The organism is Streptomyces sp. NPDC059371, assembly GCF_042751995.1.
In the GTDB taxonomy this organism is placed as follows: Bacteria; Actinomycetota; Actinomycetes; order Streptomycetales; family Streptomycetaceae; genus Streptomyces.
This window is the reverse complement of the sequence record NZ_JBHYXD010000056.1, coordinates 1-49,928: the sequence shown is the minus strand read 5'-3', so window position 1 is coordinate 49,928 and position 49,928 is coordinate 1. Positions and strand designations below refer to the sequence as shown.

General features: G+C 72.4%; 41 protein-coding genes and 2 pseudogenes. 23 read left to right on the top strand and 20 right to left on the bottom strand.

The window, feature by feature from the left end; all coding sequences use genetic code 11:
* Window positions 1-245 precede the first annotated feature (245 nt).
* Window positions 246-2,414 (bottom strand): SpoIIE family protein phosphatase, encoded by a 2,169-nt coding sequence (locus tag ACFXGX_RS27155; RefSeq protein WP_384795848.1) that lies wholly within the window; start codon window positions 2,412-2,414, stop codon window positions 246-248.
* 299 nt (window positions 2,415-2,713) lie between these two features.
* Between ACFXGX_RS27155 and ACFXGX_RS27150 the strand changes: the two genes are divergently transcribed.
* On the top strand, window positions 2,714-5,143 hold the full coding sequence (locus ACFXGX_RS27150; RefSeq protein WP_384795846.1) for a SpoIIE family protein phosphatase: 2,430 nt from the start codon (window positions 2,714-2,716) through the stop codon (window positions 5,141-5,143).
* Between the two features lie 12 nt (window positions 5,144-5,155).
* On the top strand, window positions 5,156-5,662 hold the full coding sequence (locus ACFXGX_RS27145; protein ID WP_384795844.1) for a metallophosphoesterase family protein: 507 nt from the start codon (window positions 5,156-5,158) through the stop codon (window positions 5,660-5,662).
* Window positions 5,663-5,715: 53 nt separating this feature from the next.
* Here the strand turns inward: ACFXGX_RS27145 and ACFXGX_RS27140 are convergent, their stop codons facing one another.
* A complete protein-coding gene (locus ACFXGX_RS27140; protein WP_384795842.1) occupies window positions 5,716-7,089 on the bottom strand; it encodes an XdhC family protein in 1,374 nt (457 codons plus the stop codon).
* 216 nt (window positions 7,090-7,305) lie between these two features.
* Between ACFXGX_RS27140 and ACFXGX_RS27135 the strand changes: the two genes are divergently transcribed.
* On the top strand, window positions 7,306-9,291 hold the full coding sequence (locus tag ACFXGX_RS27135; RefSeq protein WP_384795841.1) for a GTP-binding protein: 1,986 nt from the start codon (window positions 7,306-7,308) through the stop codon (window positions 9,289-9,291).
* 111 nt (window positions 9,292-9,402) lie between these two features.
* Window positions 9,403-11,271, top strand: a complete 1,869-nt coding sequence (locus tag ACFXGX_RS27130) for a cellulase family glycosylhydrolase (protein ID WP_384795839.1) — start codon at window positions 9,403-9,405, stop codon at window positions 11,269-11,271.
* A 7-nt stretch (window positions 11,272-11,278) separates the two neighbouring features.
* Here ACFXGX_RS27130 and ACFXGX_RS27125 read toward each other — a convergent pair whose 3' ends face one another.
* Window positions 11,279-12,538: a YncE family protein gene (locus ACFXGX_RS27125; RefSeq protein WP_384795837.1), complete on the bottom strand. Its 1,260-nt coding sequence runs from the start codon at window positions 12,536-12,538 to the stop codon at window positions 11,279-11,281.
* Window positions 12,539-12,766: 228 nt separating this feature from the next.
* Here ACFXGX_RS27125 and ACFXGX_RS27120 point away from each other — a divergent pair, with 228 nt between their 5' ends.
* Window positions 12,767-13,438, top strand: coding sequence for a TetR/AcrR family transcriptional regulator (locus ACFXGX_RS27120; RefSeq protein WP_384795835.1), 672 nt, complete (start codon window positions 12,767-12,769; stop codon window positions 13,436-13,438).
* A 40-nt stretch (window positions 13,439-13,478) separates the two neighbouring features.
* Here the strand turns inward: ACFXGX_RS27120 and ACFXGX_RS27115 are convergent, their stop codons facing one another.
* Entirely contained in the window at window positions 13,479-14,723 is a 1,245-nt protein-coding gene (locus ACFXGX_RS27115; protein WP_384795859.1) for a glycosyltransferase, read from the bottom strand.
* Window positions 14,724-14,917: 194 nt separating this feature from the next.
* On the opposite strand from ACFXGX_RS27115, the gene ACFXGX_RS27110 reads away from it, so the two are divergent.
* A complete protein-coding gene (locus ACFXGX_RS27110) occupies window positions 14,918-15,910 on the top strand; it encodes a polyprenyl synthetase family protein (protein WP_384795833.1) in 993 nt (330 codons plus the stop codon).
* 275 nt (window positions 15,911-16,185) lie between these two features.
* Here ACFXGX_RS27110 and ACFXGX_RS27105 read toward each other — a convergent pair whose 3' ends face one another.
* Complete coding sequence (locus ACFXGX_RS27105) at window positions 16,186-16,551, bottom strand: nuclear transport factor 2 family protein (protein ID WP_384795831.1); 366 nt, start codon at window positions 16,549-16,551, stop codon at window positions 16,186-16,188.
* Between the two features lie 170 nt (window positions 16,552-16,721).
* Here ACFXGX_RS27105 and ACFXGX_RS27100 point away from each other — a divergent pair, with 170 nt between their 5' ends.
* Window positions 16,722-17,015 (top strand): hypothetical protein, encoded by a 294-nt coding sequence (locus tag ACFXGX_RS27100; RefSeq protein ID WP_384795829.1) that lies wholly within the window; start codon window positions 16,722-16,724, stop codon window positions 17,013-17,015.
* A gap of 136 nt (window positions 17,016-17,151) precedes the next feature.
* Here the strand turns inward: ACFXGX_RS27100 and ACFXGX_RS27095 are convergent, their stop codons facing one another.
* From ACFXGX_RS27095 to ACFXGX_RS27085, 3 genes are all read right to left on the bottom strand, one after another.
* Window positions 17,152-18,054 carry a helix-turn-helix transcriptional regulator gene (locus ACFXGX_RS27095; protein ID WP_384795827.1) on the bottom strand — a complete coding sequence of 301 codons (903 nt, stop codon included), beginning with the start codon at window positions 18,052-18,054 and terminating at the stop codon, window positions 17,152-17,154.
* A 234-nt stretch (window positions 18,055-18,288) separates the two neighbouring features.
* Entirely contained in the window at window positions 18,289-20,043 is a 1,755-nt protein-coding gene (locus tag ACFXGX_RS27090; RefSeq protein ID WP_384795825.1) for an ABC transporter ATP-binding protein, read from the bottom strand.
* 90 nt (window positions 20,044-20,133) lie between these two features.
* Window positions 20,134-20,706, bottom strand: a complete 573-nt coding sequence (locus tag ACFXGX_RS27085; RefSeq protein WP_384795823.1) for a rhodanese-like domain-containing protein — start codon at window positions 20,704-20,706, stop codon at window positions 20,134-20,136.
* An 82-nt stretch (window positions 20,707-20,788) separates the two neighbouring features.
* On the opposite strand from ACFXGX_RS27085, the gene ACFXGX_RS27080 reads away from it, so the two are divergent.
* A complete protein-coding gene (locus tag ACFXGX_RS27080; RefSeq protein ID WP_369486316.1) occupies window positions 20,789-21,076 on the top strand; it encodes a metal-sensitive transcriptional regulator in 288 nt (95 codons plus the stop codon).
* Between the two features lie 3 nt (window positions 21,077-21,079).
* Here ACFXGX_RS27080 and ACFXGX_RS27075 read toward each other — a convergent pair whose 3' ends face one another.
* Entirely contained in the window at window positions 21,080-21,826 is a 747-nt protein-coding gene (locus tag ACFXGX_RS27075; RefSeq protein WP_384795821.1) for a sulfite exporter TauE/SafE family protein, read from the bottom strand.
* A gap of 380 nt (window positions 21,827-22,206) precedes the next feature.
* Window positions 22,207-23,550 (bottom strand): annotated as a pseudogene (locus tag ACFXGX_RS27070) (rhodanese-like domain-containing protein); the annotation flags it as partial.
* A gap of 286 nt (window positions 23,551-23,836) precedes the next feature.
* Here ACFXGX_RS27070 and ACFXGX_RS27065 point away from each other — a divergent pair.
* The 5 genes from ACFXGX_RS27065 (at window position 23,837) to ACFXGX_RS27045 (ending at window position 27,927) form a co-directional block, all read left to right on the top strand.
* Window positions 23,837-24,922: an S-(hydroxymethyl)mycothiol dehydrogenase gene (locus ACFXGX_RS27065; protein WP_384795819.1), complete on the top strand. Its 1,086-nt coding sequence runs from the start codon at window positions 23,837-23,839 to the stop codon at window positions 24,920-24,922.
* Complete coding sequence (locus ACFXGX_RS27060; protein WP_384795817.1) at window positions 24,922-25,551, top strand: MBL fold metallo-hydrolase; 630 nt, start codon at window positions 24,922-24,924, stop codon at window positions 25,549-25,551. The genes ACFXGX_RS27065 and ACFXGX_RS27060 overlap by 1 nt, the downstream gene beginning before the upstream one ends.
* Before the next feature lie 166 nt (window positions 25,552-25,717).
* Window positions 25,718-26,644: an SDR family oxidoreductase gene (locus ACFXGX_RS27055; RefSeq protein ID WP_384795815.1), complete on the top strand. Its 927-nt coding sequence runs from the start codon at window positions 25,718-25,720 to the stop codon at window positions 26,642-26,644.
* 59 nt (window positions 26,645-26,703) lie between these two features.
* A complete protein-coding gene (locus ACFXGX_RS27050; RefSeq protein WP_384795813.1) occupies window positions 26,704-27,516 on the top strand; it encodes an SDR family NAD(P)-dependent oxidoreductase in 813 nt (270 codons plus the stop codon).
* A 57-nt stretch (window positions 27,517-27,573) separates the two neighbouring features.
* Entirely contained in the window at window positions 27,574-27,927 is a 354-nt protein-coding gene (locus ACFXGX_RS27045; protein ID WP_384795811.1) for a VOC family protein, read from the top strand.
* 123 nt (window positions 27,928-28,050) lie between these two features.
* Here the strand turns inward: ACFXGX_RS27045 and ACFXGX_RS27040 are convergent, their stop codons facing one another.
* Window positions 28,051-29,451, bottom strand: a complete 1,401-nt coding sequence (locus ACFXGX_RS27040) for a pyridoxal phosphate-dependent decarboxylase family protein (RefSeq protein ID WP_384795809.1) — start codon at window positions 29,449-29,451, stop codon at window positions 28,051-28,053.
* Window positions 29,452-29,702: 251 nt separating this feature from the next.
* Here ACFXGX_RS27040 and ACFXGX_RS27035 point away from each other — a divergent pair, with 251 nt between their 5' ends.
* Window positions 29,703-30,398, top strand: coding sequence for a L,D-transpeptidase family protein (locus ACFXGX_RS27035; protein WP_384795807.1), 696 nt, complete (start codon window positions 29,703-29,705; stop codon window positions 30,396-30,398).
* 71 nt (window positions 30,399-30,469) lie between these two features.
* Window positions 30,470-30,661, top strand: coding sequence for a hypothetical protein (locus ACFXGX_RS27030; protein WP_365488181.1), 192 nt, complete (start codon window positions 30,470-30,472; stop codon window positions 30,659-30,661).
* A 108-nt stretch (window positions 30,662-30,769) separates the two neighbouring features.
* Here the strand turns inward: ACFXGX_RS27030 and ACFXGX_RS27025 are convergent, their stop codons facing one another.
* Together ACFXGX_RS27025 and ACFXGX_RS27020 are read right to left on the bottom strand one after the other, a co-directional pair.
* Window positions 30,770-32,158, bottom strand: a complete 1,389-nt coding sequence (locus ACFXGX_RS27025) for a S1 family peptidase (RefSeq protein WP_384795805.1) — start codon at window positions 32,156-32,158, stop codon at window positions 30,770-30,772.
* Between the two features lie 434 nt (window positions 32,159-32,592).
* Window positions 32,593-33,945: an NAD(P)/FAD-dependent oxidoreductase gene (locus ACFXGX_RS27020; RefSeq protein ID WP_384795803.1), complete on the bottom strand. Its 1,353-nt coding sequence runs from the start codon at window positions 33,943-33,945 to the stop codon at window positions 32,593-32,595.
* Between the two features lie 261 nt (window positions 33,946-34,206).
* On the opposite strand from ACFXGX_RS27020, the gene ACFXGX_RS27015 reads away from it, so the two are divergent.
* The 4 genes from ACFXGX_RS27015 to ACFXGX_RS27000 all read left to right on the top strand — a co-directional run bounded on the left by ACFXGX_RS27015 (window position 34,207) and on the right by ACFXGX_RS27000 (window position 37,624).
* A complete protein-coding gene (locus ACFXGX_RS27015; RefSeq protein ID WP_384795801.1) occupies window positions 34,207-34,842 on the top strand; it encodes an HAD family acid phosphatase in 636 nt (211 codons plus the stop codon).
* A 55-nt stretch (window positions 34,843-34,897) separates the two neighbouring features.
* A complete protein-coding gene (locus tag ACFXGX_RS27010; RefSeq protein WP_384795799.1) occupies window positions 34,898-35,284 on the top strand; it encodes a PPOX class F420-dependent oxidoreductase in 387 nt (128 codons plus the stop codon).
* 378 nt (window positions 35,285-35,662) lie between these two features.
* The gene (locus ACFXGX_RS27005) at window positions 35,663-36,640 is read left to right on the top strand and encodes a polysaccharide lyase family 1 protein (RefSeq protein WP_384795797.1); all 978 of its coding nucleotides are present in this window, start codon (window positions 35,663-35,665) and stop codon (window positions 36,638-36,640) included.
* A 177-nt stretch (window positions 36,641-36,817) separates the two neighbouring features.
* Entirely contained in the window at window positions 36,818-37,624 is an 807-nt protein-coding gene (locus ACFXGX_RS27000) for a pectate lyase (RefSeq protein ID WP_384795795.1), read from the top strand.
* A 147-nt stretch (window positions 37,625-37,771) separates the two neighbouring features.
* Here ACFXGX_RS27000 and ACFXGX_RS26995 read toward each other — a convergent pair whose 3' ends face one another.
* From ACFXGX_RS26995 to ACFXGX_RS26980, 4 genes are all read right to left on the bottom strand, one after another.
* Complete coding sequence (locus tag ACFXGX_RS26995; protein ID WP_384795793.1) at window positions 37,772-38,215, bottom strand: Zn-ribbon domain-containing OB-fold protein; 444 nt, start codon at window positions 38,213-38,215, stop codon at window positions 37,772-37,774.
* Window positions 38,216-38,354: 139 nt separating this feature from the next.
* Window positions 38,355-39,050 (bottom strand): TetR family transcriptional regulator, encoded by a 696-nt coding sequence (locus ACFXGX_RS26990; protein WP_384795857.1) that lies wholly within the window; start codon window positions 39,048-39,050, stop codon window positions 38,355-38,357.
* 419 nt (window positions 39,051-39,469) lie between these two features.
* Window positions 39,470-39,829: a luciferase family protein gene (locus ACFXGX_RS26985; protein WP_384795791.1), complete on the bottom strand. Its 360-nt coding sequence runs from the start codon at window positions 39,827-39,829 to the stop codon at window positions 39,470-39,472.
* A gap of 145 nt (window positions 39,830-39,974) precedes the next feature.
* Window positions 39,975-40,655 carry a DUF6445 family protein gene (locus ACFXGX_RS26980; RefSeq protein ID WP_384795789.1) on the bottom strand — a complete coding sequence of 227 codons (681 nt, stop codon included), beginning with the start codon at window positions 40,653-40,655 and terminating at the stop codon, window positions 39,975-39,977.
* 218 nt (window positions 40,656-40,873) lie between these two features.
* On the opposite strand from ACFXGX_RS26980, the gene ACFXGX_RS26975 reads away from it, so the two are divergent.
* Window positions 40,874-41,632, top strand: a complete 759-nt coding sequence (locus ACFXGX_RS26975; protein WP_384795788.1) for a peptidoglycan-binding protein — start codon at window positions 40,874-40,876, stop codon at window positions 41,630-41,632.
* Between the two features lie 229 nt (window positions 41,633-41,861).
* Window positions 41,862-43,693 (top strand): annotated as a pseudogene (locus ACFXGX_RS26970) (hypothetical protein).
* Here the strand turns inward: ACFXGX_RS26970 and ACFXGX_RS26965 are convergent.
* On the bottom strand, window positions 43,687-44,364 hold the full coding sequence (locus ACFXGX_RS26965) for a nucleoside/nucleotide kinase family protein (protein ID WP_384795786.1): 678 nt from the start codon (window positions 44,362-44,364) through the stop codon (window positions 43,687-43,689). The pseudogene ACFXGX_RS26970 and the gene ACFXGX_RS26965 sit on opposite strands and share 7 nt — an antisense overlap.
* Before the next feature lie 129 nt (window positions 44,365-44,493).
* On the opposite strand from ACFXGX_RS26965, the gene ACFXGX_RS26960 reads away from it, so the two are divergent.
* The gene (locus tag ACFXGX_RS26960; RefSeq protein ID WP_384795784.1) at window positions 44,494-45,231 is read left to right on the top strand and encodes a beta-phosphoglucomutase family hydrolase; all 738 of its coding nucleotides are present in this window, start codon (window positions 44,494-44,496) and stop codon (window positions 45,229-45,231) included.
* On the top strand, window positions 45,228-47,573 hold the full coding sequence (locus ACFXGX_RS26955; protein WP_384795782.1) for a glycoside hydrolase family 65 protein: 2,346 nt from the start codon (window positions 45,228-45,230) through the stop codon (window positions 47,571-47,573). The genes ACFXGX_RS26960 and ACFXGX_RS26955 overlap by 4 nt, the downstream gene beginning before the upstream one ends.
* A gap of 24 nt (window positions 47,574-47,597) precedes the next feature.
* On the opposite strand, the gene ACFXGX_RS26950 is transcribed toward ACFXGX_RS26955, so the two are convergent.
* Both ACFXGX_RS26950 and ACFXGX_RS26945 read right to left on the bottom strand, forming a co-directional pair.
* Window positions 47,598-48,854 (bottom strand): serine hydrolase domain-containing protein, encoded by a 1,257-nt coding sequence (locus tag ACFXGX_RS26950; protein ID WP_384795780.1) that lies wholly within the window; start codon window positions 48,852-48,854, stop codon window positions 47,598-47,600.
* 212 nt (window positions 48,855-49,066) lie between these two features.
* On the bottom strand, window positions 49,067-49,928 hold an 862-nt coding region (locus tag ACFXGX_RS26945; protein WP_384795778.1), incomplete at its 5' end, for a CAP domain-containing protein.

Here is a 49,928-nt window from a genome sequence, read left to right as displayed (position 1 = left end):
CTGTGCCGGGGGGGGGGCGGCCCCGGGCCACACCCCCCCCCACCAAACGACCCACAGCAACCACCAGTCGGCGGGGGCGGCGCCCCAGCTGGGGGCCCCCGCCACGGGTGACGGGCCGGACCTCGTGTCCGCCCCGTGAAGCCGGTGAATCCGGCGATCAAGAACCACTGACCGGCCAACGGAACAGGGAATTCCGGTCGACAGTGGACAGGTCCGGCCCTCCGGCGGGAGGGCCGGACCGCTCCTCATCCGGCGTCGGTCCCGCCGCGCGGCCGTACCCGCAGCAGGAGCAGGGCGATATCGTCGGGCCGCCCCTGCGTGGCCTCCCCGCCCTGCTGGAGCAGTGTGTCGGCCAGCTCGTCCAGGGGCTGGTGCCCGTTCTCGGCGAGCCGTCGCGCGAGGTCGGCGAGCGCGTCCTCGATGTCGACACCGGGGGACTCGATCAGACCGTCGGTGTAGAGGGCGAGCACCGACCCGGGGACCAGCGGCACCTCGGTCGTCGGATAGACGGCGTGGGGGTCGATCCCCAGCAGCGGCCCGCCCGCCAGGTCGAGCACCTTCACCTTGCCGTCCGGCCGGAGCAGCAGCGGCGGCGGATGCCCCGCCCGGGCCATCACCGCGACCCCGCGCGCCGGGTCGAGGCGCAGATACAGACAACTGGCGAACAGCTCGGTGCCCAGATCGATGAGCAGCCTGTTGGTGCTGCCCATCACCTCCTCCGGCGCCTGGCCGACCGCCGTGTACGCGCGGACGGCGGTACGGATCTGCCCCATCAGCCCGGCCGCCGTCACGTTGTGCCCCTGCACGTCCCCGATCACCGCCGCCGCCCGGCCGTTCGAGGTCACCATGTCGTAGAAGTCCCCGCCGATGTCCATGCCCTGGGTCGCCGGCAGATAGCGCGCCGCCGCCTCCACCGAGGCCAACGGCGGAAGCGACGCCGGCAGCAGTGCGGCCTGCAGCCCCTGTGCGAGCTGGAGCTTGGCGTCGTAGAGCAGGGCGCGCTCCAGCGCCTGGGCGATCAGCCCGCTCAGACTGGTCAGCACCGCGCGCTCGTCGGCCGCGAAGTGGTGGGACTGCGCGTACCCGAGGACACAGGTGCCCACCGGCCGCCCGGAGGCCACCAGCGGCAGATACGCCCACGCGCCCATGCCGTCGGGTGTGGCGTTCCGCGACGGATACAGGCGCTCCAACTGCTCGCGCGAGTCGAAGAACGCGGGCACACCGGTGTTCAGCGCCTGAGTGCCCGGGGTCTGCTCGCTCAGCGGCAGTCCGTTGAAGCGCTCCACGATGTGCGCGTCCGGATAGCCCCGGTGCCCGAGGACGTGCAGGCGCCCGGCCCGGCTGGCGAGGACGACGAGGGACTGGCTGCCGACGGCGGGCGAGATCTCGTCCGCCACGAGCTGCACCACGTCCTGCACGCCCGCCGCCTCCGTCAGCGCGCTCGCCAGGCTCAGCACATGGGAGATCGTCACCAGACGGGGGCTGCCGTCGCGTTGCTGCGGTCCCGCCCGTGTCATCTCCGACACCGGGCGGGCCCGCGAGATCCGCACGCTGAGCCCGCTCGTACTCGGATACAGCCGGAACGACAGCCAGTCGCCCGGCGGACGCAGCGCGACGAAGGAGGTCACGTGCTGGCTGATCAGCGCCGCCCGGTAGCGGTCCTCGTAGACCGGGTCGTTCAGCCAGGGCACGGCCGCCCACAACTGGGTGCCCAGGAGACCGCTGACCGGCACTCCGAGCAGCTCGGCCGTCGCCGCGTTCGCGAAGCCGACCCGCCCGTGCAGATCCAGCGAGCACAGCCCGTACGGCAGCCGCCCCACCATCCGCGCCGCCTCCACCGAGCCGAGCGTGCCGCCCGGCGCCGTGGGGGAGGGCGTGAGCAGGTCCGGCTCCGGGTGCAGCGGGCGGTTCTCCGCGGCGGCCCGCTCCAGCCGCAGCGCCAGCCGGTCGCAGGCCGCCGTGAGGCGATCGCGCTCCCGGTCGGAGAGATCGGACGGATGCGAGCCCGGCCAGGTCACGTAGACGGCCCCGTACACCGTGCCCGGTGTCGCCACCGGAAGCGCGACGAGGGCGAAGGGATACGGGAGCACCACCGCGATCCGGGGATACCTGCGGGCCATCTCGTGCTCGCCCCCCACCCAGACCAGCCGCCGCTCCCGTACCGCCTCGGCGACCGGGATCGGCGCGTTGAGCCCCACACGCTCCCACGGCGCGGCGAAGGCCCGTGGCAGTCCCGCGGAGACCGTCATCTCCAGCACCGGCTCCTGGGCGGCCAGCAGATAGACGGCTCCCGAGTGGGCGTCCACGTCGTCCAGCATCGCGGCCAGCGCCAGCGACAGCAGCGGACGTCCCACGGGGGCCGGCCGGCCGGCCGGCGCCTGCGCGGTCTCCTGTCCGTCGGACACGGCGACCACCTCCTCGCGGGGCCGTCCACGACCTCCGCCTTCCAGGGGACAAGGCTCCTCCCTGTCGGCCGATCGCGCACGGCGAGCCGACCCGTCCGCCCCGGCGGCCGCCCGGCCCGGCGACCCGTCCCGGCCGGGCGGGACACGAACCGCCACTTTCGTCATGAGAGCGCTGTGTGAAACACATGAACCCCGGCGGATTCGATTTCGTTCGATCGGCCGTCCCGCACGGCCTTCACCGCAGGCCCGACGCGTTCGGAACGGTCACAGGGGCTGCGCCCGAGCCCGGGAAGCGCTGTAATGACGGCGTGGTCAGTGAGGGTGCTGCGGAACGCGGAACGAGAACGTCGCGTGCCGAACTTGCCCTGAAGACGCTCACCGCGGATCTCGACCCGCGCGAACGGCTGCACCGCCTGCTGGAACAGGCACTCGTCTTCACCGGTGCGGCCGTGGCCGCCGTGTACTCACCGAGTGTGAGCGGCGGTGAACTGCATCTGGCCGAGTCCGCGGGGGTGCCCAGGACGCTGTACGGGCTCCGCGACAGCTACCCCCTGTCCGGCGGCTCCCCGGCCGCGGAGGCCCTGCGCTCGGGCCAGCCGTGCTGGCTCGGGCCGGAGGAGCTCGCCCGCTGCGCCGACGCCCGGCGGGTGGCCTCCCAGGACTTCTCGCTGGCCGTTCTGCCCCTGCGGGACAACGGCTGCATGGTCGCCGTCAGCGACGGCCCCGCCGGCTTCGGAGACGAGGACCGGGCCTGCCTCGGGCTGATCGCCGAAGCCGTCGTCGTCCCGCCCGCGCCGCCGGACGCGGCGGCGGACCTGCCCGCCAGCTCGTTCAGCCTCGCCATGGACACCGGACACGTCGAGGTCGACCACGACGTGCTCGAACTGTTCGGACTGTCCCCCACCGCCTTCGACGGCAAGGTCGAGACCCTGCTGTCGATGGCCGTGCCGGAGGACCTCCCGGCACTGATGTCCGCGGTCGAACCGGACCACACGTCGATCGGCGACCGCGAGCTGGAGTTCCGTATCCTCCAGCCGTCCGGCGGCCACAAGTGGCTCCGGCTGCGCGCCCGGCTGCTGCCCTCCGCCGAGGGCCGCCCCGCACGGCTCGTGGGCACCGTCTCCGACGCCTCCAAGCTGCGCTCCGGCCTGAACGACGTGGGCCGCGTCCAGCGCCTCGCCGCCGCCCTCGCCACCGCCGGCACCGTCCGCGACGTCGGCCAGGCCGTCGTCGCCGCCCTGCGCAAGCCCCTCCAGGCCGACCGGATCGCCGTCGCCGAGCTGGAGGGCGACCGACTCGTCGTCACGCTCCTGGACCCCCCTCAGCCGGAATTCTGGCCGGAGCTGTGGCGCAGTGAATGGCGCTCGGAGTGGCCCGACGCCCCGGTCCGGGCCATGCCCACGCTCGCCGCGGCCCTCAGCGAGGGGCGGCCCGCCATCTGGCCCGCCGGCGCGGACCTGGAGCCCGCGCTCGCCGAGGTCGGACCCGGCGGACTCGCCGTCCTGCCGCTGCCCGCGGGCGGCCGCATGGCCGGCGCCTGCCTGATCGGCTGGGACGCCCCGCACGAGTTCGGACCCGAGGAGCGAGCGCTGCTCACCGCCTCCGCGGGCCTCGCCGGGCAGGCCCTGGTGCGCGCCCACGCCTTCGACGCCGAGCACGAACTGATCTCCATGCTCCAGCGGACCCTGCTCCCACGGCGGCTGCCCCGGCTGCCCGGCGCGGTCGCCGTCGCCCGCTATCTGCCCACCACATCGGGCCTGGACGTCGGCGGCGACTGGTACGACGTCATCCCGCTGCCCGACAACCACGTCGCCCTCGTCATCGGTGACGTGCAGGGGCACAACGCCTCGGCCGCGACCGTCATGGGCCAGATGCGCACCGCCCTGCGCGCCTACGCCGTCGAGGGCCACCCGCCCGACGTGGTGGTCTCGCACGCCAACCGGCTCCTGCTCGATCTGGAGACCGACCTCTTCGCCACCTGCTGCTATGTCGACATCGACATGGAGGAGGGGTCCGCCTGGTATGTGCGCGCCGGACACATCCCGCCGGTACTGCGTCACCCGAACGGCCGCACCGAGGTCCCCGAGTCGGAGACCGGGCCGCCCCTCGGTGTCATCCGGCAGGCCGACTACCCCATGAGCCCGCTCAGGCTCCAGCCCGGCACCATCGTCGCGCTGACCACCGACGGTCTGGTCGAGTCCGTCGAGGTCGACATCGAGGACGGTCTGAAACGGCTCGCCGAGGGCCTGGCCGGCTCCGACCCCGCCCACCTCGGTCTCGTCGCCGACGAACTGCTCACGGGCGCCAACCGCAGCGACGACGTGGCCCTCCTGCTGATGCGGTACGACGGCATGGAGGTCCTGCCGCTCCGCGAGAGCTGGACCGTCTGGCGGGTCCCCGAGGCGGTCCGGCACGCCCGCCGCTACACCCGGCGCGCCCTGCGGAGCTGGGGCGTCGGCGCGTACACGGACGCCGCCCTGCTGATCGTCTCGGAGCTCGTCACCAACGCCCTGGTGCACACCGACGGCCAGGTCAGGCTCGACCTCACCCTCGTCAACCACCGCCTGCGCATCGCGGTCGCCGACAACTCGCCCCGCACGCCGATCAAGCCCACCAGCATCGGCTGGGAGGCCACCGGGGGCCGGGGCATCCTGCTCGTCGAGGCGATGTCTGCGACCTGGGGCACGGTGCCGGTGAGCGGCGGGAAGCAGGTCTGGAGCGAGATCGCGCTCGACTGACGAGGTGAAGCCGTGCGGCTGCTGATCATGTCCGACACCCATCTGCCCGAGCGGGCCCGGGAACTCCCCGCCGCGCTGCTCGCCGAGCTCCCGACGGCCGACGTCGTGATCCACGCGGGGGACTGGGTGGACACCGCCACCCTCGACCTGCTGGAGGCCCGGTCCCGGCGGGTCATCGGGGTGTACGGCAACAACGACGGCCCGGCTCTGCGGGCCCGGCTCCCCGAGATCGCCCGTGCCGGGCTGGGCGGCCTGCGCTTCGGCGTCGTCCACGAGACCGGCTCCGCCCAAGGCCGCGAACAGCGTTGCGCGCGGCGCTTTCCCGACCTCGACGTCCTGGTCTTCGGCCACAGCCACATTCCCTGGGACAGCACCGCGCCCACCGGGCTGCGCCTGCTCAACCCCGGCTCCCCGACCGACCGCCGCCGCGAGCCGTACCGCACGTACATGACCGCGACGGCGAGCGACGGCCGGCTCACCGAAGTGACCCTGCACCGGCTGCCCCCGCGCACCGGCTGATCCCACGGCCACCGGGCCGGACACGCGTCACCCGGCACCGGGCGCGGCTCGGCTCACCGGGGATGGATCGCGCCGCCCCTGGCCGTCAGGGGCAGCCCGCTGCCGCCAAAGCGCAGCGCGATGATCTCCGCGGCGACGGACACGGCCACCTCCTCCGGCGTACGGGCTCCGAGGTCGAGGCCGACGGGGGAGCGCAGCCGGGACAGCTCGTGCTCCGGCACGCCGGCCGCGCGCAGCCGTTCCAGGCGGTCGTCGTGGGTGCGGCGGCTGCCCATCGCCCCGATGTACGCGGCCGGGCGGCGCAGTGCCTCCTCCAGCAGGGGCACGTCGAACTTGGGGTCGTGCGTCAGGACGCAGATCACCGTGCGCGCGTCGGTCGTCGTGCCGCTCAGGTAGTGGTGCGGCCAGTCCACGACGACCTCCACGGCCGCCGGGAAGCGCTCGGGCGTGGCGAACACCGGACGGGCGTCGCACACCGTGACCCGGTAGCCGAGGAAGGCCCCGATGCGGGCGACGGCGGACGCGTAGTCGATCGCGCCGAAGACGAGCATGCGCGGAGGCGGCGCGAAGGAGTGCAGAAAGACGGTGACGGCGTCCTCCCGCCGCTCACCGTGCGGCCCGTAGTGCCGACGCCCCGTCGCCCCCTGAGCCAGCTCCCCCCGCGCGTCGGCGGCGACGGCGACGTCCAGCCCCTCGGACCCGAGCGACCCGACGACCCCGGCGTCCGGGTCCCTCGGCCCGGACGGGACGGAGGCGGCGCCGTCCGGGGCCACCGGGCTTGCCGGGCCGCCGGCGCCATCCGGGCCTGCCGGGCCGGGGGTGCGGTGCGGGCTTGCCGGGCCGGGGGTGCGGTCCGCTCCGACCAGGCCGGGGGTGCCCTCCGGGCCCACCGGGCCGGGGGTGCCGTCCGAGCTGTCCGCGCCCGCCGAGCCGTCCGCGCCCCCTGGGCCGGTGGAGGGCGTCGAGTCGGGGGTTCCGGCCTCGGCCAGGGGCGCGTAGGGCCGGACGGCCAGCGTCGCCCCCCGTTGCGCCGGGCCGTCCAGCACCGTCGCCAGCGTCACCGGCCGGCCCGCCGCCACCGACTCGGCCACCGCGCCGAAGGCCGGATCGTCGGCCGCCGACACCCGCCGGACCAGCAGGGTGATCTCCCCGCCGCAGGTGAGCCCGACGGCGAAGGCGTCCTCGTCGCTGTACCCGAACGTCTCCAGGCGCGCCTCGCCCGAGGCGATCACCTCCCGGGCCAGTTCGAAGACCGCGCCCTCGACACAGCCGCCGGACACACTGCCCACGACCTCGTCCCCCGGACCCACCGCCATGGCCGCGCCCGGGTCGCGGGGCGCGCTGTCGCCGACCGCCACCACCGTGGCCAGTCCGAAGGGCGAGCCGGCCGTGTACCACGCGTGGAGCGCGGGGAGGATGTCACGCATCGCCCACTCCTCTCGCCGTGGCCACGCCCTCCCGGGCCACCTTCAAGGATCCGCCCCGCGACGAGATTTCGTTGAGCGTTAATACGTTGCCGTCCCGGCCGGCCTCCTGCTGCACTGGCGGGAACGTGTTCACCGGGCCCGAGGAGCAGCACATGCGCGCACCGTTCATGTCCCCCCAGGAAGGAATCACTCTCATCTCAAAGGACATGACACCCGGTGCATATGCTCAACCTGGGAATCCTGGCGCACGTAGACGCCGGTAAGACAAGCCTGACCGAGCGGCTGCTGCACACGGTCGGGGTCATCGACGAGATCGGCAGCGTCGACGACGGGAACACCCGGACCGACTTCCTCGCGCTGGAGCGGCAGCGCGGCATCACGATCAAATCCGCCGTCGTCTCCTTCGCGATCGACGACCTCACCGTCAACCTGATCGACACCCCCGGTCACCCGGACTTCATCGCCGAGGTGGAACGGGTCCTCGGCGTGCTCGACGGCGTCGTGCTCGTCGTGTCGGCCGTGGAGGGCGTGCAGGCGCAGACACGCGTGCTGATGCGGACGCTCCAGCGGCTGCGCATTCCCACGCTGATCTTCGTGAACAAGATCGACCGCCGCGGAGCCCGGCACGAGGAGATCCTGGCCAAGATCTCCGAACGCCTCACCCCGGCGATCGTCCCGATGGGCGAGCCCGGCGAACTGGGCACGCGGGACGCGCACTTCACCCCCTACCCCGCCGACGGGCTGCGGCCGCACCTCCTCGACCCCCTCGCCGGGCACGACGAGGAGCTGCTGGCCGCGTACGTCGAGGAAGGTGTGTCGTACGAGCGTCTGCGCGCCGCGCTCGTCCGGCAGACCGGGCAGGCCCTGGTGCACCCCGTGTTCTTCGGATCGGCCATGACGGGCGCGGGCGTCACCGATCTCGTCGCCGGAATCCGGGAGCTGCTGCCCGTGGCCGAGGCGGACGCCGACGGGCCGCTGTCGGGCAGCGTCTTCAAGGTCGAACGCGGAGCGGCCGGCGAGAAGATCGCGTACGCGCGGATGTTCTCGGGCACCCTGCGGACCCGCGACCGGCTCACCCTGCGCGACGGCGAGGAGGGGAAGGTCACCGCGATCAGCGTCTTCGACCAGGGCTCGGCGGTCCGCGAGGCGTCCGTGAGCGCGGGACGCATCGGCAAGCTGTGGGGACTCGGCGCCGTCCGGATCGGCGACACCATCGGCGAACCGCCGCTCTCGCCGGCGGGCGGGCACCACTTCGCCCCGCCGACCCTGGAGACCGTCGTCTCTCCGGGCCGCCCGGCCGACAAGGGCGCGCTGCATACGGCGCTCACCCAACTCGCCGAGCAGGACCCGCTCATCGGACTGCGGCACGACGAACTGCGCGGGGAGATCTCCGTGTCGCTCTACGGCGAGGTGCAGAAGGAGGTCCTTCAGGCGACCCTGGCCGACGAGTTCGGCGTCGACGTCCTGTTCCGCGAGACGACCCCGCTCTGTGTCGAACGGCCCCTGGGCACCGGCACCGCGGTCGAGTTCAACAAGAAGGACCCCAATCCCTTCCTCGCGACCGTCGGCCTGCGCGTCGAGCCGGCGCCGGTCGGCTCAGGCGTGGACTTCCGGCTGGAGGTCGAGCTCGGATCGATGCCGTACGCGTTCTTCAAGGCGGTCGAGGACACCGTCGAGGAGACGCTGGGACAGGGACTGCACGGCTGGCAGGTCACCGACTGCGTCGTCACGATGACGCACTCGGGCTATTCGCCGCGCCAGAGCCATGCCCACCAGGGCTTCGACAAGAGCATGTCCAGCACGGGTGCCGACTTCAGGGGCCTGACCCCGCTGGTGCTGACCGCCGCACTGCGCGCGGCCGGGACCCAGGTGTACGAGCCCGTGCACCACTTCCGTCTGGAGGCGCCCGCGGACACGCTCGGCGCCGTGCTGCCCCTGCTGGCCCGACAGCGGGCCGTGCCGCGGACCACCCGGATCCACGGCTCCTCGTGTGTGCTGGAGGGGATTCTCCCGGTGGTGCGGGCGCACGAGCTGGAGCAGCAGCTCCCGGGCCCGACGCGAGGAGAGGGCGAGCTGGAATGCGCCTTCGACCACTACGCGCCCGTGGCGCCGGACGTGATCCCGGACCGTCCCCGGACCGATCTGAACCCGCTGGACCGCAAGGAGTATCTGCTGAACCTGACGCGCAGGGTGGGAGGTTGAGCCGGCGGCCGGCCGCACTCCCGGCCGCCGCGCGAGGCGGGGCGAAACGAGAAACTTACTCATGAGTCAGAGGTGTTGACGGTCTCCGAGGCCCGCAGGACTGTTGTGGGCATGCCAAGATTGCGCGCGCGTCTGCTCGGCGTCCTCGTACTCCTCACCGGATTCCTCACGGCGGCGGGCACCCGGCCCGCCGCCGCGGACGGACTCCCCGACTCCCTCTGGTTCGACCAGCCGGCCGCCGCCGGCCTCACGGTCGCGAACGGCCGCTTCACCGACGGCCTCGGCCGCGAGGTCGTGCTGCGCGGCTACAACGTCTCCGGCGAGACCAAGCTGGAGGAGAACGGCGGACTGCCCTTCGCGTCGGTCGCCGACGCGACGAAGTCCGCGACGGCGCTGCGCGCACTGGGCGGCGGCAACTCCGTGCGCTTCCTGTTCTCCTGGGCGCACGCCGAACCGGTCCGCGGCCAGGTCGACAGCGCCTATCTCGCCGCGGCCACCGACCAGATGCGCGCCTTCCTCGACGCGGGCGTCCGTGTCTTCCCCGACTTCCACCAGGACCTCTACTCCCGCCACCTCTTCAACTCGGGAAGCTGGTACTCGGGCGACGGCGCCCCCGCATGGGCGGTGACCGCGGGCGGATACCCGCAGGAGTCCTGCGGCATCTGCCTGTTCTGGGGCCAGAACATCACCCAGAACAACGCCGTCAAGGCCGCGCAGCGCGACTTCTGGCACAACTCCTACGGCCTCCAGGACGCCTTCCTCACCACGGCCCAGGCCACGATGACGTACGTCCGGCAGCACCTCACCACGGCCGAGTTCGCGGGCGTCGCCGGCTTCGACCCGTACAACGAGCCCTACGCGGGCAGTTACGACTCGGGCCAGACGAGCCGCACCTGGGAACGCGACCTGCTCTGGCCGTTCTACGGCAGGTTCCGGGCCCGCATGGACGCGGCCGGATGGCAGGACAAGCCCGCCTTCGTGGAACCGAACCTCTTCTGGAACGCCAACATCTCGTCCCAGAAGCAGGAGGGCGGACTGCTCGACGCGGGCACCCTCGGTCCGCGCTATGTGTTCAACACCCACTTCTACGACCAGAAGGCCATCTCGGGCATCCTCATGTGGGGCAAGGCGTCGGACGGCCAGTACGCGAGCGACTTCGCGGCCGTCCGGGACCGGGCCTCGGCCGCCGGGACCACGGCCGTCGTCAGCGAGTTCGGCCATCCGCTCTCCGGCACGGTCTCGGACAAGGCCCCGACCGTCGACAAGGCGATGTACCAGGCCCTCGACTCCCGCCTGCCCGGCTCCGGCTGGTGGACCGGGGCGGCGTCCTCGGGGCCGGTCCTGTCCGGTACCCAGTGGCAGTGGGACATCTACAGCGGCCGTCACCACGAGCTGATGAACGACAACCCGGGCAAGGTTCTGACCTCGGGCGACGCCTGGAACGACGAGGACCTCTCCGCCGTGCGCCTCGACGACTCGGGTACGGCCGTCCTGCGCCAGGACGCCCGGCTCCTCGACCGGCTGTACCCCGGCGCCACCGCCGGCTCCAGCCTCGCCTTCACCTACGAGGACCGCTCCCGCGACGGCTCCACCACGCTGACCTGGAACCCGGTGCCCTCCACCCTGCCCCAGGTCTCCCAACTGGTGGGAACGGGTCAGTACGGCCTGCTCGTCTGGCGTTCCGGCGGCGGGTCCGCGCCCACCGAACTCCATCTGCCGGCCTCGTTCCCCACCTCGGCCACGACGGTGGTGTCCGATCTCGGCGCGCTGGTCTCCCCGCCCGCCTACACCACGACGACGCCCGTGGCCGTGGCTCCCGAGCCGGGCGGGACCGGAAGCAGGCGCCTCCTGCTCACCGCGTCCGGCTCGGGAACCGTGCACTACGCGCTGGTCACGAACGGGGCCACCGCTCCGTCCGCCGCCCTGCTGAACGGGGCCCGGACCGAACTCGCCGCCTGGGCCGCCGTGCGATTCGGCTGAGCGCCGGTCAACTACCTGACGAACCGGTCCAGTTCGCCTCTACGTGGCCGAGCCGGACCCGCTGGGGATGGTCGCCGACCGGCACCGACACCGTCTTCTGCCCGGTGGCGAAGTCGATGGCGGTGACCTGGTCGGCGCCGCTCTCGGAGACGACACAGTCCTTGCCGTCGCCGCTCACGGTCGCCCAGTACGGCTTGGAGGCGGGGATCAGCGGCCCCTCCTGGAGGGTCGCACGGTCGACGACCGTCGCGTAGTCGTCCATGGTCCCCGCGACGCACAGCGCGGTGCCCGACGGGTTCATCGAAATGCCGTGGTGGCGCGAGTCGTTGACCCATGTCGTGCGGTCGCTGCTCGTCGCGGGGTTCTTCGGGAGGGTCTTCACCCGGGTGATCCTGTCGGTGGCCACGTCGTACTCCAGGAAGCCGTTGAAGAACGAGACCTGGAAGTACAGCTTGGACTCGTCCGGCGAGAAGACGGCCGGCCGCACGGCGTCGGAGTAGTCCCTGAGGCCGATGGCGTCGAGGCGCTGACGCATGTCGATCACCTTCACCTGCTTGAAGGTGGCCGCGTCGACGACGGTGATCTTCCGGTCGCCCTTCGTCCAGTCCAGCCAGGGCTCGTCGAGAGCGGTGGTCACGTCGCCGATGGCCATGTTCCAGATGTACTTGCCGTCGCGGGTGAAGATGTTCTCGTGCGGTTTGTCGCCGGTGGCGAACGAGCCGAGCTGTCTGCCGGTCGTGATGTCGAGCACGTGCACGGTGTTCGCGGTGGAGGCCGACACCGCGACCCGGGTGCCGTCCGGCGACACGGCCATGTGGTCGGATCGGTAACCCGACACGGCGAAACGCCAGTTGATCCGTCCGGTGGCGAGGTCGATCGAGACCACGTCGGCGAAACTCGGGCGCGAGACCACCACCGACCGTCCGTCGGGCGTGGAGTACATGTCGTCGACGAACTGGTCGTGCCCCTCACCGACGCCGTTGCGGATGCCCATGAAATAGGCCCACTTGATGGGGTCCGCGTTGATCGCCGCCATCCGCTCGGCCTTGTCCGGGATGACGTCGACCCGGCCGACCTTCGCGAAGTCGCCGGTGGACTTGATGACGTCCGCGGTGCCTTCCCAGTTGTTTCCGACGAACATCACCTCGCGCAGATCGGAGGTGCCGGCCTGGACGGCGGCCGCGGACGCGGCGGTCGCCGTGCCGCCGAGGGTCAGCGTGAGGGCCGCGGCGAGCGTACAGAGGTGTCTGGCTCTGAGCACGGACATGGAGGGTCCCTGTCGTAGTGGGGGAGTGCGGGTCGGCGAACCGGGTGGCGCGTGCTGTGCGTGCGCGACAAGAGAAATGTCGTGATCATGACAAGCTGCAATCTGAACACGCGTGCTTTCAAAGTGCACTTACTGGAAAGTAAGGACTGGGGGAGCCTCTTCACAAGGGGCGGTGCACGAGAAAATCGGCGAAAGGGCGAACGCCGGCTCGGGCCAGAGGAGGAACGCGTGGACGGCAGGGTCAGACAGCCCACCGGCCGGTACGGCGGCCGGACGGCCGAGGAGCGGCAGGCGGAGCGCCGCCGTCGCTTCCTCGACGCGGGGCTGGAACTGTTCGGCGCCGGACCCGGGTACCGGTCAACGACCGTGGCGGCCCTCAGTGAGGCGGCGGGACTGTCCACGCGCCAGTTCTACGAGGCGTTCCGCAGCCTCGAGGACGTCCTGGCGGTCCTCCATCTCCAGGTCAACGACTGGGCCGAGCGGGCTGCCCTGGACGCGCTCGCCGAGGCCCGCGACCTGCCGCTCGCCGAGCGCGCCACCGCCCTCTTCCGTGCCTACGCGGCGAACGTGACGAGTGATCCGCGCCGCATCCGCATCACCTTTATGGAGATCATCGGCGTGAGCTCGCGGCTGGAGGAGCAGCGGCTCGCCCGCCGGGCCCGGTGGGTGGAGTTCATCTGCGGCGAGGCGGCCGGCGCCGTGGCCCGCGGGGAGGCGGCGCCGCGCGACTACCGGCTGGCCGCGACCGCCTTCATCGGCAGCGTGAACGGCCTGCTGCACGACTGGAACGCCGGCTGGGTGGACGCGACCCTGGACGAGGTGGTGGAGGAACTGGTCCGCCAGCTCCTGGCGATCCTGCGGCCCGCGGGATGGGTCACGGACGGCACCCCGGGCTCGTAGCCGGCCGTGGCGGGGCGGAGGCGGGTCACGTCCATGGCCCTCAGGACCGTCCGGGGTGCTCGAAGCGGGCGAGGGTCCTCGCGACCGGGGCCACCCCGTCCTCCGCGCGAAGGCGTTCCGCCAGGGCCCGTGCGTTCCGGCGGTACGCGGGGTCCGTGGTCGCCCGGACCAGGGCCGGCGCCAGCCGCTCGGCGCGCAGCCGGCGTGGCGACACGGTGCCGGGCGCGACCCCGAGCGCCACCAGCCGCGCCGCCCAGAAACCCTCGTCGAACTGGACCGGCACGGGCACGGCGGGAACCCCGGCCCGCAGCCCCGCCGCTGTCGTGCCGGCCCCGGCGTGATGCACCACCGCCGCCATCCGGGGGAACAGCGCCGAGTGCGGCACCTCGCCGACGGTGACCATGTCGTCGCCGGTGGCGTGCAGCCCGCCCCACCCCCGCTGGATCACCCCGCGCAGCCCGGCGGCCCGCAGCGCGCGCACGATCTCGCCGCTCAGCCGCCCGGGATCGGGAACGGTCGCGCTGCCGAGGCCCACGAAGACCGGAGCGGGGCCCGCGTCCAGGAAGTCCTCCAGCGCGGAGGGGAGGCGGGTGTCCTCGCTCGTGCAGGGCCACCAGTAGCCGCAGACGTCGAGCCCGCGTCTCCAGTCGCGCGGCCGGGGCACCACCAGGGGGCTGAACCCGTGGTGCACCGGCCAGGCCCGCCGCTCGCGGGCGCGCCAGGCCGCGACGGTCCCCACGGGCGGCAGGCCGAACCCCTCGCGCAGGTCCCGTACCGTTTCCGCGAAGACCCGCTCGACGGCCAGGTTCACCCCGTACCCCGCCGCCCGGTTGACCGTGGACCCCCAGGAGCCGGCAGCGGCCACCGGGGGCGCGAACTCCCCGGTCGGCGCCAGTGGCTGGAGGTGCACTCCCATGCTGGGCAGGCCCAGCCCCTCCGCGACCGCGTACCCGAGCGGTCCCAGCGAACCGGACAGCAGCAGGACGTCGGCGGCGCCTGCGGCCGCGATCATGCCGTCGGTCAGCCGCCCGGCCAGTGACCGCGTCAGCCCGGCGAGCCTGATGATCTTCCCGGCGCCCGTGGCACTCCGGTGGAGCCGCCGCCCCGGCCCGGACTCCAGCTCGGCCCGCGGATCGACGGGCAGCGGGTGGAACCCCACCCCCGAGCCCGGTACCAGGTCGGCGAAACATCCGTGCGTCACCAGGGTCACCTCGTGCCCGGCCCGCACCAGGCCGTGCCCGAGTCCGGTGAACGGCGCCACGTCGCCCCGCGAACCCGCGGTCATGATCGCTACTCGCACGAGATCCAGTATGGCGAGGTTCGTGGCCCGTGACCCGTTCCTCGTACCGCCGGGAAACAGGACTCTCAACAAACCGGCCATGGCGCGAAGTTGCTCTGGCTCGTCATCATGGCGAATGATCGAATCGGCGCTCGAACAATTCAGTGGTGGGGGTGGACTGCGTGCGAGCGAAGTCGTACATGGATCTGCATGGAGAGATGTCCGCGGACATCGAGGCGGAGCGGAACGCCGCGCTCGACCTGCTCGGCCCGGCGGCCGTGTCCGTCCGGGCGGCGGTCGCCGAACTCCTGGAACACCGGACCTTCGCCTACCCCCATTCCGTCCTGCCGATGATCGTCCACGCCGTGGAGACGGGGGCGCCCGGACCGGCCGTCCCGCTGGCCGTCGTCCATGAACTGTGGTGGACCTCCGCGTGCTACCTGGACGACCTCGCCGACGGCCAGGCCGTCTTCGCCGCCGGTGGTCTCCGCGAGAGCGAGGCGCTGCTCGCCACGGTCGTCAGCGGAATACCCCTTCCCCTGCTCGTCGTTCAGTCGCCCCGGATACCGGAGAAGGCGCGCGGCCCGCTGTCGGCCGAGATCGTGCGGTGCTGGATCGGCGCGACCGAGGGGCAGTTGAGGGACCTTCGCGCGGACGTGGGCTCGGTCACGCGCGACGCCGTCGTCACGGCGTACCTCGGGAAGTCCGGCGCTCCGTACAGCATGGTCACCGCCATGGCGGCGCGACTTGCCGGCTGCTCGGACGAAAGAGTCGAACTCTGGCGGGAGTTCGGCAACGTCTTCGGCATCCTGTGGCAGCTCTTCAACGATCAGCAGGACATCCTGACCGGCCGCAACGAAGACCTCGCGAACGGCACGGTGACGTATCTGCTGGCATGCGCGGTGGAGAACGCCGGGCACGGCTCCGCGGCCCACGTCCTGGAACTGCACGCGGCGGGACGCCGCTCGTCCGACGCGTGGGCGGCGCTCACCGGCATCCTGCTCGCGCCGGACGTGCTGCGCCGGTACGACGAGGACATCAGCGTCTTCCGCGACCGGGCTCACCGTCTCCTGCGCGAACTCGGGGGCGACACGGCCTATTCGGCGGTTCTCCACGACTTCGTGGACCGGGCGTCCCCCATGCTGCTCCGGGCGGCGCGGCCCGCCGCCGGGGCGGTCACGACCCAGCTCTGACGGCGACTTCGCCGCCCTCGACGCCTGCGGGCGCCGGGCGGTCGTGACTCACCGGGGCCGGATGCGCGGCCTTCGGATCGTACGAGGTGCCGGGGGCCGGGGCCGCGAACGCGCGGTCCGCAGCAGCGAGTCCATCAGGGAGGCGGACACCCGCAGGCCCGCCGCCAGGACTCCCGCCCGGCGGCGACGGTCAGGACGGGAACTCCCCATCGCGGCGCCCGCGGAGAAGGTCCAGGTCACACGCGACGTGACCTGGACCTTCGGCCAGTTCCTCCCTACTCGTCCCATGCCTGTACCAGTGTCTGCTCGATGATCTTGCCGTCGCGCAACGACATCATCGACGTGCTCATCACCCGCACCCCGTCCGCGTACACGCACGTCTCGGTGTAGGCGACGTGGTCGCCCTGGACGACGCACTGGTCCATCTTGTGCGTCATGTCCCGGCTGTAGACGTCGTTGAGCATCTCGGCGATCTCGGTTCGGCCGTGCTTGACCATCGGGTGACTGGGCTGGGTGTTGCGGTCGACGACGCGCAGTTCCGCGTCGTCCGCGTAGAGCGACAGCAGATCTGCCGCACTGTGTCCTTCAATGCCCCGGCGCAGCGCCTCGGTGTCGAAGGCGGGGGCTGCCGCTGTGCCCATGGGGACCTCCTCAGGAAGGCGCGGACCGGCCACGAGCCGACCATGAAGCGCCTCAGTATCGAGCGTCCTCCGCCTCGGGGCCCACGGCAAACGCAGGCGCCCGATGCGCCTCTCGGGTGAGCGCGGGCCCCCGGCCGTGTCCGCCCGGGGCCGCGGCCGTTGCTGATTGCATGATCTCAACACGACGTATCGTCGCCGCCGTTGGTCTCGCCGTCGGCGTCGCGGGGCTTGCCGCGCCGATGGCGACGGCCGCGGGCTCCGAGGCTCACGACGGGAAACCGAACCCCATGGCCACCCTCGACTCGCTCGCGACGAGCGACATCCCCGCCGCGAACCAGAGCGCGCTGCCGCGGCCCTCCAGCCAGCTCGGGGGACTGAACAGGCTGCACGAGCTGAACCAGCTCCACCAGGCGACCGACGTCGCCGCACCTGTCACCGGCCAGCTCCCGGGCACCGAGGCCTAGCCGGCATCGAGGCCTGGGGCATCGAGGCGCAGCGGGCATCGACAGCCGACGGTCGGCGGTCGCGGGGGCTCCGGCGCAGCGGCGGCGTTCCGCCGGAGCCCCCGTGCGGGGCGGGAGGACCGGGGGCTCTCGCGGGTCACCCCGCCTCCACCCGACCGCGTACCGCCGTACGGAAGGCGATGGGGGCCTGCCCGGCGCGCTGGTGGAAATACTTGGCGAAGTTCGTGGCGCTGGAGAAGCCGAGCCGGTCGGCGATGCGGGCGGCGGCCAGGTCGGTGTGGGCGAGCAGCCGCTTGGCCTCCAGGATCACCCGGCGGTCGATGAACTCCTTGGCGCCGATCCCCGCCGAATCGAGGGCTGCCCGGGACAGGGTGCGGGCGGAGTAGCCGAGGGTGAGGGCGTAGTCGTCCACCCGCCGGGTGCGTGCGAAGTCCCGCTCGACGGTCGCGCGGAAGCGAAGAAAGGTTTCGCTGGGCCCGGTGACAGGGGTGTCGGACCCCTCCAGATGGGCCAGGCGCAGGATCAGCACGTCCAGCAGATGACGCAGTACGGCGCCGTGAGCGTCGCGCGGCAGCCGCCCGGGCGCCTGGAACTCGTGCTCCAGATGCTCGGTCGCCACGCGCAACGAGGTGGCCGCCCCGCCTTCCGGGGTGCGCAGTACACGGGCGTGCGGATCGTCCAGCCGGGCCGCGCGGACGGTGGCCGCGCCCGGGAAGTCCCCTTCGAAGGCGATCAGCGTCCCCTCGGCCCGCGTGAGATCTCCCCACTGCAGGACCTGCCCGGGGCGCGTCCACAGCCAGGAGTCCCGCTCGACGTCATGGGCGGTGAAGTCAACGGTCTGGCGCAGGGTGCCGGAGGCCAGCGTGAGCACCTGGTGGAAGCCGGGACGCTGCGGTGCGCCGAGACCGGTGCCGTGGGCACGGGTCCGGGCGCGCAGCGCGGCCAGCGAGATCACTTCCAGGCCGGCGGGTGGGCCGACGGGGGCCGCGGAGATGATCCCGGGGACGGGCTGCCCGGCCGGGTGTCGGTTTTTGACCATGATCAGTCGCCTGCGTATCCGGGTGGGACGTGCTCGCCGCCCGGTCGGGGCCGGCCGTGCGCGGACGACCGCCCCCGGGGCGGAAAGAAGGGCATCACCATAGAGGAGAGCCGGACCGTCGCCAAGGAACTTCCGCGGGCTTCTCCACCGGAGCGGGGTTCCGGGGTGGCGGGGTGCCGGCGCGTCGGCGTGCCGAGGTGCCCGCCCCGCCGGGCCGCGATCACGCTGCCGCGGTCATCCCGCGGCAGCGAGGAACTGGGTGGTGGCCAGTTCGGCGTAGAGCGCGTCCGCCGCGACGAGTTCGCGGTGGGTGCCCACGGCGCGGACGCGGCCCGCGTCCATCACGACGATGCGGTCGGCCGTCGTGACGGTGGACAGCCGGTGCGCGACGACCAGGACCGTGGTCGTACGGGCCACATCGGCGACCGTGTCGCGCAGCGCGGCCTCGTTGACCGCGTCGAGCTGCGAGGTGGCCTCGTCGAGGAGCAGCAGCCGGGGGCGGCGCAGCAGGGCCCGGGCGATGGCGACGCGCTGGCGCTCGCCGCCGGACAGTTTGGTGCCGCGATGTCCGACGAGGGTGTCCAGGCCGTTCGGCAGCCGGGACACGAGGCCGTCGAGCCGGGTCGTCCTCACCACTCGTGTCAGCTCGCCCTCCTCGGCCCGCGGATTGCCGAGCAGGAGGTTGTCGCGCAGCGAGCCGGACAGCACCGGCGCGTCCTGCTCGACGTAGCCGATGGCGGACCGGAGCCGGGGCAGCTCCCATTCCTCCAGCGCGCGGCCGTCCACGCTGATGACGCCCGCCTCGGGCTCGTAGAACCGCTCGATGAGCGAGAACACGGTGGTCTTGCCCGCGCCGGAGGGACCGACGAACGCGGTCAGGCCCCGGGCCGGGACGGCGAACGTCACACCGTGGTGGACGTACGGCAGATCGTCGGCGTAGCGGAAGCGGACGTCCTCGAAGGCGAGCGTCGCGGGCTCCGTCCCCGGCGCCGGCAGCGGGGCGGGCGGGGCGGCGGGTTCGGCGGGCAGCCGCAGCGCCTCCTGGATGCGGGCGAGCGCGCCGGCACCCGTCTGGTACTGCGTGACCGCGCCGACCACCTGCTGGATCGGTGACATCAGGTAGAACACGTACAGCAGGAAGGCGACCAGGGTGCCGACGTCGATGGCGCCGGTCGCGACCCGGGCGCCGCCCACCGCGAGGACCGTGATGAAGGCGACCTGCATCGCCAGACCGGCCGTGTTCCCGGCGGCCGCCGACCACCGGGCCGCCCGCACGCTCTGCCGCCAGGACTCCTCGGCGGCCTCGTGGACGCTTCGCTCCTCACGGTCCTCGGCGCCCGACGCCTTGATCGTCCGCAGCGCGCCGAGGGCCCGCTCCAGCGAGGCCCCCATCACCCCGACGGCGTCCTGGGCCCGTCTGCTCGCCCGGTTGATGCGCGGCACGATCACGCCGAGCACCGAACCCGCGCACAGCACCACACCCAGCGTGACGCCGAGGAGCACCGGGTCGACCAGGCCCATCATGACCACCGTCGCGACGAGGGTGAGACCGCCGGTGCCGAGGCCGACCAGCGAATCGGTCGTGACCTCGCGCAGCAGGGTCGTGTCGGAGGTGATGCGCGCCATCAGGTCGCCGGGCTCGCTGCGGTCCACGGCGGGTATGCGCAGCCGCAGCAGATACGAGGAGAGAGCGCGCCGCGCACCCAGCACGACCGACTCCGCGGTGCGCCGCAGGACGTACGAACCCAGCGCTCCCACGGCCGCGTTGGTCACGACCAGGGCCGCCATGCCGAGCAGGGCCCGTCCGATCGGGCGGTCGTGCGACAGATCGTCGATGAGCCCGCGCGCCACCAGCGGCAGCAGCAGACCGGTGGCACCGGTCGCGAGCGCCAGCAGCGCGCCCCCGAACAGGGCCCGGCGGTGCGGTCGTACGTACCCGAGCAGCAGGTGCCACGCGGGCACCTCGGGCTCGGCCTCGGTCAGGCTCACGGTGCTCCTCGCGGGAGGGGGGACGGAGCACTCAGGCTACGTCGGCGGCCCGGGCGGGCCGGTCCCGACTGCCCCCGGTCCGGGCCGACTTCAGGACACGCGCTCCGCGAGGGCCGCGAGGGTGGCGTCGAGGTCCGCCGGACGGGGCCGGTTGTGCGGGAGCTTCGAGAGCAGCGCGGCCATGCCGCAGGTGTTCGTCAGCGCCGAGAAGACCAGGCCGCCCGCGACGCCCGCGGAGAGCAACTGCCAGGCGGGGTGCAGGAGTCCGAGGGCGAGGCCGGTGAGGACGATGGCGCCGGCGGTGAACCGGACCTGGCGTTCCATGGACCAGCCGGCCCGCGTGGTGGTGGCCGGGCGGTGCAGTTCGTGTCCGCGCTCCGCCCAGGCGCCGGTGCCGCCGGTGAGCGTGGCCGCCGGCACACCGTGCTCGGCCAGCAGGGCGCAGGCGTTCGCCGAGCGGTTGCCCGAGGCGCAGACGACGAGCAGTCCGGTGCGGGCGCTTCCGAGCACGGGCAGCGCGCTGCGGAGCCGGTCCAGCGGAACGTTCAGGGCACCGGGCAGATGGCCGGAGGCGTACTCGCCGGGGGTGCGGACGTCGATGACGGTCAGCTCGCCGAGGCGGCCGCGGGCCTGGTCGACGTCGAGGGAGACGGGGGTGTTCATGCGGAGTGTCATCCTTGCTCTTCGGGGGTGCCCCGCTGGGGCGGAGTAAGATACCCCTAGGGGTATGGATTGAGGAGTCTTCGTGGAACTGGAACTCGCGGGTGACGAACTGAAGTCGGTGCTGAACCGGCTGCGCCGGGCGCAGGGACAGATCTCCGGCGTGATCCGGATGATCGAGGAGGGGCGGGACTGCGAGGACGTGGTCACCCAGCTCGCCGCCGCCTCCCGTGCCCTGGACCGGGCCGGTTTCGCGATCATCGCCACCGGGCTCCAGCAGTGCCTGACCGACGTCGAGAAGGGCGCGAGGAACGGTGAGGACAGCGATCAGATGCGGGCCCGGCTGGAGAAGCTCTTCCTGTCGCTCGCCTGAGCCTCACAGCACGACGTCCAGGAGCATCAGCGCGGCCACGGCCAGCAGGGCCCAGGCGAAGATCCGCTGAAGCGTGCCGCCGGACAGCCGGGCCGCGAGCCGCTTGCCGTCCCACGCGCCGAGGACGGCGGCTCCGGCGAACGGCGCGACGACCGCCCAGTCGACGCTCCGCGCCGTTCCCGCGCGGGCGAGCAGCGCGGCGAGCGAGTTCGCCGTGATCACCAGCAGACTGGTGCCGACGGCCGCCCGCATCCGCAGACCCACGACGTTCACCAGGGCGGGTACGGCGAGGAAGCCGCCGCCCACACCCAGCACGCCGGTCACCGCGCCGAGGCCCGCGCCGGTCCCGGTGATCCGGCCGGTCCCCGCGGGCGTGGCCCCCGTCGCGCCGGCCGGCGGCCGGAGCATCCGGAACGCCGCGAGGCCCGCGATCAGCGCGAACGCGCCGGTCAGCACGGCCGGAGGCAGCAGTCCCGAGACCGCCCCGCCCAGTGCCGCGGGGATCAGCCCCGCCAGCGCGAACAGTGCTCCGGCACGCCAGCGGACGGCGCCCGCTCGGGCGTGCGCTGACAGAGCGGTCGCCGAGGTGAGGGTGACGATGACCAGACTCGCGGTGGTGGCCGCCGAGGGGGTGAATCCGAGCAGGTAGATCAGGGCGGGCACGGTCAGCACACTGCCGCCGCCACCCAGCGCCCCGAGCGCGATCCCGGTCACGGCCCCGGCGACGAGAGCGAGGATCAGAACACTCACGCGGCGGGTTCCTCGAACACACCGGGGGCGGTACCGCGGCCGGCCGGGGTGGCGGAAGCTGCCGTGCCGGCCGGGTCCGCGGGAGTTGCCGGGCCGGCAGGGTCCGCGAGAGCGGCGCGCTCTGCGGGACCGACGGGAGTGGCAGGGGCGGTAGGGCCAGTGAGCGCGCCGGGTCCAGCAGGTCCGGCGGGGGTTGCCGTGCCGACGGGGCCGGCCGGGGTGGCAGAAGCTGCCGGGCCGGCCGGGGTGGCGGAAGCTGCCGGGCCGGCCGGGGTGGCGGAAGCTGCCGGGCCGGCCGGGGTGGCGGAAGCTGCCGTGCCGGCAGGAGCCGCGGGGCCGGCTGGACCGGTGGGCGCGGTGGGGGTGCTTCGTGTCATCGGCAGGCCGGAAGCGGCGGCCGCGGTGAAAGCGTCGTCGACGGCCACGACGTCCCGGCCCGTCGCGTCGAGCAGCGAGGCGGCGACGGCGGCCCGCATGCCTCCGGCGCAGTGCACCCAGACGGTCCCGGCGGGTATCTCGTCGAGCCGGTCGCGCACCTGGTGGACGGGGATGTGCACCGACCCCGCGATGTGCTCACCGGCCCGTTCGGAGTCACGTCGGACGTCCAGGACCACGGTCGCGCCCGGTGCGTGCACCTGGGCCAGTTCGGCGAAGCCCGCACGCCGGAAGGCACGCGGCTGTTCCCCCTCGCGCAGCCAGTCGGCCGGCGAGCCGACCGCCGCCGCGGCCGGCCGGTCCACGCCGACCTGCACCAGCTCGCGCTGCGCGCGGGCGAGCTGTTCCGGAGACTCGGCGAGCAGGGTGACCGGCTTGCCCCAGGGCAGCAGCCAGGCCAGATAGACGGCGAGTTGGCCGTCCGCCTCGAAGTTGACCGCTCCGGCGACATGCCCGGCCGCGAACGCGAGCCGGCTGCGCAGGTCCACGACCCATTCGCCGGCCGCGAGCCGCGCGGCGATCTCCGTGGCGTCCGCGGGCGCGGGCGGGGTCAGATCGACGGGCGCCGGGCCCCCGGCGTTGGCGGGGCCCATGTGGGCGTAGTACGCGGGCACGTCGTCGAGTCCGGCGAGCAGGTCCGCGACGAACGCGTCGACGTCCTTGACCAGGGCCTCGTTGCCGGCGCGCTCGCGCCCGATGGTGGTCGCGTCGCCGTCGGCGGTCCCGGCGGAACAGAAGCTGCCGAAGCCGTGGGTGGGCAGGACGGCGGTGTCGTCGGGCAGCTCCGCCGCCAGCCGGTGCGCCGAGGCGTGCTGCGCCCGGGCCAGTTCCCCGGTCAGCCGCGGCTCCACCAGGTCGGGCCGGCCGACCGTGCCGATGAGCAGGGAGCCGCCGGTGAAGACCGCGACGGCCCGTCCGTCCTCCTGGAGGGCGTACGAGGTGTGGTGCGGGGTGTGGCCGGGCGTGGCCAGCGCCTCCAGGGTCAGTCCGGCGTCCACCCGAACCGTGTCCCCGTCGGCGACCGGCACCCGCTCGAACGCGACGCGGGCACCGGCCGGGACCAGGTAGGCGGCCCCGGTGAGCCGGGCCAGCTCCAGTCCGCCGCTCACGTAGTCGTTGTGCAGATGCGTCTCGACGACGTACGCGATCCGGACGCCCCGCCGGGCCGCCGCGGTGATCACCCGCTCGATGTCCCTGGGCGGGTCGACGGCGACGGCGGTGCGCGGGCCGCCGGCCAGATAGCTCCGGTTTCCCAGGCCCGCCACCTCGATGGTGTCGACGAAGAACACGGCAGCACTCCTCTCCCGCGGGAAGCCCGAGGGCTTCGCGGCTCGGTGAAAATTACCCCCGGGGGTATCTCCACCGTAGCAGAGGTACCCCCGGGGGTATCTGAGAGGTGTGGTCGGTGCGCCTTCGGTGCCGGTCGGGGGCGCGGACGGCGGGCGCTGCCGGCAGGCGCGGGTGACCGTCCGCCGTACCCGGACCGGAGCCGCCGCGGCCCACCTGGCCTTCTACCGGCGGGTCACCCCGTAGGGTCGGTCGACGGAAGGTCCATCCAGCGAAGGGCTTACTCACATGGCGCAGGAAGTACGGGGCGTGATCGCACCGGGCAAGGACGAGCCGGTGCGCGTCGAGACCATCGTCGTGCCCGATCCCGGGCCGGGCGAGGCCGTGGTGAAGATCCAGGCCTGCGGGGTCTGCCACACGGACCTGCACTACAAGCAGGGCGGTATCAACGACGACTTCCCGTTCCTGCTCGGCCACGAGGCGGCCGGAATCGTGGAGTCGGTCGGCGCCGGTGTCACGGAGGTGGCACCCGGCGACTTCGTCATCCTCAACTGGCGCGCGGTGTGCGGACAGTGCCGTGCCTGTCTGCGCGGACGCCCCTGGTACTGCTTCAACACCCACAACGCCAAGCAGAAGATGACGCTGAAGGACGGCACCGAACTGTCCCCGGCCCTCGGCATCGGCGCCTTCGCCGAGAAGACGCTGGTCGCGGCCGGACAGTGCACCAAGGTCGACCCGGCCGTCTCCCCGGCGGTCGCCGGACTGCTCGGCTGCGGCGTGATGGCCGGCATCGGGGCCGCCATCAACACCGGCAACGTCGGCCGGGGCGACACCGTCGCCGTCATCGGCTGCGGCGGCGTCGGCGACGCGGCGATCGCGGGCTCCCGGCTCGCGGGCGCGGCGAAGATCATCGCCGTGGACATCGACGACCGCAAGCTCGCCACCGCCGAGAAGCTCGGCGCGACGCACACCGTCAACTCCCGGACCACCGACCCCGTCGAGGCGATCCGCGAACTCACCGGCGGCTTCGGCGCCGACGTCGTCATCGAGGCCGTGGGCCGCCCCGAGACGTACACACAGGCGTTCTACGCCCGCGACCTCGCCGGCACGGTCGTCCTCGTCGGCGTGCCCACCCCCGACATGAAGCTCGAACTCCCGCTGATCGACGTCTTCGGCCGCGGTGGCGCCCTCAAGTCCTCCTGGTACGGCGACTGTCTGCCCTCCCGCGACTTCCCGATGCTGATCGACCTGCACCTCCAAGGACGCCTGGACCTGGGCGCGTTCGTGAGCGAGACGATCGCCCTGGACGACATCGAGGCGGCCTTCGAGCGGATGCACCACGGCGACGTGCTGCGCTCGGTGGTGACGTTCTGATGACCGCGCGCATCGAACACCTCGTCACCTCGGGCACGTTCGAGCTCGACGGCGGCACCTGGGAGGTCGACAACAACGTCTGGATCGTGGGCGACGACCACGAGGCCGTCGTGATCGACGCCGCGCACGACGCCGACGCCATCGCGAAGGCGGTCGGCGACCGCCGCCTGCGCGGGATCGTGTGCACCCACGCCCACAACGACCACATCGACGCCGCCCCCGCCCTGGCGGAGCGCACCGGAGCGACCATCTGGCTCCATCCGGACGACCTTCCGCTGTGGAAGCTCACCCACCCCGACCGCATGCCCGACGCCTGGCTCCAGGACGGGCAGGTGATCGAGGCCGCGGGCACCGATCTGACCGTGCTGCACACCCCGGGCCACGCCCCCGGCGCGGTCTGCCTCTACGACCCGGGCCTGCGCACGCTCTTCTCCGGCGACACCCTCTTCAAGGGCGGCCCGGGGGCGACCGGCCGGTCCTACTCCCACTTCCCGACGATCGTCGAGTCCATCCGCGACCGGCTGCTCACCCTGCCCGCCGACACGGTCGTCCGTACGGGACACGGCGAGACGACCACGATCGGAGCGGAGGCTCCGCACCTGGAGGCGTGGATCGCCCGCGGCCACTGAAGCACCTCCGCCGTGGCGCCGCCCCGGACGTCCGTCCCTTTCCGCCGCGCGGCGGAAAGGCGGCGACGCCACACGGATACCTGACAGAAGATGTCCGGCTTCCGCGAGACGCTCGTACACACCACGGGTGAGCGCCCGTGGACACCACGGCGCACGGAGGTCGGACATGTCAGGGCCCTTGGAAGGCACGCTGCGGGACAGGGTCGCGCTGGTGGCGGGCGCGACCCGGGGCGCGGGCCGCGGGATCGCCGTGGAACTGGGCGCGGCCGGCGCCACCGTCTACGTGACCGGCCGCAGCACCCGTGAACGGCGCTCGGAGTACGACCGCCCGGAGACCATCGAGGACACCGCTGACCTGGTCACCGCGGCGGGCGGGCGGGGCATCGCGGTCCCCGCCGACCATCTCGTCTCCGCCGAGGTGGCCGCGCTCGTCGACCGGATCGCCGACGAACAGGGCCGTCTCGACATCCTGGTCAACGACATCTGGGGCGCCGAGAAGCTCTTCGAGTGGGACGCGCCCGTCTGGGAGCACGACCTCGACAACGGACGCAGGATGCTCCGGCTCGCCATCGAGACCCACGCGATCACCAGCCACCACGCGCTGCCCCTGATGCTGCGCCGTCCAGGAGGCCTGGTCGTCGAGATGACCGACGGAACCGCGGAGTACAACCGGGACACCTACCGCGTCTCCTTCTTCTACGACATCGCCAAGTCCGCCGTCCTGCGCATGGCGTTCGCCCTCGGGCACGAACTGGGCCCGCGCGGCGCCACCGCCGTGGCGCTCACCCCCGGCTGGCTGCGCTCCGAGATGATGCTCGAAGCCTTCGGCGTGACCGAGGAGAACTGGCACGACGCCGAGGAGAACGAGCCGCACTTCGCCATCTCCGAGACGCCGTTCTACGTGGGGCGCGCCGTCGCCGCGCTGGCCGCCGATCCCGAACGCGCGCGCTGGAACGGGCAGTCCCTGTCCAGCGGGCAGCTCGCCCGGGTGTACGGCTTCACCGACCGGGACGGCAGCCGGCCGGACGCCTGGCGCTACATGGTCGAGGTGCAGGACAAGGGGAAGCCCGCGGACGCCACCGGGTACCGCTGACGAGCCCCGTGCGGGCCGGCCTCTGTCGCTGCGACGATCATGGAGGTACCTTCCCAGCCATGACAGCGATGAGGCGCTTCGAGGGGTACGGGGTTCTGATCACCGGCGCGGCCCGCGGGATCGGCGCGGCCACCGCCCACCGCCTTGCCGCGGAAGGCGCGCACGTCCTCGTCACCGACGTGGACCCGGCCGCGGCCGGGGAGACCGCCGCCGCACTGCGCGAACTCGGCTCGCGGGCCGAGGCGTTCACCTGCGACGTGGGGCAACGGGACCAGGTCGAGGCCGCCGTGGCCCGCGCCGTGGACGCCTTCGGCTCGCTCGACGTCCTGGTCAACAACGCCTACCGGTGCACCCCCGACGCCCCGCTCTTCGAGGACGAGAGCGACGAGGACTGGGCCGCCGACCTCGACATCACCCTGACCGGCGCCTACCGCTGCGCCCGCGCCGCGCTCCCGCACCTGGTCGCCTCCGGCCGCGGGGCCATCGTCACCATCGGCTCCATCAACGGCATCCAGGACTTCGGCAATCACGCCTACAGCGCCGCCAAGGCGGGCCTGATGTCGCTCACCCGCACCCTCGCCGGCCACGCCGCTGGCCGGGGTGTGCGGGTCAACCTGGTGGCTCCGGGCACGATCCGCACCACGGCCTGGGAGGGCCGCGAGGACGATCTCGCCTCCGCGGCCCGGCTGTTGTATCCGCTCGGCCGGGTCGGCGAGCCGGAGGACATCGCGGCCGCCGTCGCCTTCCTCGCCTCCGGTGACGCCGCCTGGATCACCGGCACGACCCTGTGCGTCGACGGCGGCCTGCTGGGCGTCAACAAGCGGTTCCGGCAGGCGGTCGGGGGAGAGGGCGAGGACGAGGACGGAAGCTGAGCCGGGCGACAGGTGTGGTGCCGGTCCCTCCCGCGCCCTTCCTGACAGGATGGCCGCATGGAACGTGTGCTTGGAATCGGCGGATACTTCCTGCGGGCCGGCGACCCGGGGGCGCTGAGCGCGTGGTACCGCGACTGCCTGGGCCTGGACACCGACGAGCACGGGCTGTGGCACCCGGACGCCGGGCCGACGGTGTTCGCGGCCTTCGAGTCCGGAACCGACTACTTCGGGTCCCCCGCCCAGCAGACCATGCTCAACTTCCGTGTCGGCGACCTGGACGCGATGCTCGCGCAACTGCGCGCCCGGGGAGCGGACGTGGCGGAGGAGACCCAGGACATGGACGGCGTCGGCCGCTTCGGCTGGGTCACCGACCCGGAGGGCAACCGGATCGAGCTGTGGCAGCCCGCCTGACGTGAGAACGGGCCGAAGCCGGCCCGTTCCCCCGAATCGCGCCGGGGGAAGCTCCCGGGCGGGCGGCGCGGGGCCGGCTGCCTCCGGCGCTCGGCCTCGCGAGTCCGCCCCCGGCGCGGGCCGTCACGGGCGTGGCTCCGCGCAGTGCCGCTCGACGGCCGCGAACACCCGGTCCGTGTCGGCCTCGGACGTGCGCCAGTTGCTGAACGCGGCACGCAGTCCGTGGGTGCCGTCGTAGTTCGTCGGTGTCATGAAGGCCTCGCCCGAGGCGGCGACCGCGTCGGCCAGCGCGTGCACACGCCGTTCCGTCGGGTCGTCGGCGAGGGTGAAGCACACGACGTTCAGCCGCACCGGCGCGAGCAGCCGCAGCCCGGGAGCACGGGCGATCCGCTCGCCCAGCCGCCGGGCGAGCGCGACGTTCCGCTCGACGATCTCGCGATGCCCCTCGCGCCCGTAGGCCGCCAGCGAGAACCAGGCCGGGAGCGCGCGCAGCCTGCGTGAGTTCTCCGGCGTCAGGTGCAGGAAGTCGGGGTCGCCGCCGGGGAGTCCGAGATAGGGCGAGGCGTTGTGGAAGACCCGGACCTGGAGGTCTTGCCGACGCGTGAACTGGACGGCCGCGTCGTAGGGGACGTTGAGCCACTTGTGCAGGTCGACACAGACGGAGTCGGCCGCGTCCAGGCCGGCCACCAGCGCGGAGTGCGCGGGCGACAGCGCGGCGAACCCGCCGAACGCCGCGTCGACGTGCAGCCAGAAGTCATGGCGTTCCCTGAGCGCGGCGACGGCCCGCAGATCGTCGAAGTCGACCGTGTTCACCGTCCCGGCGTTCGCCACGACGACGGCCGGACGCCCTTCCAGCGCGCCGAGCGCGGCATCGAGGCGCTCCACGTCCACGGCCTCGCGGTTCCCGGGCAGCACCGGCACCCGGCGCAGGCTGTTCCGCCCGAGGCCGAGCACCGACAGGGCCTTGGCGACACTCGAGTGGGGGCTGCCCGACAGCACGTCCACCGGGCCGAGCGCGCCCGCTCCCTCGTCCGCGACCGACACACCCCGGCGCTCGCCGAGCCACTCCCGCGCGATGGCGAGCCCGACCGTGTTCGAGACCGTCGCACCGCTCACGAACGCCCCGTGGTGCTCCTCGCCGAGCCCGAACAGCTCACGCAGCCAGCCCAGCGTCTCGTGCTCCAGCGCGCTCGCGAAGGATCCGGCGGCACCCGAGACGTTCTGGTCGTAGGCGCTGGTCAGCCAGTCCCCGGTGAGCGAGGCGGGCGTCGCGCCGCCGGTGACGAATCCCAGGTAGCGCGGGCCCGCGGAGCCGGAGAACCCGGGTGCCCAGCGCCCGGCGAACCGGGCCAGGGCGCCCTCGGCCCCGGCGCCCTCGGCCGGGAGCGGATCGGGGACGGGCGCCTTGCCGAGCCGGGCGACGGGACGGCTGTCGAGGCCGCTCACCTCCTGGACGGCGAAGTCCCGGGCGGCCTGGAGGAGTTCGGGGAGGCGGTCGAGGTCGCCGGAGAGTGCCGAGTGCATGACGGCAGCCTATGAGCAACGCCGCTCGAAAGAGCGGTCCACTTCGGGGAAACCGGACCGGTCCGCGGCGGACGTCCAGCGCCGTCGGGCGGACCCGGGGCGCGGGCACGCCACCGGGGAACGGGGAACCGGAGCCCTCACAGCGAGGAATGTCACTGTTCTGTGCCTATGGGGCCGACCGTACAACGCAATACGCTCTGGGGCTGTCTATCAGTACAGACGGAACGATGAAAACAACAGGAAGGTCCGCCATGGGGGACATTCGCAGGCGGGGAGCTGTCGCGCTCGGACTCACGGGTCTGGTGGCGCCGCTCACCCTCGCGCTGGGCGCGACGCCCGCGCAGGCCGCGAGCTGTACGACGGCCGCAGGGCCGTACCAGAAGCAGGTGGAGAAGTTCCTCGGGCGGACCGTGGACGGCCGGCAGTCGGCCGCCGACTGCAAGGCGATCCAGGCCTTCCAGAACAAGCACGGCATCACCCCGAACATCGGGTACGCGGGACCCGTCACCTGGGGCGTGATGGATCTCATGAACAAGCAGAAGGCCGTGGGGACCAACCCCAACCGGGACGGCAAGTGCCCGGTCAACAAGGGCCGGATCGCCTGCGTCAACCTCACGCTCCAGCTCAGTTGGATCCAGGACGGCAGCCGTCTGGTCTACGGGCCGGTCCCGGTCCGCACCGGCAGGGACGGCTACGAGACCCGCACCGGCCTGAAGAAGATCTACTGGCGTGACATCGACCACGTCTCGACCATCTACAACGTGGCCATGCCGTACAGCCAGTTCTTCGACGGCGGTCAGGCCTTCCACTCGGTGGGCCTCAGCATGTGGAACCCGCCCGGCTCCCACGGCTGCGTCAACATGACCCCGACGACGGCCAAGAAGTACTGGTCGCTGCTCAAGAACGGTGACGACGTCTACGTGTACGGCCGCAAGCCCGGCACGTGAGTGACGAGCTTCACGGTCCGTTATGTCGCCTGATGGGCCTTTACTCACATCATCTTCACGTCAAGGGCCGTATGCTTCACGGCATGTGCACCACTCTTGACAACGACACTCAGCGATCCGCTGCCGAAGTCAACGAGGAGATCCGGGCTCTCTGGTTCCGGGCCGGTGGGTCGCTGAACATGGACGAGCGGCGCGAGTACCAGCGCCTCGTCCTCGAGTGGGCGAAGGCCGCCCCGTCGTCCTCGGCGACCCGGGCCGCCTGACCTTCCGCGTCCGGCCGGGCTCCCCGCTCCAGGGGAGCCATCGCCTCGAACCTCGGCCCCGGACTCCGACGACCCGGACCCGGCCATCCGGCTCCGGGTCCGAACCTCTCAGCCCCAGCTCTGTGAATACTGGCGCCGGTAGGCGTTGCGGTCCTGCTCGGTACGGATGAAGCGGGTCGCCACGAACGCGATGACGCTTCCCCCGATGACGAGCAGACCAGGGCCGACATTGTTCGGGTCGATGAGCTCGGAGACGAACGTCGTGGCCGCCCCGCTCTCGCCCACCGCTTCCACCGCGCCCGGAGCCGCCGAACCCGGCGCTCCTCCCTGCGAGGCCATCGCCGACGCCGACGGGGCGACGGACGGCTGGGCCGCACCACCGGCGGCACCCTGCGCGGGCTGACCCGCGAGCGTCACCCCCAGCGCCGACAGCGCCTTGGTGACGGGCTGGAAGAACGTCGTACCGCCGCTCTTGCAGTCCCCGTTGCCGCCCGAGGTCACCCCGAGCGCGATGCCCTCGGAGAACAACGGGCCGCCGCTGTCGCCCGGTTCGGCGCACACCGTGGTCTCGACCAGCCCGGTGACCGTGCCCTCCGGGTAGTTGACCGTCGCGTTGAGCGCGGTCACCTTGCCGTCGTGCAGCCCGCTGGTGCTGCCGCTGCGGAAGACCCGCTGGCCCACGGCCGGATCGGCGGCGCCGGTGATCCGTACGCCGTTGCCGCCGCCGATGGCGACGACGTTGCTCCCGGGCGTCGTCTGCTGCCCGCTGTCGTACTGGATCAGCGAGAAGTCACTGCCGGGGAACGCCGTCGTAACCGTGCGGCCCACCTGCTGGCGGCCCGTGTTGTCGGAGAACCAGACCGATCCCTCGGGGCCGCAGTGCCCGGCAGTGAGGATGAACTCGCCCTGCCCGTTGCTCACGTTGAAGCCGGCCGAGCAGCGCCCGCCGGTCGAGAAGATCGCCTGCGCGCCGTTCACCCGCGTGGTGAACGTGCCCTGGGTCCGCTGCATCCGCACCGAGTCGCCGATGCCGTCGGCCACCTTCGTCATGCGCGACCAGTCGGTGGCGGAGACCGTGCTGTCGGCCTGGACCACCACCTCGTTCTTCGTGTAGTCCACCGCCCACGCCGTACCCGGCACCCTGGGTGCCGAACTCAACGTCTGTGTCGCGGACTTGAGGTCCTGCATGCTGTGCGTCACGACCTTCGGGCGGGCACCCGCCCGCTTCACCGCGTCCGCCGCGTCGGCGTCGGTGACCGCCACGACGGGACGCCCGTCGGCGGCTATCCAGTTGCCGGCGGTCCGCGAGGTGCCCAGCCGGGACACGAGACCGGCACCGGTGTCCGCCGCGGCCCGCGTCGAACTCGCCGTCGTGCCCGACGCGTCGGACGGTTCGCTCGCCATGGCGCGCGTCACCATGAACCCTCCGCAGAGCAGCCCGCCGACGGCCGCGAGTCGCGCCCCCCGTTGGACGATCCGTCGTCGTGCGTGCCTCATGCGTGGGCTCCCGAAACCGTACGGAGCGGCGTCACCGCCGCCGAGGGCCCCGGTCGAGGGCCCTCCCCTCATACGTGCGCCCCGGCCCGGTTGTTCACCGCCGTCCGGAGCTGTCGCGGAGGTGGCCGATTCACGTCGGGAACGGCCGCTTCAGGAGCGTGCGCGTGTGCCGGTCCGGCCTCCCGGACATGGCTTCGGAGCGTCGAAGTGGGCGGGCCCCCGGGGGGGGGTGTAACGCCCGGGGGCGCCCCGCCCCCCCCCCCCCCCCGCCGCGCGGGCCCGGCCGGACCGCCCGCCCGTCACTGGTTGGCGGCGCGTCGAGCCCGCCGCCCCCGGGGGGGGGGCCCCCGGGCGGGCCCCGGCCCCCCGACACGGCCGGCCGGACGGACGGGACCGTCAGGACAGCCGGGACGGACGGGACCGTTCGGCCGACCTCAGGTGAGGGCGCGGGTCCGGGCGGCCACCTCGTCCCGGGTCAGATACACATCCGTACGCTCGAAATCCCGCAGGGTCCCCTTGCGGTCCGCGAGGAACCCGGTGCGGACGAAGTCGTCGCCCGCCACGGCGTTGAGAAGCCAGTTGGCACCCGTACGGAACCGGGCGACGCCCGTCCGCAGGGCGTACAGATGGTATCCGCGGGCCACGAGCTGCGCGGGCGCGCCCTTGAGGCCGATGCCGAGCGGCTTGGACACGGCGTCGTGGCCCCCGAGGTCGACGACCAGACCGAGGTCCCTGTGCCGGTACGGCAGGGTGGGCTCACCGCGCAGCCTCGCCGTCAGGACCTTGGCCGCGTGCCGGCCCTGCCGGGCCGCGTGCTGGGCGGTGGGCGGGCAGGGAGAGCCGTCGCCCTTGGCCAGGTCGGGCACCGCCGCGGCGTCGCCCAGCGCGAACACCCCGTCGAGGCCCGGCACCCTGAAGTCGGGCTCGGCGACGAGCCGTCCGCGCACGGTCTCGGCGCCCAGCGAGTCGACCAGCGGACTCGCCGCGACGCCCGCGGTCCACACCAGCGTCCGCGACGGGAGCACCCGCCCGTCGGTGAGGGTGATCGCGTCCTTGGTGACCGAGGCTACGGAGGTGCCCAGCGAGATCTGCACGCCGCGTTCGGTGAGGGTCCGCAGCGCGTCCGCGCCCAGTTTGTCCCCGAGCTCGGGAAGCAGCTTCGGGGCGACGTCGACCAGGTGCCACTTGATGAGGTCCGGGTCGATGCGGGGGTGGTAGCGCCGTGCCGCCGCGGTGGTCAGACGCTGGAGGCAGGCCGCCGTCTCGGTGCCCGCGTATCCGCCGCCGACCACCACGAACTGGAGCCGCGCGGCCTGCTCCTCGTGGTCCGGCGTGGCCGCCGCCAGGTCGAGTTGGGCGATCACGTGGTCGCGCAGATACACGGCCTGGGCGAGCGTCTTCATGCCGCGCGCCTCCTCCGCCAGCCCGGGGATGTCGAAGGTGCGGGTCACGCTTCCCGGAGTGAGCACCAGGTAGTCGTAGCGCAGGTCGACGAGCTCCCCGGTGATCTTCCGGACGACGCACACCTTGGCCTCCGGATCGACCCCGATCACTCCGCCCGGCACCAGCGCGGTGCGGGGCAGGATCCGGCGCAGCGAGGGCGCGACGGACTGCGGTGTGACCACACCGGCGGCTACATGGGGCAGCAGGGGCAGGTAGAGCTGATAGCTCGTGGGGCTGATCAGGGTGACCCGGGCCTCGCCGGGGGTGAGGGTCCGTTCCAGGCTTCTGGCGGCCTCGACTCCGGCGAAACCCGCGCCGACGATGACGATGTTCGGTCCTTGCATCAGAGCAGCCTCTTTCCACTGGTGCCAGCCGCGAGCCCAGGCTCACACGGGTCGCGGAGGTGTGCCACTGCACCGCCGCGTACCCCGAAGCGCGTGAAGCACGATCTCTACCGATCAGTAACTACCTCTTCCCTCTCCGTACACGCGCTGCCAGGATCATTTCCGCCGCGGCGACGGTCCTGGAGGACATCGGCGCCGTCTCGATGCGTGGGTTCGACCAACTCGCGCACTCCGACAGACAGATGTGAAAAGGGGACAGGCATGACGCGACGTGGTGTGGTGCGGCGGATAGGTGCGGTGTCGGCGGTTGTGGCACTCGGGATCGGGGGGACGGTCGGCGCGGCCGGTTCCGCCGCCGCGGCCCCGGCCCAGGCGGTCACGAGCGTCTCCGCGCCGGCCGGTGTCGACTACGCCACCTGGCAGAGCGATGTCCAGGCCGTCATCGACCAGGCGGTGCCGTACGTCGAGCAGCGCACCGCGAACACCGGCGGCCAGAAGCTCGCGGTCGTCTTCGACATCGACAACACCGTGCTGGAGACGGACTTCCACCCCTGGTACGAGCTGCCCACCCCGGCGGTCAAGGCCTCGCTGGCACTCGCCCGCTACGCCCACTCCCGGGGCGTGGCCGTCTTCTTCGTGACCGCCCGTCCGGGCATCATCGCGAGTGAGACGAAGTGGAACCTGAAGTGCGCCGGCTACCCGGTCGACGGACTCTACGTGCGTGATCTGCCCGACCTCTTCGACGAGGTCGGCGCCTACAAGACCGGCAAGCGCGCGGAGATCGAGTCCCGCGGGTACACGATCATCGCCAATGTCGGCAACAACACCACCGACCTGGTCGGCGGCCACGCGGAGCGCACGTTCAAGCTGCCGGACTACGACGGCAAGCTGTCCTGACCCGGACGGCTCGGGTGCCGGCGGGGCCGGGGACCGGCGCCTTTACACTTCGGCCATGGACGAGGCCTCGCTGGACACGCTCGGATCGGGCAAGTACCTGCTGATCACCAGCTATCGCAAGAACGGTACGGGGGTCGCCACGCCCGTGTGGGTGGTGCGGGACGGCGCGGCGCTGTGCGCCTGGACCGTCGCGGACAGCTGGAAGGTGAAGCGGATCCGCAACAGGGCCGACGTCCTGGTCGGTCCGTGCGACGTGCGCGGCAGGCCGACGGGGGAGCCGGTCCCCGCCACGGCCGAGATCGTCGACGCGGCGGAGACGGCCCGCTACCGCAAGCTCCTCGCCCGCAAGTACGGGCTGGTGGGCCGTCTCACCCTGTTCGGCAGCCGCCTGCGCCGCGGCGAGAGCGGCACGGTCGGCATCCGGATCACCCTGTCCCCGTGACGCCTCCGTCGTGAGGGCGGCTCGCGAGCCGTGTGCTGTATCCCGGGAGGGCGCCGATGGCGCCCTCCCTTTCGCATGCCCGCCGCGCCCTCCGTGGCGGCGTGGGTGCCCGGCCGTCACGGGAGTTGGCCGGATGTGTACTGCGGGAGACGTTGACTAGAAAGCGCTTACCGCCTACGTTCCCGTTCAGCAGAGTGACCCGCGTGTGACATCTCGTATACGAGACATCAGCTCTCCGAGCCGCACCACCTGGGCAAGTCGCACCAACCAAGCTCGCGTTCGGGCCGTGAACGTCGTGTCGCACGCCCTGCGTTGTTCAGATACAGGTACGGCATCCGTGTACATGTCCAGAGTTCGCCTCCGAAGGGACACACCCGCATGCGTACGCTCCCTCCACGCCGGCTCTTCCGCCCGGCCCTGCTGACCACCGGGGCCGCCGCCCTGGCCGTCACCGCCGCACTCGTGCTGCCCCAGTCGGCCGGAGCGGCCGAGACCGCGCCGGCCGGCTTCGGCGCCGGGACCACCGGCGGCGGCGGCGCGACCGCCGTCACCGTCACGACACTCGCCGCCTTCAAGACCGCCGTCACCGGTGACACGGCCAAGGTCGTGAAGGTCAGCGGCCTGATCTCGCTCAGCGGGCAGGTCGACATCGGCTCCAACACCACGGTCCTCGGGGTCGGTTCGGCGTCCGGCTTCACCGGCGGCGGACTGCGCCTGAAGAAGGTCACCAACGTCGTCGTCCGCAACCTGAACATCAGCAAGCCGGTCGCGCCCGCCGACGGGATCACCGTGCAGGCCTCGACGAAGGTGTGGATCGACCACAACGCCTTCTCGTCCGACCGTGACCACGGCAAGGACTACTACGACGGCCTGGTCGACATCACCCACGCCTCCGACTACGTCACCGTCTCCTGGAACACCTTCAAGGACCACTACAAGGGCTCGCTCGTCGGCCACAGCGACAGCAACGCGAGCGAGGACACCGGGCACTTGCGGGTGACCTACCACCACAACTGGTTCAACAACGTCAACTCCCGCATCCCCAGCCTGCGTTTCGGTACCGGGCACTTCTACGACAACTACGTCGTCGGCGCCGACACCGCGGTGCACTCCCGCATGGGCGCCCAGATGCTCGTCGAGAACAACGTCTTCCGGAGCACGGCGGTCGCCGTCACCACGAACCGCGACAGCGACGTGGACGGCTACGTCAACCTCAGCGGCAACGACCTCGGCGGAGCCGCGACCGAGATCTCGCAGGTCGGCACGTTCACGAAGCCGCCCTACGGCTACACCGCCGAGCCGGCCTCGACGGTCGTCGCCTCGGTGACGTCCGGCGCGGGCACCGGAAAGCTCTGACGCGCCGCCTTCGGGCACCCCGGTCGGCCGACCACCCTCACCGGAGCCCGACGGGCGTCCCGCTCCGCCGACCGCACCCCACGAACCGCCCCCCACCAACCCCATTTCGCGACCCCGCTTCACCACCCCACTTCACCACCCCCGCTTCACCACCCCACGGGAAGAAGGCATCGGGACATGACGTCATCAGCACGTCCGCGCGCCAGGCGGCGCGCCCTCACCGGCACCCTCGCCGCACTCGGCCTCTCGGCCGCCATGGTGATGGCCGACGGCGCCCTGACGCCGGCGAGCGCCGCCACCTGGCCCACCGCGACCGGCAGTCAGGCCGTCTCCTCCACCATCTCGGTCTCCGGAACCAAGGACTACGGGATGAAGCGCCTCTACGGCACGGGCGACCTGGGCACGGGCAGCCAGGACGAGGACCAGGGGCCGATCCTGGAACTGGCCGCGGGAGCCGTCCTGAAGAACGTCATCATCGGCTCGCCCGCGGCGGACGGCATCCACTGCCTGGGAAGCTGCACCCTGCAGAACGTCTGGTGGGAGGACGTCGGCGAGGACGCGGCGACGTTCCTCGGCTCCTCGTCGTCCAACGTCTACACCGTCAGCGGCGGCGGAGCGAAGGAGGCCAGTGACAAGGTCTTCCAGTTCAACGGCGCCGGAACGCTGAACGTGTCGAACTTCGCCGTGCAGACCTTCGGCACGTTCGTCCGGTCCTGCGGCAACTGCAAGACGCAGTACAAGCGGACCATCAACCTCAGCACCATCGAGGCGACCTACAAGGGAAGCAAGCTCGTCGGCATCAACACCAACTACGGCGACAGCGCGACCCTCAAGTCCATCAGGATCGTCGGGGACAGCAGTAAGAAGATCGTCCCCTGCCAGAAGTACATCGGCAACAACACCGGCGCCGAGCCGACCACGAACGGCAGCGGCCCCGACGGCACCTACTGCAAGTACGCGACGTCCGACATCACGTACGGCTGACGGTCGTCTCCGGCGGCTGAACGGTCCGGCCCCGCACGCCGGTTCGTCCAGCCGCGCGCGGCCGTCCGTTCCCGGTCCGCCGTCCCCCGGGCCGCGCGGACGGCGGACCGGTCCGGACGCGGACGTGGGCGCCCGGTCGGAAAGTGTCTAGCCCCAGCCGCCGCCGTACGGGCCGTCGACGAGCTGGAACACCGGCTGCCGGCGCACCGGGTCCTGGGCGGTGGAGAGCTGGACGCGGTCGCCGCTGTGGATGGCGGCGGGCGAACCCATGACCCGGCCCCTGACCGTGAAGCCCTCCGCCATCTCGATGAGGGAGACGTTGCGTGCGGCCGGGGTGTTGCGGTGGATCACCGTGGAGTGGCGCACGACGCCCGTGCCCGCGCTCGCCTCCGTACGCAGGTCGCTGCCCGCGCACACGGGACAGAGCAGGCGGTTGTACATGGCGGTGGCGCACCAGTGGCACCGCTGGAAGAGCAGTACGTCCCCGGCGCGTTCCGCCGAAGCGATGTCGAGGCGCTCCACGGAACCCGCGTCGAGCACGTCCGTCGACGCGTTGAGGCCCGGGTGAAGGGCGATTCCTGGGTGGTACACGATGTCATCTCCCTGCGCTCGGCCGGAATCTGATGTGCGCGGAACACCGTGCACGAGCACAGGTTATGGCACTGAGTGCCACTCGTAAAGGCACTCCGTACCCTCAAAATGAAAGAAAGTCGCCGGAGGCGGCCCGCGCTCAGTCCCGCGCGAAGGCCGATTCGATCTCCTGCACCACGCGCCACATGGGCGCCCCGCGACGCGATACGACAACCACCACGTCCTCCGCCCCCGCTGCTTCCGCCGCTTCCGCCGCTTCCTCGCGTGCCGGCTCGGCGGGCGTGGCTCCGAACGTGCTCTGCACGTAGCCGAGAGCCTTGTCGACCGCCACCTCGGCGTCCCCGGTTCCGTCCGAACGCAGCCAGGAGCGCAGGGCGTTGTTGTGCGCGGCGACCACCGCGGCGGCGACGACGTCGGCGCGCAGCGTGTCCGCGCGGGCCCCGGCGGACAGGCCGCGCAGATACTCCGCGAGGGCGCGCTCGTAACGCCAGACGACCGACAGTTCGTACGCGCGCAGGCCGGGCACCTTCTTGGTGAGGCGGTAGCGCTGGACGGAGAACGTCGGGTTCTCCGCGTACATGCGCAGCACCAGCCGGGCGGCGTCGCAGACGCGCTGCACCGGGTCCTGGGTGCCGGCGTCCTCGCCGAGGAACGCCGTCATGTCGGCCAGGCAGCGCTCGTGGTCGGGGAAGACCACGTCCTCCTTGGACGGGAAGTAGCGGAAGAACGAACGCCGTCCGACTCCGGCGAGGGCCACGATGTCGTCGATGGTGGTCTCCTCGTAGCCGCGTTCCAGGAAGAGCTGGAAAGCGGCTCCCACCAGGGCGTCCCGCATCGGCGGTTTGACGGTGGTCGCGTCGGCGGGTTCCCGGCGCCCCGGTGCCTCGTTCATGGTCGGAAACTAGCATCGAAGCCGAGGTGGTGGCACTCGGTGCACTCTCAGGGGGGACTGAGTTCCCTGGCCGTTCTCACCCGGCGCACGCACCGGGTCGGCCCCGGGCGGCCCGGGGCACTCTTCGGAGTGTGACGTTCCCTATGTGGCTGATATGTGGTCGCTGGTGAACTCCGCTTGCGGAGGCCGAAGTTGACAGCCCAAAAGCAGTGATCGACTATGAGGTCGAGCCATGGCCCGCCGCGTCATCGCCCCCGGATGACGCGGTGCGAAGAGCCTCGGCACTCGTTCCCGCACGAGTGTCGAGGCTCGATGCGTTCCTGCCGGCCCAGCCCGTCGGTCCAGGTCTGTCGGTGTACCGGTCAGCGGTCGTTGCAGGTCGCCGAGAATATGTCGTCGCCCGCCAGGTGTCCTTTGAGGTGGGCCTGAAGGGCGACGCTCACGAGGGTCAGCAGGAGGTCGATGTCCGAGTCGACCTCGAGGTGGATGGTCACCCAGCGGGAGCCGGGCACCACGCGGATGGCCGTCGAGGTCTTGAGGTGGTCCTCGAAGCGCCGGATGGCCCGGTCGGTGAGGTGCAGGTCGACGTCGTGTTCGGAATGGAAATGGACGATCTCGCACTGCGCCGCGCACAGTGCTCGCCCCGTGCCGCAACTCGGCAGGGACTCCGCGAGGTCCGGCCAGCTCGCCAGCCGCGTCATGGCTCTGGAGGCCAAGGTCATGCGCCCATCATGACGAGCACACCTCCCGGCCACCAGAACTTGACGCGGATGTCATCCCTCTACCGCCTGGGAATGTCCGGTTTTCGCCTGGTAATTGAAGGCGCTTCAACCATCCGTCCCGGGATTCGGCCGGGGCCGGTCCGGCTCACGCCATCCAGAAGAAGACGGCGGTCATCCGTTTGTCCTCCATGGTGGTCCCGCAGTAGCCGGTGGCGCTGTGCATGAGGTTGGCGTTGTAGAGGAGCAGCCGGTTGTAGCGGTGCGGGACGCGGATGTCCTCGACGAAGGAGTCCGGCGGGACGAAACGCGTACCGAGGGCCTCGACCAGATTGCTGTGCGGTGCGACGACGACATTGCCGCCTAGCCGGCCGCCGGGCAGAGCCTGCCGGAAGAAGGCCGTTCCGCAGTCCTTGGGGACGTTCGGGTTCAGATAGAGCACCGCCGCGTAACGGCACAGGGCGCGGGAATCCGTGTGGGGGCGGGGCTCGCCCTCGTCCTTGCCGACGACCTGGACGCAGTTGTGGTTGAGCGTGGCACCCGACGGGGTCGACTGCTGCCACAGCTTCGGGGCGCCGGTGGCCTTCCTCACCAACCCTTCCACGCGGGCCAGTTCGCCGGGCTCCAGCCCCGGCATCGTCCGCAGGCCCGGCCAGCTCTCCGAGGTGTACGGGTAGCCCTTGGCCCAGTCGTCCCGGCCGACGCACCGGGCCCGTACGGCGTCCGGGTCGGGAAGCACATCGTCGAAGACCCAGTAGTCCCGGTCCCGTGTGGGCTTGCGATAGGGGAGGACCGGCAACGCCGGTGATCTCGGAGGTTGTGGGGGCATGCGGCCGACGATATTGACGCATCCGTCAGCGATCTCCAGGGAACGGGTCAACCTTCCGCCAACTCGGTTCATGGGTAGGCCAATTCGGTTCATGAATCGGCCAAGAGGCGGGGCCGGAGGTGATCACCGGGGTGCGCTGCGCGGTGAACGTCCCGGCCCGCGCCCGCGTATCACTGCACAGGGACGGCGGGAGACCGCGTGCACGGAAGGAGAGCAGTGTGTCGACACGGCCCGAACGCGGGGGGTCCACCGGGCGCTCCGTGATCGAACCCACGCACATCGAGCGCCGCCGCCGCTCCGAGTCCCTGGCGGAGCTGCTCAGGCAGGTACGGGAGAAGGAGGGGATGACCGACGACGCGGACGACGGCTTCGCGCCGGTCTCCGCGCCGACGCCCCTCGTACGGCTCCTGCCCGTCCTGGAGGAGGACGAGACCGAGGAACTGCCCCCGGTCCCGGGAGGCGAGGACTACACCGCCGACACTCCGCCGGCGTACGGGGCCCAGGCGGCCGAGGGAACACCCGCCGGTGACGTACGCCCTCACGAGAAGAGGCCCGGAGGCGCCCACGGACCGGCGCGCGGTACGGGTCTGCGCCGTGCCGCGATCGCGCTCGCCGTCACGGCGGCGGGTCTGACCGGCTTCGCCCTCGCCCTCCTGGTGCCGGGAGGGGCTCAGGGCGACGCGTCCGGGGCGGCCGGGGGACACTCCCCGACGGCACCGGCCGACCGTGCCGCCGACCCGGACGGCGCCGGCACGCTCCGCCAGGGTGACAGCGGACCCGAGGTGACGGCCCTTCAGCAGCGCCTGCTCCGCATCCCGGACGTGTACGACCACGGCAGCACCAGCGGCACCTACGACGGCGCGCTCACGGCGGCCGTGGCCCGCTTCCAGCTCTGGTACGGCATCCGGGGCGACGAGTCCGGTGTCTACGGCAACGACACCCGGGCCGACCTGGAATCCAGGACGGCGGCCCCCTGAGACGGCCGGGGCGGCCGGCGCGGTGACGGTCGCTCCCTCCGCCCCGGCCACCCCCTCCCCGCCGTCCTACGGGACATCGCGACGCCCGTGAGGCGGACGCCCCGTTCCCGGAGACCGCGTTGTTCGTGAGGCCGACACCCCCGCTCCCGCTCGCGCTCACCCGCCCACCCGGCGTCCGCGCGATCCTGGCCGCGACGGGGCGACCTCCGGCGCGAGGGGCTGATCTGCCGTGCATCTTCCCTACCAGCGGGGCGCGTTGCACGACCTCCCGGACGATCCGGCCGCCTACGACGCCGTCCTCGCCGCCGTCGCCGAGCAGGCGCTCGCCCGGATCACGCCCGAGGGGAACCTCGAACACCCCGCCGCCCGCGAGGACATCGGGGACACCGCGCTGGGGATCACCTCCCTGCTGGCCCTCGCCTGGCAGCGCTCCGGGGACGCCCGGCTGCCCGAGGCCGTCCGCCGCAGCCTCGCTTTCCACCTGCGCGAACGCGTCCCCACCGAGGACAACCCCGGCTATCCGAACCTGCGCCGCCGCGACTCGGGCGAGCCGTACGCCCGTTACGTACTGAAGGCGGGCGCGCATCCGCTGGGGGACTGGCCCAGTACGGTGTGGGCGCTGCTCCAGGCGCTGAACGTCCTGGACGCCGGGGACGGCATCCTCGACGCCGAACAGCGCGGCGAACTGGTCGAGTTGGCCCACGGCTACTGGCGCCGGCTGACCGAGGTGACCTTCTTCAACCCGCAGGAGGCCGGCAACCAGGCGATCGCCTGTGTCGTCGGCGGCCTGATGCTCGCCGGGCAACTCCCCGCCGGCCAGGCCGAATCCGTGCGCGCACGGGCCATGCGGCTGTACGAGGAGGAGATCCGCGCCCACCGCGTACGGGACCGGGGCGCCCTTCTGCCGCCCGAGCACCGCGGCGCGTACGACAACAACTACGGGCCCATCTCCCTGTCCTTCCTCGCGCAGGCCCACCGCGTCAGCGGCGAGGACGTGTTCGCCGAGGACGGCGAGACGCTCGCCCGGTACATCGACGCACGGCTGACCGTCGGCGGGTTCGACGTGGGAGGCCCCCGGTACAGCGAGCAGCACTGCGGTTTCGAGGCCGCCCTCGGGCTGCGCTACTTCGGCCGTCGCGTCGGCGCCGACCTCGGCCGCTACCGCGGCGACACCCGCTGGGGCCGGCACGCGGCCCACCGAGACGGCGGCGTCGACGGCCACTTCGCGTTCATGCTTGTCTGGCAGATCCAGGACCGCTCACCCTGGCACCGCCTCCCCTCGAAGGGCCCGGTACGGCACCAACTCCGTTCGGGCACCGTCTCGGTGGCCTTCGACGACCGGATGACGCCCGCTCTGGTGGAGGCCGACGGCACGTACTGCCTGCCCGCCGCGGTGAACCGGCAGCACGGCTTCGGCCCGGTCGCCGAGGGCTTCCTGTACTGCCGTCCCGTCGGCGAGGTCCGCGTCCGTGATCTGCGCGCCGGTCCGCTGACCGCCAAACTCGTCACCAAGCCCGTCGTCGGCCCCGACCACGTCCTGCGCCACGTCCGGTCCCTGTACGTCACCGACGGCACCCGGCTGTGGACGACGGTCGCCTGGAACGCCTGCCGGGCAGCCCGTATCTGCTCGCCGGGCTGCCGTACGCCGCGGACGACGGGGAGCGGGTGCGCCGGACCGCCGAGGCACGTGTGATGTCCGCCGGCGGCCTGCGGCTGACGCACCCCCGCTCGGCGGGCGCGGACCACTTCGACACACGGTCGGACAGCACGCAGGAGCAGGCGGCCTTCGCGCTCGCCGCCGACCCGCGCGTCCACGGCAACCCGGACGAGGGCTGGCGCCACCTCGTCTCCTCCACGGCCCTCGAAGCGGACCCCGCCCCGGGCGGCCCGGACGACCTGCACGTCTTCGCCGTCCGCTACGGACCCGGCGGCCCCTACGCCCCCACGTTCGCCGGCTCGGCGGCCCGGCCGGTCATCCGCACCGAGGAGTTCACCGCCTGGATCGGCGATCCGCGGGGCGACACGCACGGGGAGCCCGAAGCCGGGATCCGGCCTCACTGACCGGCCGGTCCGCCCGCGCCCGTTCCGACGACCGCCGGTCCGACGACGACGTCGGCGCGGGCCCGGGTCGCGGCCACCAGCTCGGCGTTGCGCTGATCCGTCCCCAGCACCCACGCCACCGCCGTGTCGTGGTCCTTCCCGAACTCCTCGTGGCGCGCGACCAGCCGCCGGACGCGGTCCGCCTCGTCGAGCTCGCAGAACCACACCTCGTCGAGCTGCGCACGGGCCCGCTCCCAGGCCTCCTCGCGCAGCAGCAGGTAGTTCCCCTCGGTGACGATCAGGCGGGCCGCCCGGGGAACCGCGAGGGCTCCCGCCAGAGGCTGTTCGAGGACCCGCTCGAATCCGGGCGCGTAGACGAGCTCCTCCTCGTCCTCGCGCAGCCTGCGCAGCAGCGCCGCGTACCCCGCCGCGTCGAACGTGTCCGGAGCCCCCTTGCGGCCCCGGCGCCCCAGCCGGTCCAGCTCGGCGTCCGCGAGATGGAACCCGTCCATCGGTACGTGGGCGACGGGGAAGGGCGCGATCTCGCCGAGCCGTCCGACCAGCCGCTCGGCGAGCGTCGTCTTGCCCGCCCCGGGACTGCCGGCGATCCCGAGAAGGGCGCGCCGGCCGGGCCGTACGAGCGCGGCGGCCCGCTCCACCAGTTCACCGAAGGACGGACCCGCCTCGGTCATACGAGCCCGGACCCGGGCGTGGGGGCAGCGATCTCCATGCCCTCCAGTATCGACGACGGTCCCTGAGCCAGGGCGGTGATGTGGCGCTCGCCACCCGGTGGAGACCGATCCCGGGGGCAGACTCCTCGTATGACTGAGCTCGGCCTGCCGAAACAGATCCTGGCCTGCCTCTTCGACCTCGACGGCGTCATCACCAGAACCGCGGTGGTCCACGCGGCCGCCTGGAAGCGGACGTTCGACGACTTCCTGCGAGAACGCGAGGGCGACGGCTTCCGTCCCTTCGACGACGCCGACTACGCCGCCCACGTGGACGGCCTGCCACGCGCCGACGGCGTACGGTCCTTCCTCGCCTCACGCGGCATCCAACTCCCCGAGGGAACCCCCGACGACCCGCCGGACAGGGCCACCGTCCACGGACTCGGCAACCGCAAGAACGCCCTGCTTCTCGACATGATCCGCACCGACGGGGTCGAGGCCTACGACGGCACCCTTCGCTACATCGAGGCGGTCCGGGCGCACGGCCTGCGCACCGCCGTCGTCTCCTCCAGCGCCAACTGCCGTGACGTCCTGCGCTCGGTGGGGGCGGAGGACCTCTTCGACGTACGCGTCGACGGTGTCGTCGCCGCCGAACGGCGGCTGCCGGGCAAGCCGCGCCCCGACACCTTCCTGGCCGCCGCGAAGGACCTCGGCGTCACGCCGTCCGAGGCGGCCGTCTTCGAGGACGCCCTCGCCGGCATGGACGCGGGCCGCTCGGGCCACTTCGGGTACGTCGTCGGCGTGGACCGCGTGGGCCAGGGCGCCGCCCTGCGTGCCCACGGCGCCGACATCGTCGTACGGGATCTGGACGAACTGGGGGAGCGCCCGTGATCACTCATTCCTCGTACGGAGTCGAGCCCTGGGCCCTGCGCGAGAGCGAGCTGCACCTCGGACTGCTGCCGCAGAGCGAGTCCGTCTTCGCCCTCGCCAACGGCCACATCGGCTGGCGCGGCAACCTCGACGAGGGCGAACCCCACGGTCTGCCCGGCTCCTACCTGGGCGGCGTCCACGAGACACACCCGCTGCCCTACGCCGAGGCGGGCTACGGCTATCCGGAGTCGGGGCAGACCGTCATCAACGTCACCAACGGCAAGATCGTCCGGCTGCTCGTCGACGACGAGCCGTTCGACCTGCGCTACGGACGGCTGCGTTCCCACGAGCGCGTCCTCGACCTGCGCACCGGGCTGCTCACCCGCACCTGCGAGTGGACCTCACCGGCCGGCTCCACGGTCCGCGTGCGCTCCACCCGGCTCGTCTCCTTCACCCAGCGGGCGATCGGGGCCGTCGCCTACGAGGTGGAGGCCGTCGACGGCCGGATCAGGGTGGTCGTCCAGTCGGAGCTGGTCGCCAACGAGCAACTGCCGGGCGGCGACGGCGATCCGCGCGCGGCGATCGCCCTTCAGTCGCCGCTGGAGGCGGAGGAGCACTTCGCGGCGGGCGGCCGGCTGCGGCTCGTGCACCGCACCCGGCGCAGCGCCCTGCGGGTCGCGGCGGCCGCGGACCACACGGTCAGGGGCCCGGAGGGGACCACCCTGAGCGGCGAGAGCAGCGACGACGTCGCCCGCCTGACGGTCACCTCCGTCCTGGAGCCGGGCAGCACCCTGCGCCTGGAGAAGCTCGTCTCCTACGGCTGGTCCGGCAACCGCTCCCTGCCCGCTCTGCGCGACCAGGCCGACGCGGCCCTCGCCGCCGCCCGGCACACCGGCTGGCAGCGGCTCGTCGACGAACAGCGCGCTTACCTCGACGACTTCTGGGCGCGCGCCGACGTCGAGGTGGACGGCGACGAGCAGATCCAGCAGGCCGTCCGCTTCGCCCTCTTCCATGTGCTCCAGGCCGGCGCCCGCGCCGAACAGCGCGCCATCCCCGCCAAGGGCCTCACCGGCTCCGGCTACGACGGCCACGCCTTCTGGGACACCGAGACCTTCGTCCTGCCGCTGCTCACCTACACCTCGCCGGGCGCCGTCGCCGAGGCGCTGCGCTGGCGCCAGAACACCCTTGAGGCCGCACGCGAACGGGCCACCCAACTCGGGCTGCGCGGGGCCGCGTTCCCCTGGCGGACCATAGCGGGATCGGAGGGTTCGGCGTACTGGCCGGCGGGCACCGCCGCCTTCCATGTGAACGCCGACATCGCCGACGCGGTCGTCCGCTACACCGCCGCCACGGGCGACACACGCTTCGAACGCGACACCGGCGTCGAGCTGCTGACCGAGACGGCACGGCTGTGGCGCTCCCTGGGACACCACGACCACCAGGGGAGGTTCCACATCGACGGGGTGACGGGGCCCGACGAGTACAGCGCCGTCGCCGACGACAACACGTACACCAACCTGATGGCCCGCGCGAACCTCCTGGCCGCCGCCGACGCCGTCGAGCGGTACCCGCGGCGGGCGGCGGAGCTCGGCGTCGACGAGGAGGAGAGCGCGGCCTGGCGCGACGCGGCCGAGGCCATGCACATCCCGTACAACCACGAACTGGGCGTCCACGAGCAGCACGCCGGATTCACCCGCTACCAGCGCTGGGACTTCACCGCCACCCGCCCCGACCAGTACCCGCTGATGCTGCACTTCCCCTACTTCGACATCTACCGCAAGCAGGTCGTCAAACAGGCCGACCTGGTGCTCGCCCTCTACAAGTGCAGCCCCTTCTTCGACGACGAGCACAAGGCCCGCAACTTCGCGTACTACGAACCCCTCACCGTCCGCGACTCCTCCCTGTCGGCCTGCTGCCAGGCCGTGATGGCCGCCGAGACCGGCCATCCCGGTCTCGCCTACGACTACCTGGTCGAGGCCGCGCTGATGGATCTGGAGGACCTTGAGCACAACACCCGCGACGGACTGCACATCGCCTCGCTCGCCGGGACCTGGACGGCCCTGGTCGCCGGCTTCGGCGGGCTGCGCCACCACGGGGACACCCTGGACTTCGCGCCCCGGCTGCCGGAACGCCTCAGCCGCCTCGCCTTCTCCCTGGAGGTGCTCGGCCGCCGGCTGCGCGTGGAGATCGGGCAGGACGCCGCCACCTACACGCTCGCGTCCGGTGACCCGCTGGAGATCAGCCACCACCGCGAGCCCGTCACCGTCGACGCCGACAAGCCCCGCAGCCTGCCGATCCCGGCGCCGAGGCTGCGCCCCGCCCCCGACCAGCCGCCGCACCGGCGGCCGAACTCCCGGGAGTGAGACGCGGCGCGGGCCGTCGGCGGGTCAGTCGCGGATGACGGAGGGCGCGATGTCCTCGTACCGCTCCGCGGGCGCCGCGCCGGGTACGGCCACGCGTGCGGACGCCCTGGCCGCGGACGTGCCGCAGAACGCGGGCTCCAGGGCGCGGTACATGGTGTTGAGCACGGTTGTGTTGTTCGAGGTGTTGGCCAAGGCGGTGAGACTGCGCTTGCCGTCCTTCGTGGTGAAGGCGTACGTGTAGTAGCCCTGCACGGTGCCGGTGTGCCCGTACACGGAGATCCCGCACGACAGCTCGCGGCGGCGCAGCCCGAGGCCGTAGGACGTGGTGCTGTTGACCCGGGTCCACTTCGTCATCTGGGTGAGCTGGGCGGCGGACATGAGCTTGCCGCGCAGCAGTGCGGAGAAGAAGACGTCCAGGTCGTGCGGCGTGGAGATGATGGCGCCCGCGCTCTGTGCCCAGGAGGCCGTCTGCTTGGTGGAGTTCACCAGGGCCGCCCCGGCCGTGTCCGAGGTGAGGTAGCCCTGGGCGTGCCGGCCCGGGATCGCGGTGGAGGGGTGGACGTAGAAGGTGTCGGCCAGGTTCAGCGGGGTGAAGATGCGCTTCTGGTACTCGGTGGCGACGGTGTGCCCGGTCAGCTTCTCGATCAGCATGCCCGCGACGACGAAGTTGGTGTTCGAGTACGAGTAGGCGGCGCCCGGCGCGTTGGTGCGCGGCTTCTGCAGCGACAGCCGCACCAGGTCCCGGTAGCCGAACACCTTGTTGCGGACGGCCTCGAAGCCGGAGACGGAACGGGCGAACATGTCGTTGGTGTAGTCGTACAGACCGCTGCGATGGCTCAGCACGTGCCGCACGGTGATCCTGTCGTCGGGCAGCAGGCCCGGCAGATACGTGTTCACCGGCTTGTCGAGCTTCAGCCTGCCCTCGTCGACGAGCTGGAGCAGCACCACGGCGGAGAACGTCTTGGTGACGCTGCCGACGCGGAACCGGTCGTTCGTGCTGATGGTCCGTCCGGTGGCCCGGTCGTCGACCCCCTCGACCAGCCGGTGCACCGTGCCGTTGTCGTCGATTCTCGCCATCGCGCCCGGTGCTCCCTGGCTGCGTGCCGTCCGCAGGATCGCCCGCAGGCCCGCGTCGTCGGGCGCCGCGGCGGCGGCCACCGCGCTCCGCTCGCCGCCGGCGTCGTGCGCGTCCGCGGGCGTCACGGCCTGTGCCGGACCCGCCAGCAGGGATGCCACGACCGCGCCCAGCGCCGTCCCCGTAACCGCCGTTGCTGAGACCATCTGCTTCTCCCGAGTGCCATCTGCCGGTCCGACGTCCCGGCCCCGGCCGCGCCGCGGATGCGGGCGACGGCACCATCTGTACGCGCTGACGGGGCGCGCGGGTTGCATCGCCATGGGGATGAAGCGGAAACGGCGAGGTGGAATCGGCGAATTGGCGGAAAGAGGCCGCGTGCCGGGCGTGCCCGGTCCGCGCGGCCGGGGCTGACGCCGGCTCAGCCGCCGAAGAGCTGGGTCCAGTACGTGCCCGCCCTGCCGCCGCCGGCCAGGCCGATGCCTATGTGGGTGAAGTCCCGCTTGAGGATGTTGGCGCGGTGTCCGGGGCTGTCCATCCAGCCCTGGACCACTTCGGCGGGGGAGCGCTGTCCGCAGGCGATGTTCTCGCCGATGGCGCGGTGGGTGGAGCCCGCGGCGGCGGCGCGGTCCCAGGGCCTGCCGCCCTCGGGGGAGGTGTGCGCGTAGAAGTCGCGGGCCACCATGTCGGCGCTGTGGGCCTGGGCCGCGGCGGTGAGCGTCGCGTCGGCGGTGAGGGGCGGCAGTCCGGCCGAGGCCCGCTCGGTGTTGGTGAGGGCGACGACCTCGCGCGCCGTCCGGTCCAGGCCCGCAGGGCTGAACGGCAGGGCCCACAGCGCCGTCCAGTACAGGTCGCCCGTGCGGGCGTCGGGGACGTGGGCCAGCCCCGCGTCGGCGAAGGCGGGATCGCACAGCGTGCGCCGTGACTGCGCGGCGGAGAGGCAGTACTCGACGAACTCGTGCGGGGTGCGCGGGCCGGAGACCAGATGTTCGCCGATGGTGAGGTAGGAGTAGCCGGCCGAGATGACGCGCTGGTGGACGAAGACGCCGTCGGGGACTTCCGAGGCCAGCATCCCGCGGGCGGCCATGGCGCCGGCGTGGCTCCGTGCGGCGGTGGTCAGCCGGGCGTCGAGGCGGACGGGCGGGGAGCCGGCCGCGGCGCGCGCGGAGTTCACCGGTCCCAGGAATCCGTCGGGGTCGGGACCGTACCCCGGCGTCCCCGGCGATCCGCCCCGGACGGCCGCGTCCGGCCCGGCGCCCGGCCCGGCGAGCCGCGCGGAGCCC

Coding starts and splice junctions, on each gene's coding strand:
- ACFXGX_RS26985 (WP_384795791.1), bottom strand. CDS start 39,829: ATGACCTTGGCCTCCAGAGCCATGACGCGGCTGGCGAGCTGGCCGGAC.
- ACFXGX_RS26965 (WP_384795786.1), bottom strand. CDS start 44,364: ATGACCGAGGCGGGTCCGTCCTTCGGTGAACTGGTGGAGCGGGCCGCC.
- ACFXGX_RS27105 (WP_384795831.1), bottom strand. CDS start 16,551: ATGGGCACAGCGGCAGCCCCCGCCTTCGACACCGAGGCGCTGCGCCGG.
- ACFXGX_RS27025 (WP_384795805.1), bottom strand. CDS start 32,158: ATGAGGCACGCACGACGACGGATCGTCCAACGGGGGGCGCGACTCGCG.
- ACFXGX_RS27140 (WP_384795842.1), bottom strand. CDS start 7,089: ATGCGTGACATCCTCCCCGCGCTCCACGCGTGGTACACGGCCGGCTCG.
- ACFXGX_RS27035 (WP_384795807.1), top strand. CDS start 29,703: ATGGGGGACATTCGCAGGCGGGGAGCTGTCGCGCTCGGACTCACGGGT.
- ACFXGX_RS26960 (WP_384795784.1), top strand. CDS start 44,494: ATGACTGAGCTCGGCCTGCCGAAACAGATCCTGGCCTGCCTCTTCGAC.
- ACFXGX_RS27010 (WP_384795799.1), top strand. CDS start 34,898: ATGGACGAGGCCTCGCTGGACACGCTCGGATCGGGCAAGTACCTGCTG.
- ACFXGX_RS27095 (WP_384795827.1), bottom strand. CDS start 18,054: ATGGTCAAAAACCGACACCCGGCCGGGCAGCCCGTCCCCGGGATCATC.
- ACFXGX_RS27040 (WP_384795809.1), bottom strand. CDS start 29,451: ATGCACTCGGCACTCTCCGGCGACCTCGACCGCCTCCCCGAACTCCTC.
- ACFXGX_RS27085 (WP_384795823.1), bottom strand. CDS start 20,706: ATGAACACCCCCGTCTCCCTCGACGTCGACCAGGCCCGCGGCCGCCTC.
- ACFXGX_RS27060 (WP_384795817.1), top strand. CDS start 24,922: ATGACCGCGCGCATCGAACACCTCGTCACCTCGGGCACGTTCGAGCTC.
- ACFXGX_RS26990 (WP_384795857.1), bottom strand. CDS start 39,050: ATGCGGGACGCCCTGGTGGGAGCCGCTTTCCAGCTCTTCCTGGAACGC.
- ACFXGX_RS27005 (WP_384795797.1), top strand. CDS start 35,663: ATGCGTACGCTCCCTCCACGCCGGCTCTTCCGCCCGGCCCTGCTGACC.
- ACFXGX_RS27015 (WP_384795801.1), top strand. CDS start 34,207: ATGACGCGACGTGGTGTGGTGCGGCGGATAGGTGCGGTGTCGGCGGTT.
- ACFXGX_RS27100 (WP_384795829.1), top strand. CDS start 16,722: ATGATCTCAACACGACGTATCGTCGCCGCCGTTGGTCTCGCCGTCGGC.
- ACFXGX_RS27020 (WP_384795803.1), bottom strand. CDS start 33,945: ATGCAAGGACCGAACATCGTCATCGTCGGCGCGGGTTTCGCCGGAGTC.
- ACFXGX_RS27030 (WP_365488181.1), top strand. CDS start 30,470: ATGCTTCACGGCATGTGCACCACTCTTGACAACGACACTCAGCGATCC.
- ACFXGX_RS27110 (WP_384795833.1), top strand. CDS start 14,918: ATGGATCTGCATGGAGAGATGTCCGCGGACATCGAGGCGGAGCGGAAC.
- ACFXGX_RS27000 (WP_384795795.1), top strand. CDS start 36,818: ATGACGTCATCAGCACGTCCGCGCGCCAGGCGGCGCGCCCTCACCGGC.
- ACFXGX_RS27125 (WP_384795837.1), bottom strand. CDS start 12,538: ATGTCCGTGCTCAGAGCCAGACACCTCTGTACGCTCGCCGCGGCCCTC.
- ACFXGX_RS26980 (WP_384795789.1), bottom strand. CDS start 40,655: ATGCCCCCACAACCTCCGAGATCACCGGCGTTGCCGGTCCTCCCCTAT.
- ACFXGX_RS27130 (WP_384795839.1), top strand. CDS start 9,403: ATGCCAAGATTGCGCGCGCGTCTGCTCGGCGTCCTCGTACTCCTCACC.
- ACFXGX_RS27065 (WP_384795819.1), top strand. CDS start 23,837: ATGGCGCAGGAAGTACGGGGCGTGATCGCACCGGGCAAGGACGAGCCG.
- ACFXGX_RS26950 (WP_384795780.1), bottom strand. CDS start 48,854: ATGGTCTCAGCAACGGCGGTTACGGGGACGGCGCTGGGCGCGGTCGTG.
- ACFXGX_RS27055 (WP_384795815.1), top strand. CDS start 25,718: ATGTCAGGGCCCTTGGAAGGCACGCTGCGGGACAGGGTCGCGCTGGTG.
- ACFXGX_RS27115 (WP_384795859.1), bottom strand. CDS start 14,723: ATGACCGCGGGTTCGCGGGGCGACGTGGCGCCGTTCACCGGACTCGGG.
- ACFXGX_RS27045 (WP_384795811.1), top strand. CDS start 27,574: ATGGAACGTGTGCTTGGAATCGGCGGATACTTCCTGCGGGCCGGCGAC.
- ACFXGX_RS27050 (WP_384795813.1), top strand. CDS start 26,704: ATGACAGCGATGAGGCGCTTCGAGGGGTACGGGGTTCTGATCACCGGC.